Consider the following 57,171-nt stretch of genomic DNA (forward strand, 5'->3'; position numbering starts at 1 on the left):
GACGTCCTTGAAGTTGGCGTTGATGAAGCCGGTGTACACCGTGCCCGACTGGATGCCGATCGTCTTGCCCTTCAGCGCCTTGCGCATCGACTCGATGGCGGGCGCGTTGCTGCGCGAGTCGGCGTCGAGCTTCAGAGGCGTCGTGTTCGGGCCGCCCTTGGGCAGGATCTTCGGATCGGAGACGGCGAAGGTTGCCGGGGTGGCCGCATAGGGCTTCGAGAATGCAATGATTTTCTCGCGATCAGGCGTGATCGAGATCGCATCCATCAGGACATCGAACTTGCCCGCCTGCAGGCCCGGAATCATGCCGTCCCAGTCCTGGGCGACGAGCTTGCACTGGATTTGTGCACGCGCGCACAGGTTTTCGACGAGTTCGGGTTCGAAGCCGCCAAGCTTGCCGCCCGGCAAGGTCAGGTTCCAGGGCGCATAGCTGCCGTCGAGCGCGATCGTCACGCTCTTCCATTCCTTCGCGCCGGCACTGCCGCTTCCAAGCAGCGTGACGCCGAGTGCTGCGCCAATCAGCGCTTTTGCCAGCCGTGTGTACTTCGCCTGCATGACCATGCTCCTGTGTCGGTGGGTACCGTGGACCCGTGGGGACATTCATTCGTTCGTGCGACTTGCATAGACAAGAATGGAGAGAAAAGAATTTGAGCGCAAGAGAATTTCATAAATCCCGACTCATGGAAAACCCTGTGAATGGGCGTGGACTTTCGATGAATTCGCGCTTGTGGCAAGTCGAGTCGTCGTTGCGACATGGGCTGTTGCGGTCATTGGAATACCTCCTTAATTGTCTAGTCATGTCGAGGGCGCTGCGATCGTTCGATGGCCGTTGCGCGTCACTGCGATTCCATCCGGTTATCAAGATGAAAATTTGTGACTTCTTTCAAAAGTGAGACCTGCCCGGGAGTTCGGCGGCTGCATGGTGCACAACCCCGGCTACGACTTCAACGACCAGGTGCTGCCGCTCGGCGCGGCGTGCTGGGTGCGGCTCGCGCAGCGGTTTCTCGTCGCGTGACGAGGCGCAAGTCGTTAGTCGTTCGAATCATCGGCGTGGGCGGCCAGCAGGTCGGGCGTCAGGCCCAGCCGCTCGCGTAGATCGGCCCAGCCGCGCGGCGTGATCTGCACCGCGCGCGACGCACGCGTACGCCGCATCCAGCCGCGTTCGCACAGCAGCGTGAGAAAGGCCACGCCGAGCGGCCCGGCCAGATGATGCTGGCGCTCGGTCCAGTCGAGGCATTGGCGCGCAATGCCGTGACGCCCCGGCTTGAGCGCGGCGACGTCGAGCCCGAGTTCGCCGAACCATGTCTGCCCCGCGGGCGTCACCGCGAAGCGTTTGTCCGCTTGCGCCGTGATGAGCCCCGCATCGGTGAGGCGCTCTGTGATCGCCACGCCGACCTGGCCCGCGAGATGGTCGTAGCAGCAGCGCGCGAAACGCAGGTCCCGCGCCTCGCGACTAAGCGGCTTGCGGCGCACCGGCGCGCGCGCGCCGACCGCCGCGAGGTTTTCGAGCAAGGTGGCGACCTGGGCGTCCGCGAGCCGGTAGTAGCGGTGGCGGCCTTCCTTTTCCACGGCCAGCAGCCCGCCGTCGAGCAGTTTCGCCAGATGGCTGCTCGCCGTTTGCGCGGTCACGCCGGCCGCGTAAGCCAGTTCGCCGGCGGGCAGCGCGCGGCCATCGGCGAGCGCCATCAGCATCGCGGCGCGCGCGGGGTCGGCGATCAGGAAGGCCGTGGCCGACACCCTCGGGTGCGTGTTCGTGCCATTCATGCGTTTCTCCAAAGCATACGCATAGCGTAACGCGCGAGCAGGATCGCATGTTTCGATACGCATCGAAGCATCGCCACTGCCGCGCGTCCGATACTGGGCTCGTGACCGGCGCCCAACGCGCGCCGGCGTAGCGGGAGAGCCTATGCAAATGCAGGAGACGCACCGGACTCAAGAGACGTACAGCCGGGAACAGCAACGCCGGGTGCTCTGGGCCACGAGCATCAGTTATGTCGTGGTGATCCTCGACACCTCGATCGTCAATGTCGCGCTCGAGCGCATCGGTGCGAGCCTTGCGGGCGGCGTGGCCGGCCTGCAATGGGTCGTGAACGCCTATACGCTCGCGTTCGCGAGCCTGCTGCTTTCGGGCGGCACGCTCGGCGACCGGCTCGGCGCGCGCCAGGTCTACACGGCCGGGCTCGCGGTCTTCACGGCGGCTTCGGCGTGGTGCGGCGCCGCGCCGAGCCTCGCGCTGCTCACGCTCGGACGCGTGCTGCAGGGCATGGGGGCGGCACTGCTCGTGCCTGCATCGATGGCGCTCATCAACGGCGCATGCACCAACGCGCGCGAGCGTGCCGCCGCCTTCGGGGTGTGGGCCGGGCTGGGCGGCGTCGCGATGGCGGCGGGTCCGTTGCTGGGCGGCGTGCTGATCGGGTTCGTCGGCTGGCGCAGCATCTTTCTGCTCAACGTGCCGGTGTGCCTCGCGGGCATCGTCATGGCCGCGCGCGTGGCGCCGCAGCCGCGTCCGGGCGCGCCGCGCCGGCTCGATCTCGCGGGCCAGGCGGCGGCCATCGCGGCACTGGCGCTGCTCAATGCCGCCATCATCGAGGCGCCTGCGCACGGCTTGCGTGCCCCGGTCGTTGCGGGCGGTCTCGTGCTGGCGTGCGGAGCGGCGATCGCCTTCGTCGTGCTCGAAAAGCACCGCGCGCAGCCGATGCTGCCGCTCGGCTTCTTCCGCGAGAGCGTGTTCAGCGCGGCCGTGCTGCTCTCGATGATTTCGGCGTTCACGTTTTACGGTCTGCTATTCGGACTCAGTTTGTATCTCCAGCAGGAGCGCGGCTACGCGCCGTTGCGCGCGGGCCTCGCCTTCCTGCCGCTCACCGTGGTGGTGCCGCTCGGCAGTCTGCTGTCGCGGCGCGCCGTGGCGTGGCTCGGGCCGCGCGCGCTCGTCGCGCTCGCCTGCCTGCTCGCGGCGGCGGGCTATCTCGGCGCGGCGGCGTGCGGCACGACGGCGCGCTACGACTTGCTGGCCTTGCCGCTGCCGGCCATCGGTTTCGCCGCGAGCCTGATCACGCCCGCGGCCACGGCGGCGCTCATGGCGACGGTCGATCAGGGCCGCGCGGGCATCGCCGCTGGCGTACTCAACGCCGCCCGGCAGACCGGTGCGGCGCTCGGCGTGGCCGTGGCGGGCGCCATGATCGCGGGGCGCGCGTCGATCGGCGCGGGCATGCGCGTGAATCTGCTGATCGCCGCCGTGCTTTCGGCAGGCGCGGCGTGGGTGTGGTGGCGTGCGTGGTCGCACCAGGCGGCGCACGGCGCCCGGTCGCATGGCGCGAAGAAGGCGCGTGGCGGGTAGCCTTGCGCCTGACGCCTCACCCGCGCGCCCTGGATCATCCGCTGCGGATTCTGGGATAAAGTGCCGTTGCATGCATCGCGCATTCGCGCGGACCGTGCGCCATAGGAGGAGTTTGTCATGGCCGAATACGGGCAACATCCCTCATCCGTGCTGGCGCTCAAGAGCGTCCACGACTTCGACACGACGATCGCGCGCCTGAAGACCGCGCTGGCCAAGGCGGGTGCGGATATCTTCGCCGACGTCGACCAGCGCGAAGCCGCCGAGACCGCCGGGCTCAGCCTGCGCCGCACGCGCCTCATCCTGTTCGGCAATCCGAAGGCGGGTACGCCCGTCATGGCGGCCAACCCGCACGCGGCGGTGGAGTTGCCGCTGCGCATGGTGATCTGGGAAGACAACGAGGGGCACACGCGGCTCGACTATCGCGACGTCTCGCAGACGCTCGGCCCGCTCTACGGCATCGACGCCGAAGTGCTCGTGCCGCTGCAGCGCGTGGTGGGGCTGCTGCAGACCGCCGTGCAATAAGCGGCAAACGAACTGCGCGCCTCACGCCAGTCCCTTGGGCCGGCGCCTGCGCCCCCATCTTCGGCAGGCGCTTAAAAAATTGACAGCCGCGGCGCGCTTCGCTTAACGTAGGTGCCTTGCGACTTCGCCCGGCAAGCGGGCGAACGCGTAGCCCGCCGCTGCCTCGATCCGCCGATGACCTCCCGCGCAGAAGACCCCGACGATCCGCCACGCGATCGCGCCGGGGCGTCCGACTTGACTCCCGCTTCCCCACTCACGGCATCGCCTGCGGCTGCCGCCACGCAGCGACTCCCCCGAAACCCGCACGATGCCGATGTCGAGCAACACTGGCGGCGCAATCTCGCGGTCTGCGTGGTGGGCTCGTTCACGACGCTCGTCGCCATGACGCTGATGCTGCCGTTCCTGCCGCTCTACGTGGAGGAACTGGGCGTGCACGGCCACGCGTCGATCGTGCAGTGGTCGGGCATCGCGTACAGCGCGACGTTCTTCACGGCCGCGCTAGTCGCTCCCCTGTGGGGACGCCTCGGCGACCGCTACGGCCGCAAGCCCATGCTCGTGCGCGCGAGCCTCGGCATGGCGGTCACGATGTCGCTCATCGGCATGTCGCGCAATATCTGGCAGCTCGTGGCGCTGCGTTTGCTCGCGGGTTTCGCCGGCGGCTATTCGTCGGGTTCGACCATCCTCGTCGCCACGCAAACGCCGCGTCACCGTTCGGCGTGGGCGCTCGGCGTGCTGTCGTCGGGCGTCATGGCCGGCAATCTGATCGGGCCGCTCGTGGGCGGCACGCTGCCGCCGCTCATCGGCCTGCGCGCCACGTTCTGGGTGGCCGGCGCAACGATCTTCGCGGCCTTCATCGCGACCTGCGTGTTCGTGAAGGAAGCGCCGCGCCCCGCGCGCGTAGCGCATGCGGCGCAGAAGGGCGGCTGGTCGGCGCTGCCCGACAAGCGCCCGATCGTCGCCATGCTCGTGACCGGCATGCTGCTGATGCTCGCCAACATGTCGATCGAACCCATCATCACCGTGTATGTGGCGACGCTCGTGCACGACCCCGCGCGCGTGACGTTCGTCGCGGGCCTCGCGATGTCGGCGGCGGCGCTCGGCAGCATCGTCGCGGCTTCGCGACTCGGGCGCGTGGCGGACCGTGTGGGGCACGCGAAAGTGATCGTCGCGGCCTTGGCGGCCTCGGCATTGCTGCTCGTGCCGCAGGCGTTCGTCACGGCGGGCTGGCAACTCGTCGTGCTGCGCTTTCTCATGGGCGTGTCGCTCGCGGCGCTGCTGCCGTGCATCGCGACCGTCATTCGCCACAACGCGCCGGACCATGCCGCGGGCAGCGTGCTCGGCTATTCGGTGTCGGCGCAATTTGCGGGGCAGGTGCTCGGGCCGCTGATCGGCGGCTTCGTCGGCGGGCATCTGGGCATGCGCGCCGTGTTCCTCGGCACGAGCCTGCTGATGCTGGCGGGCGCGCTCTTTACGTGGCGCGCGGTGGGTTTCGCCCGGCGCGCGTAACGCGGCGGCGATGCCGCGCGCAGGCATTCGAAGTGTGAGAGGCGAGGGCGGCGGATCTTGCGCGCCGCCGCCTCGGGTTCATCGGCGCTCGTTCAGCGGGCGCGCTTCAGTGACCAAAAAACACGTCGCAGTCGGGACGCGGCCAGCACATCTTGCCCGTGCGATGGCCCGAGGCGCTATGCGTATCGGGCGTGCCGCCATACGACATGTCGGTGCTGGCCTGTGCCGAAGCATCGGCGTCGTCGGTCATCGTCTGATGCGCGCGTTCCTGCGAAACGGGTTCGTCCTTCGCGCGCGCCGTGCCGGGCGCAGCGGCCGCCACGGCCGCCACGCATGTGGCGATCAATGCCAGGCGTAATGTCATATCAACCTCCTTTCTCGAGTTCGTGAGTGCGCCTTCGCGGCAATGACGACGTCACTGCGGGATAACGGCGGAATGAATCCGCGGCGAAGGTGCGCGCGAGCGAGAGGCAAAGCCTGAAGCCGCACACTCATCTGGAAAGTCGGGATGCCTGCGCGCAGCGCACGGCTGCCGAACGTCTTAGCTCACTGCTCACGAAAGAAGCGCGCCCACGCATTCGGGGGCGGCACAGCGCGGCGCGGCGCAAGAAGAAGGGGCGCGCGGGCGCAGAGAACATCCGCACTGTGCTTTCAGTTATAGCTCGCGCCGCACGGAGTGCAATCGGCTCAATCCCGGCCCCGCGCGCGGAGCGAATCCAGGGCCGAATCCAGAACCCCGCACACACCGCCCCTCCGGCGATTCTTTCGGTTCTGAAAATAACTGAAAGTATTCGGAAATTAAACGGTCGCCGTGTAGTCATCTTGCGATGCTGTAATGCGCTCGCTCTGATGTGAGAGGCGCATTGGCGCCCGTTCGCAGGATGGATGGGCGCCGCCTGTACGGCGCGGCGCCAGGGCGCACTGATGCGCGCCGCGTCTGAGGGACTCTACGCTGGGCACGCAGTTGAACTCCGCGGCGTTCGGCCTTTCCTTTTCGTGGTATTTCGCAAAGCTAGATCGAATCATGTCCGAGCTTTCCACTTCGCCGACACCGTCTTCACCCAAACCGCGCAGCGCGGCGAGCCCCACGCGGGTCGTCCTGCGCGCCGCCGCTGCCGTGATCGCGGTCGGCGCACTGGGTTTCTGCGCCTACGCCGTGGCGTTTCCGGCCAACGTGCCCGATGCCGTGGGCGAGGTCGTCGAGAACCTGACGGGCGCGAATCCGCACCCGGTGGTGCTGCAGCGCCCGCCAGTCGCACCGCTTTCGGCGATGGCGCAGCTCGGCAAGCAGCTCTTTTTCGATCCGGCGCTCTCGGGCTCCGGTCAGCAGTCCTGTGCTTCGTGCCATAGCCCCGACCGTTCGTACGGTCCTCCCAATGGGCACGACGTGCAGATGGGCGGCCTCGCGATGAACCAGCAGGGTTATCGCCCGCCGCCTTCGCTCATGTATCTGTACCGCCAACCGAACTTCAGCATCGGTCCGGACCAGGGTGAAGCCGATGACGCGCCGACGGTCGTCCAGCAGGCCAGCGCCGCCGCCGACGTCGTGAAGTCGCAGAAGGTGGCGGGCGGCGCATCGACCTCCTTGGAGATGGTGCCGCAGGGCGGCCTGTTCTGGGACGGCCGCGCCGACACGCTGCAGCAGCAGGCGTATGGCCCGCTGCTCAATCCTGTGGAAATGGCGGACACGAGCATCGAACAGGTGGCGACGAAGCTCGAGAAGGCGCCGTACGCGAAGCACTTCACGGAACTGTTCGGCGACCGGATCTTCAGCGACCCGAAGCTGGCCGTGGCGGAGGCGATGTTCGCAATCTCGCGCTACCAGGTCGAAGATCAGTCGTTCCACCCGTATAACAGCAAATACGATCGCTGGCTCGAAGGCCACGCGCGCCTCTCGCAAGCGGAGCTGCGCGGCCTGCGTCTCTTCAACGACCCGAACAAGGCGAACTGCGCGGGCTGCCACCTCTCGAAGCCCGGCAAGGACGGCCTGCCGCCCATGTTCACGGACTACCAGTACGAGGCGCTGGGTGTGCCGCGCAACAACAAGCTCGCGCAGAACAAGGACCCGCACTTCTTCGATCTGGGCGTGTGCGGCCCGTTCCGCTCGGACTTCAAGGACCAGACGCAGTACTGCGGCATGTTCCTCACGCCGACACTTCGCAATTCGGCCACGCGCACGGTGTTTTTCCATAACGGCGCGTACCACAACCTCGACGACGTGATGGCGTTCTACAATGATCGCAATACGGACCCGGGCAAGTTCTATCCGCACGGCCCCGACGGCAAGATCGACAAGTACGACGATATTCCGCCGCAGTTCCGGAAGAACGTGGACGTGACCGATGCGCCGTTCGACCGCAAGTTCGGCGACAAGCCCGCGATGACGCCAGGCGACATTCAGGACATCATCGCGTTCCTCAAGACGCTCAACGACGATCCGGTGCCATCGAAGCAATGAGCGGGGCGGGGCAACCCGTCCTCGCAAACTAAAAGGGGCGTGTCCGGCATTTGCCAGGACACGCCCCTTTCTTTGTTGCGGATGCCGCACTAGCCCTTACTTGTCCCCATGGGCAAGATGAATCGTGACGATCACGGAGGCGTCGTCGAGCGCTTCCAGCGCATGCGTTTCGCCGCCGCCGAGCAGCAGCATGTCGCCGGCGTGCATGGTGCGCGGGTCGCCGTTCACGAAGAAGCGGATCACGCCTTCCACGCACTGCACCGTGATCTCGCCGGGCACGCTGTGCTCGGGCAGACGCTTGCCAGCGGGCAGCACGATGCGCATGACTTCGAGTTGCTGCGCGCGGATCAGGGTGGTCGACTTCGCATTCTTGAGCGCGCCGCCTAGCGGTCGCACGTCGAAGACCTCACCCGGCGCGGCATGGGGGATGGCCATGACAGCCTCTCAAACGAGCTTCGCGTTGAGCGTGATCTTCGCGTTGTTGGCGAAGAGCTTCGACACCGGGCAGTTCTCCTTGGCGCCCTTCGAAAGCTCGTCGAACTTCGCTTGATCGATGCCGGGAATCTTTGCCGTCATGTCGAGCTGGCAGCTCGTGATGGCGAAGCCTTCGCCCACCTTGTCGAGCGTAACGGTCGATTTCGTCTCGATGCTCTCGGCCGTGAAGCCCGCCTGGGTGAGAAAGAGCGAGAACGCCATGGTGAAGCAGCCCGCGTGCGCCGCGCCGATCAACTCCTCGGGGTTGGTGCCGGGACCGCCTTCGAAGCGCGAGGCGAAACCATAAGGCGCTTCCTTGAGCACGCCGGTTTGCGTCGAGATCGTGCCCTGTCCGTCCTTGATGCCGCCGTGCCATTTTGCCGATGCCGTCTTTTGCATGATGTCGCTCCGCGAGGTTGGGTGAAGGACGTGCAGGGCGCGCAATTTGCGTACCGCCGCAAGTCCTGCAGGGTTGGGTTCAGGGTTGCTTCGGCTGCCATTCGCCCGCGTACCACGCGGCGGCCGCGTCGATTTCCTCGGGCGTCATGTTGCGCGCGATGTTGCGCATCTGTTCGGAGATGTCGTTATGGCGCGTACCGTTCGCGAACGCGAGCAACTGCGCCTTCGTGTACGCGGCCGGGAGGCCGTCGAGCCACGGGCTGCCGATCTTGCTGTCCACGCCGCCATGGCAGGACGCGCATGCGGGAATATTGCGCAGTGGTGCGCCGTGCGCCACGATGGCGGGCGCGCCGCCATGCAGGTGTGCGATCGGCTGCAGCGAGGCGTAGTAGGCGGAGAGGTCGCGCATGTCCTGGTCGGACAGATCGCGCGCCATGGGCGACATCACCGCGTTCTGGCGGGCGCCCGTCTGGAAGTCGTGCAGCTCCTTGAAGACCACGATGGCGAACTGGCCCGCCAGATTCGGCGAATTGGCCATGCTGATGCCGCGCGGGCCATGGCACATCGTGCAGCGCAGGGCGAGCGTCGCGCCGCGGCCAACCGAGAGCGTCGTCGCGCCATCGAGCATGTGCGGCGTGAGTTCGACCTGGCTCAGCTGGTAGCCCGGCGGCACCGCCGATCCGACCGGGTGCCAGTCGCGCGGCACGCCGGCCGCGCTGCAGATCGCCGTCCAGATGCCCTGAAAATAGGGGTCGCTCTTGGCGGAAGGCAGCCAGATGAAGCCGATCAGCACGGAGACGACGAACAAGACGATCGCCGTGCCCACGCCCGCGCGAAACCACACATTGCGAAACGAGAACAGGCGTTCGTCGCTCATCGCTGTGCTCCAATCGGGATCGCGGGCACGGCCGATTCGGGCGTTGCCAGCAGTTGCGCGATCGGGTAGCCATAGTTGGTGATCGTGAGGGCGACCATCAGCACGACCCACAGCCCGAAGCTATTGAGCGCCACCGGCAGCGTGGCCGACTCGTGCACCGGCTTGCTGAAGCGATATTCCTCGGGCGCGGCGGCCTCGCTGCGATGCCCCTGCAGCAGCACGAGGAAGAACAGCACCGCCGAGGTCACGAGGATCAGGCCGCCAATGGCCGAGAGCACCACGAGCGCGCCCTGGCCCGCGAGCGCCGGGTCGCTGTAGTCGTAATAGGCCATGCGCCGCGGCATGCCCATGAGGCCGACCAGGTGCCACGGGAAGGTCGTCACGATCATGCCGATGAACCACAGCCACAGCTGCCAGCGCATGAGGCGCCAGTTGTTGAGCGCGCGGCCCGTGATCTGCGGCCACAGGTCGTAGGCGATGGCGAAATACATGATGACGATCGCGCCGCCATAGATCAGGTGAAAGTGGCCCGTGATCCACTGCGTGTTGTGTACGGGCTGGTCGAGCTGGTAGCTCATGTTGATGAGGCCGCCCGCGCCGCCAAACCCGAGCATGACGAACGAGAACGCCACGGCCAGCATTTGCGGGTTCTGCCACGGCAGCTTCGCGATCCAGCCGAACGGCCCCTTGCCGCCGCGCAGCCGCCCGGCGATTTCGACCGACGCGCAGATCGTGAACACGGTGAGAAGCGTGGGCACCGAGACGAGCGCCGTGAACACCGACTGCACGAACTTGAAGCCCGAGCCCACCTGCGGATCGGTGAACAGGTGGTGAATCCCGATCGGCATGGCCACCACGAGAAACAGGATGAACGAGATGCGCGCCATCACATCGCTGTAGAGCCGGCCGCCGATCGCGCGCGGGACGATCGTGTAGTAGGCGATATAGGCGGGCACGAGCCAGAAGTAGACGATGGCGTGCAGGGTCCAGGAGAAGAACACGCGCGCGAGGCCCGCGTCGATCGTATTGCGCCAGCCGAAGGCCACGGGCAGGATCTGGAACAGCACTTCGATGGCTGCGCCCACCGCGGTCCAGCCCCACAGATACGCGCCCGCTGTGGTCGCGAACATGGCGAGCGGCAGCGGTTTGCCGGGATTCTCGCGTTTCCATTTCGCGGTGTTGATGCCCATCAGCGCGACCCAGACCCACGAACCCACCACGACGAGCACGACGCCCAGGTAATAGAACACGTTGCCGATCATCGGCGGGTAGAACGTGTAGAGCACGGAGGCGAGGCCGAGCGCCACGGGCACCGAGGCCGTGACGGCGCCGAGCGCGAGCAGGATGAAGCCAAGCCAGGCCCACTTCACGCCCACGAGCGGGCGCTTGAGCGCCAGTTCGCTGACCGCGTAGCCGAAGCCCATCGCGATGAGCGTGGGAAACACGTAACCCATCACGGTGCCGTGCTCCGTTACCGAGCGGTAGTACAGCTCGGGGTCGTTGAGCCACGGATGCAGCGGGCTGCGCACGAACATCTGCCACGCGCCGAGCAGCAGCGCCACGCCGAAGACGATGAACGCGAGCCAGAAGTGGGCGAGTACGAGTCGCTTGTTATTTAACACAGCTGAGTCTCCGCGCGGAATTGCCTGCCTGATTCGCCATCTGCATGAAGGCATCGCGGTCGATGACCTTCACGTGGGCCCACATGCCCTGGTGGCCCGTGCCGCAGTATTCGTGGCACGGCATGAGGTGGTCAGAGGGTTTGTCGAAAGTCGTGCGGAACGTCGAGATGTAGCCCGGCTCGACCATCGAGTTCAGGTTGGTATCCGTGACGAGGAAGCCGTGCACGACATCGGCGCTCGTCGCGCGGAACGTAATGGGCGTGTTCGCCGGGACGAGAATGCACTGCGGCGTGAACGAATATTGCTGCGCGAGAATGCGCACCGTCACGGAGCCGTCGGTTTCCACGGCGCTGCCGAGGTTCGATTCGACGAATTCGCCGGACACGTGCAGCGTTTGCGGATTGACGAGCTCCACGCGCGAGGGCGGCATCATGGCCCAGTGCAGGCCCGTGAATACCACCATGGCCACGAGCAGGCAGACGAACGCCACCATGAGCGTCGCCCAGCGGCGCTCGACGCGCGCGGCGACTTCGGCACTGGCATGGTTATCGAGCGGATTCGACATGAGGCCGGCCTTTTCTTGTCTGTCTGATCTATTGGATGACGCCGCGCGGCAGGAACACGACGAAGTAAAAGATGAACCAGAGCGCGGCGACGATCGCCGTGGCGATGCCCGCTACCGCGAGCGCGCCGCCCGGGCCGCTGGCTACGATCTCGTCGACCTGTTCGTGTTGCGGGCGCTCGCCCGGTTGTTCGGGTACGGGAGTTTCGATCATCGCAGCCTCAGAAAAGCGGCGCGGAACGCAGCGCGTTCACTTCGTGTTCGGAAACCGGCGTGCCGTGATTGCCCCACGCCGTGCGGATATAGGTGACCACGGCCGCCACTTCTTCATCGGAGAGCGACTGCGCGAACGGCGGCATGCCGTAGGGCATCGGGTTCTTGCGCGTGCCCGGCGCGTAGCCGCCGTTGAGCACCATGCGGATGGGGTTCACGGCCGAGTTCATCTGGATCGACTGGTTGTCGGCGAGCGGCGGGAAATGCGGCGGCTTGCCCTGGCCTTCGGTGGCGTGGCAGACCGCGCACTGCGACTCGTAGATCTTCCTGCCGAGCGGCACGAGGCGCTGGGCTTCCTCCGTCACGAACGTGCTCTTGGGCGACTTGTCGACTTCGTTGTTGCGGCCCGGCAACGACTTCAAATACACGGCCACGGCGCGCACGTCGTCTTCGGTGAGGTACTGGAAGCTGTCGTAGACCACTTCGGCCATCGGGCCGTACACGGCGCCGCGCTTCGACACGCCCGCGTGCAGCAGATCGACGATGTCCTCGATGCTCCAGTCGCCAAGCCCCGCCTCCTTGTTCGAGGTGAGCGAAGGCGCGTACCAGTTCTGCACCGGAATCAGACCGCCCTCGAATGCCTTCGAGGGCGAGTTGCCGCCCAGCGCGTTGATGGCCGTATGGCACATCGTGCAGTGGCCGAGACCTTCCACGAGATAGGCGCCGCGATTCCATTCGGCAGACTGGGTCGGGTCGGGCTTGAACTCGCCCTGGCGGAAGAACAGCGTGCGCCAGCCGAGCAGCAGCGCGCGCTTGTTATACGGGAAGCGCAGGTCGTGCGGGCGGTTTTCCTTGTGCACGGGCTGCGTGGAAAGCAGGTACGCGAATATCGCGTCCGAGTCCGCGCGCGTGACCTTGGTGTACGACGCGAACGGCATGGCCGGATAGAGCAGCGTGCCGTCGCGCGACTTGCCCTCGTGCAGCATGCGGTAGAACTCGTCGGCGGTCCACGAGCCGATGCCGAAGGTCTTGTCCGACGAGATGTTCGGCGTGTAGAGCGTGCCGAACGGCGTTTCCATCGGGCGCCCGCCGCCGAACATCTGCTCGGAAGGCACCGTGTGGCACGCAATGCAGTCGCCGGCGCGCGCGAGGTATTCGCCGCGCGCGATCAGTTCGGCGTTGCTCGGGACCGGCTTCGCGTTGGCCGTCGCTGCCGCTGCGGCGGCTCTCGCCGCGTCCGCTGCGTTCGCGCTGGGCGCGGCCGTTTGCGCGAGCGCGACCGCGGCGCCCATGCAGAGCGTGGCGGCCGCGAGCGAGAGGCGCGTCGCGAGTGGCCTGGGCGATGACGGGAGAAGGGATCGAAGTCTGCGCACGTCGAGGCCCCGGCTAGTTATGGACGCTACCGCACGCGAGCGGCAGCGGCGAGGCCGCCGCCGGCGTCGTATCGGCGGGCGCGGGTTGCGACGAGAGCCAGGCCGCGATCGCGGTGATGTCGCGGTCGGCGAGACGGGTGGCGATGTCGTGCATGCAGTCGGGCGCGGCAGCCCGGCGCGTACCGTAGCGGAACGCGCCGAGCTGCGCGCTGATGTAGTTCGCATGCAGGCCCACGAGGCCCGGAATGGCCGGCTGCATGCCAGTGAGCGAGGCGCCGTGGCAGCCTGCGCAGGCGGGCACATTGCGCTTGCTGTCGCCGTTCATGACGAGCGTTTTACCGAGGGCGAGCGTGGCCGCGTCGACCGTGGGTTTGGCGGGCGGCGGATAGGGCGGGTGCTGCTGCGAGAAGAATTCCGCGATCTGCTTGAGGTAGGCGTCGGGCAGATATGCCAGCAGATAGTTCATGGGCGGGTAGCTGCGGCCGCCGTCGCGGAAGGCGACGAGCTGGTTGAACAGATACCCCGCTGGCTTGCCCGCGAGACGCGGGAAGTAGTCGTTGTCGGTGCCTTCGCCGTGTGCGCCGTGACAGGCCGCGCAACCCATCACGCGGGCTTGCATCGTGTCAGGCGCGGGCTCGGCGGGCGGCGCCGCGAGGAGCGGCGCCCACGGCAGCGCGAGCGCAAGGATGATCAGGACGATGCGGGTTCTCAATGATTCCCTCGTTGCGGATGGTAACGACACAAACGCGTTGCGATTCGATATCAGTTGAGGCGTCGTCCGTGGGGGATTTTCATTGTGCAAGACGGCCGGGCGCGCACCTTTTCGAGGAGATTATCGGAGAACGCCGACTTGTGCAGCCAGGATGTGCAAATAAATCTGCCGGATTATTGCATCGGCATATGTTTGCTAACACAACGACAGGCGCGTCTTGCTACAGATTATCGTGGCGCGAATTGCATCGGAATGCGAAATAAAATGAGGATCGTTTGAGGAGCGATCTCGTGTGGTCTTCGGGCCTGCGCGGGTGGAGTCCATTGTGTGGTCGTAGGATGTCCTCAGTCGCATATATGCGCGCTTTTCCAGCGGTTGTCCGACAACGTATAATGGAATGACATGACTGACGCACGCATATCGAGCCAAGGAGATCCACATGGCGGAGTCGCTTGCCACGCCCATCGCCGCGCGTAGCCGCAATCTCGCCGAGCAGGTCGTCGACTTCATCAGCGAGCAGATCGCCACGCGCGCACTCAAGCCCGGCGACAAATTGCCCACCGAAAGCAACCTCATGACGCAACTGGGCGTGAGCCGCACGGTGGTGCGCGAGGCGATCTCGCGTCTGCAGGCCATGTCGGTGATCGAAACGCGTCACGGCATTGGCAGCTTCGTGCTGGAGCCGCGCCGCGAGCCGCTCGATCTCGACGTCGTCCCGGCCAGCACGCTGGACGACGTGCTTTCCGTGCTCGAACTGCGCATCAGTCTCGAAACGGAGGCCGCGGGCCTTGCCGCCCAGCGTGCGAGCGAGCGCGACCTGGCCGGCATGCGCGGCGCGCTCGACACGCTCGACGTCGTCATCCGCACGGGCGGCGACAGCTCGGGCGCCGACCTCGAATTCCACATCTCGGTGGCGCGCGCGACGGGCAACCGCTATTTCGTCGACATCCTCACGCAGATGGGCGCGGCGTTGATCCCGCGCCGTCGCGTCGATTCGGCCGGCATCGCGCATCGCGATCCGCAGGCTTACGCCGAGCTGGTGAACCGCGAGCACGAGAGCATTTTCGACGCCATCGCCCGTCACGATCCCGAAGGCGCACGCGCGGCCATGCGCATGCATCTGTCGAGCAGCCGCGAGCGGCTGCGCCGCGCGGCGGCGGAGTCGGGTGAAAAGGCATAGCGCGAGCGTGCATGGAAAAGCAGCGGCCGTTGGCCGCTGTTTTCATTGGCGATGGGCGTAGGTGATACCGAGCTAAGTCAGCCTCGCACCATCTCGCCATTCTTGCGCCGCCAGAGGTCGAGCGGATTGGCGTCCATCAGCGCCTGCGGCAGCAACTCGGCCGGGAAGTCCTGATAGCACACGGGCCGCAGGAAACGCTCCATCGCGCTCGTGCCCACCGAGGTCGCGCGGCTGTCGGACGTGGCCGGGAACGGGCCGCCGTGCACCATCGCATGCGTGACTTCCACGCCGGTCGGGAAGCCGTTCACGAGCAGTCGGCCGGCCTTGCGTTCGAGGATCGGCACGAGACGCATCGCGGCGGGCACGTCGGTGCGGTCCATCTGGATCGTCGCGGTGAGCTGGCCCGCGAAGTGTTCGGCCACGGCGAGCAGTTCGGCTTCGTCCTTGCAGCGCACGAGCGTCGAGGCCGGCCCGAACACTTCGTCTTCGAGGGCGGGTTGCGCAAGGAAGGTTTGCGCGTCGGTCACGAAGAGGGCGGCGAACGCCTGGTTCGGGCCGCTCGCGCTCTGGCCTTGCGCGAGGGCGCTCACGCCCTGGGTTTCGGCGAGGCGCCGCGCGCCTTCTTCATACGCCGCATGGATGCCCGCCGTGAGCATGGTCTGCGCGGGCTTGATGCCCAGCGCCTGCGCGGCGGCCTGCGCGAACTGGTCGAGCGCCGGTCCCTCGATGCCGATCGCCAGGCCCGGATTCGTGCAGAACTGACCCGCGCCGAGCACGAGCGAATCGACGAAGCCCTGCGCGATGGCCGCGCCGCGCGCCGCGAGTGCCTCGGGCAGAAGGAACACGGGATTGATGCTGCTCATTTCCGCGTAGACGGGAATCGGCTCGGGCCGGTTCGCGGCGATGCGCATGAGCGCCGTGCCGCCCGCGCGCGAGCCGGTGAAGCCAACGGCCTTGATGGCCGGATGCGCGACGAGCGCCTCGCCCACGGTGCGCCCCGCGCCGACGATGAGTGAGAACACACCCTCGGGCAGCCCCATCTCCTGGACGGCCTGCTGGATCACGCGGCCCACCATCTCTGAAGTGCCGAGGTGCGCGCCGTGCGCCTTGACGATGACCGGGCAGCCCGCCGCCAGCGCCGCGGCCGTGTCGCCGCCCGCCACCGAGAACGCGAGCGGGAAGTTGCTCGCGCCGAACACGGCGACCGGGCCGAGCGCGATCTTCTGCAGACGCAGGTCGGCGCGCGGCAGCGGCTTGCGCTCGGGCAGGGCGGCGTCGAGCGTGGGCGTGAGCCATAGGCCCTGGCGCACTTCCTGGGCGAACAGCTTGAGTTGGCCGACGGTGCGGCCGCGCTCGCCTTCGAGGCGCGCCTTGGGCAGGCCGGTTTCCGCGTGGGCGCGTTCGGTGAGCGCGTCGCCGAGCGCGGCGATGCCGTCGGCGATACGTTCGAGGAACGCCGCGCGCACGGCGAGGGGCAGCGTGCGGTACGCGTCGAACGCCTCTGCGGCGAGCTGGCAGGCGGCGTCGACGTCGGCGGCCGTGCCGCTGCCGAAGGCCGGCGCGGGGATCGCTTCGCCCGTGGCGGGATTGAAAGCCGCGAGCGGCTTTTCCGAGCCGCGCACGGCGCGGCCTCCAATGAGCATGTCGCCAGTGATTTGCATGATGTCTCCGAGTCTCGTTGCAGTGAGTTAAGTCATCGTACAACTATCATACGCCAGATCGTCGCCGCCGCACACCGAGGCGGGCGCCTTTGGCAATCGGGCGGCGCTACAGGCGCGCAACTTCAAGCTTTGTCGGTTATGATTCCCGTTCCATGGCAGGGTAAACACGGCATTGGCTCCGTCGGCGACCAAGCCTAGAATGTCGTCAGACAACGTACCACAAAGCATTCAAACCGCGATCCAATCCGCGCGCCGCCCGCGCCAAGGAGACAACCCCGATGTCCGCCCCCGCCAACCGTTATGAGGACCTGCTGGAGTCAGCCAGCGCCAAGGTCCTGAGGCACGTGCTCCCGCTCTTCCTCATCATGTTCATCGCGAACTATATCGACCGTGTGAACGTCGGTTTCGCCGGCGCGCACATGAAAGCCGATATCGGTCTTTCGGCGGCGGCGTATGGGTTCGGCGCGGGGCTATTCTTCGTGGGCTACGCGATCTTCGAGGTGCCGTCCAACATCCTCATGCAAAAGTATGGCGCACGCGCATGGCTTACGCGCATCATGGGTACGTGGGGCGTCGTGGCCGCCGCCATGGCGTTCGTGCACAACGACACCTCGTTCTACGTGCTGCGCTTTCTGCTGGGCGTTGCCGAAGCGGGTTTCTTTCCCGGCGTGATCTATTACTTTGCGCAGTGGCTGCCGCAGAAAGAACGCGGCAAGGCGGCGGCCGTGTTTCTCGCGGGGTCGGCGTTCGCCTCGGTGCTCTCGGGTCCGATCACGGGCGCGTTGCTGTCGGTGCGCGGCCTCGGTCTCGCGGGCTGGCAGTGGATGTTCCTGATCGAAGGCGGCTTTTCCATCGTGCTGTGCGGCGTGAGCTGGGTGTTCCTGAAGTCGCGCATTCGCGATGCCCACTGGCTCACGAACGACGAACAGGGCGCGCTCGAAACGTACATGGTTCGCGAGCAGGCCGAGCGCGAAGCCGCCACGGGCGCGCACGTGCCGGTCCTGCGTCTCCTGAAGGACCCGCAGATCGTGCTGTTCTGCCTCCTCTACTTCGCGATCCAGCTCACGATCTACGCGGCCACGTTCTGGCTGCCCACGATCATCCGCAAGATGGGTGATCTCAGCGATTTCCAGGTAGGTCTCTACAACGCCATTCCGTGGATGATCGCCATCGTCGCGATGTACTGCTTCGCACTGCTCTCGGCCAGGTACCGCTTTCAGCAGGCGTGGCTCGCCGTCGCACTGGTGATCGCGGCCTGCGGCCTGTTCGCTTCGACCTCGTCGGACCCGGTGTTCTCGTTCGTGGCGATCTGCTTTTCGGCCATCGGCTTCAAGGCGGCTTCGTCGCTGTTCTGGCCGATGCCGCAAGGCTATCTCGACACCCGCGTGGCCGCCGGCGTGATCGCGCTCATCAATTCGCTCGGCAACCTGGGCGGGTTCTTCGCGCCGGCCACCTTCGGCTATCTTCAACAGCATACGGGCTCGATTACGGGCGGCCTCTACGGCCTCGGCGTGACCTCGCTGATTGCGGCCGCCGCCGCGTTCCTCGCCCGCAACAAGCCGTCGCGCCGCGCCTTTGCCGACGATTCGGTTCGCAGCGGCGCGCACTGAGCCCGCGCGCACTCCTCAATCGAGAAGGAAACCCACACCATGAACCAGCCGAACCCCGAACGCTTCTTCGTCTACGTCGCGAATTCGAAAGACGGCGACATTGGCGTGTTTCATCTCGATGCGCGCAATGGCGCGCTCGCGCCGCAAGCCCGCGTTGCCGCGCAGGACAACGTGATGCCGATGGCGCTCTCGCCCGATCGCCGCCGCCTTTACGCGGCCACGCGCGGCGCGGACAAGCGCATCAACGACTACGCCATCGACGCGCAAAACGGCAGTCTCGCGCCGCGCGTGCAGACGCCGATCGAATCGAGCCTCGCGTATCTGTGTGCCGAGCCGCAGGGGCGTTTCCTGCTGGGCGCTTCGTACGGCGAGCATCGCGTGAGCCTGTATGGCGCGAACGAGCTCGAGAGCGGCAATGGCGCACCGCTGCAGGTGATCGACGATATCGAGCACGCGCACGCCGTGATCGTTTCCGCCGACGGGCGCTTCGCCTATGCGTCGTCGCTCGGCAGCGACCGCGTGTTTGCTTTCGCGCTGGAAGACGCGGGGCGCCTCGTCGAAATCGGTGCAGTCGATCTCGGTACGGGCTTCGGTCCGCGGCATCTGCGCTTTTCGCCCAACGGCGACGTGCTGTACGTGCTGAGCGAATTCCGCGCGACGGTGGCGGCTTTCGCGCGCGACGCCGCCACGGGCAAGCTCGCGGCGCTGCACGTTTCGCCGCGCGCGCCGGTGCTCGCGCATCTGAAGGACGGCTTTGCGCGCCCGAGCCCCACGGACCCCGTGCAGCCCGACCCCGCCGTGCTCGCGAAGCTCGTCTGGGCCGCCGACATCCACGTCTCGCCCGATGGGCGCTTCGTCTACGTGTCCGAGCGCACGACGAGCCAGATTCTCGCGCTGCGCGTGGCTCAAGACGGCGCGCTCGAATACGTCGGCGCGACCGCAACGGAATCACAGCCGCGCGGTTTTCGCATCGACCCGACGGGCCGGTTTCTCGTGGCGTGCGGAGAAAAATCGCAACACGTGTCGGTCTACGCGATCGATGCGGCGAGCGGCGCGCTCACAGCCGTCTGGCGCGGCGAGGGCGGCAACGGCGCGAACTGGGTGGAGATCGTCGCCGCCCACGCTTGACCGCTTCAATCCAGGGTTTCGATTGTCAGGGCGCAGCGCGCCGCACTTTTACAGGTAATCCGTTCATGTCTACACAAACCGTTCAACCGAACGCCACGCCCGTTGTGACTGAGTTGCGCGTCGTGCCCGTGGCGGGCCGCGACAGCATGCTCCTGAACCTCTCCGGCGCGCACGGTCCGTTCTTCACGCGCAACGTCGTGCTGCTGCGCGACAGCGCGGGCAACACCGGCATCGGCGAAGTGCCGGGCGGCGAGGCGATTCGCAAGACGCTCGAAGACGCGCGCGCGTTCGTGGTCGGCCAGTCCATCGGCAATATGCAGTCGGTGCTCAACACCGTGCGCAAGCAGTTCGCCGATCGCGACTCGGGCGGCCGCGGCCTGCAGACCTTCGACCTGCGCACCACGATTCACGCGGTCACGGCGCTCGAAGCCGCGCTGCTCGACCTGCTCGGCCAGCATCTGAACGTGCCCGTTGCCGCGCTGCTTGGCGAGGGGCAGCAGCGCAGCGAAGTGGAAATGCTCGGCTACCTGTTCTTCATTGGCGATCGCAACAAGACCGATCTGGCCTACGCGAGCGGCGCCGATGGCCGCGACGACTGGGAGCGCCTGCGCACCGAAGAGGCGATGACGCCGGATGCCGTCGTGCGCCTGGCCGAAGCCGCGCAAGCGCGCTACGGCTTCAACGACTTCAAGCTCAAGGGCGGCGTGCTGGCGGGCGACGCGGAAATGGAAGCGGTCACGGCGCTGGCCGAGCGCTTTCCCGAAGCGCGCGTGACGCTCGACCCGAACGGCGCGTGGTCGCTCGCAGAAGCCATCCGCCTGTGCCGCGACAAGCACGACGTGCTCGCCTACGCGGAAGACCCGTGCGGCGCGGAGGGCGGCTACTCGGGCCGCGAAGTGATGGCGGAATTCCGCCGCGCCACCGGCCTGCCCACGGCCACCAACATGATCGCGACCGACTGGCGTCAGATGGGCCACGCTATCCAGCTGCAATCGGTGGATATCCCGCTCGCCGACCCGCACTTCTGGACCATGCAGGGCTCCGTGCGCGTAGCGCAGATGTGCAACGACTGGGGCCTCACGTGGGGCTCGCACTCGAACAACCACTTCGACATTTCGCTCGCGATGTTCACGCATGCAGCCGCCGCGGCGCCCGGCAAGATCTCGGCGATCGACACGCACTGGATCTGGCAGGACGGCCAGCGCCTCACGCGCGAGCCGCTGCAGATCGTGGGCGGCAAGGTGCAGGTGCCGCAAAAGCCCGGCCTTGGCATCGAGATCGACATGGACGAGCTGGAAAAGGCCCACGCGCTCTACCAGGAGCACGGCCTCGGCGCGCGCGACGACGCGATCGCCATGCAATACCTCATTCCCAACTGGAAGTTCGACAACAAGCGTCCGTGCCTCGTGCGCTGAACGCCGTCTTCGACTGAACACCTTTACTGACTTCGCAACAGGATCAAGACCATGACCACGCCGCAAGAACTCAAGCAAATCGTCTCCGAAGGCCTGCTTTCGTTCCCCGTGACCGACTTCGACGCGCAGGGCAACTTCCGCGCGAGCACCTACGCCGAGCGCCTCGAATGGCTGGCCCCGTACGGCGCGAGCGCGCTGTTCGCAGCGGGCGGCACGGGCGAATTCTTCTCGCTCACGAAGAGCGAATACTCGCAGGTCATCAAGACGGCCACCGAAACCTGCAAGGGCAAGGTGCCGATTCTCGCGGGCGCGGGCGGCGCCACGCGCGTGGCCATCGAATACGCGCAGGAAGCCGAGCGCAACGGCGCGCAGGGCATTCTGCTGATGCCGCACTACCTCACGGAAGCGTCGCAGGAAGGCATTGCCGCGCACGTGGAGCAGGTCTGCAAGGCCGTGCCGAAGATGGGCGTGATCGTCTACAACCGCGCCAATTCGAAGCTCAACGCCGACATGCTCGAGCAGCTCGCCGACCGCTGCGAGAACCTCATCGGCTTCAAGGACGGCGTGGGCGAGATCGAGGCGATGGTGACGATCCGCCGCCGTCTGGGCGACCGCTTCTCCTACCTGGGCGGCCTGCCCACGGCCGAAGTCTACGCGGCGGCGTACAAGGCGCTGGGCGTGCCCGTGTATTCGTCGGCGGTGTTCAACTTCATTCCGAAGACGGCCATGCAGTTCTACCGCGCGATTGCCGCCGACGATCACGCGACGGTGGGCAAGCTCATCGACGAATTCTTCCTGCCGTACCTCGCCATTCGCAATCGCCGCGCGGGCTACGCGGTGAGCATCGTGAAGGCGGGCGCGAAGCTCGTGGGCCGCGATGCGGGCCCGGTGCGCGCGCCGCTCACCGATCTCACGCAAGAGGAAGTGGCGCAGCTCGACGTGCTGATCAAGAAGCTCGGCGCGCAGTAACGCGTTTGGTGTTCACGCCATGCTCGCGCCAGCCGGCGCGCGGCATGGCTGCTTGCGACAGGGGCCTTGCTGCCCTGTTTGCTCGTTGAGGGCGTGGCGCCGGTCAGGCGTTGTCGCCGAACAGGTCCAGATTGGCGCGCTCGCGCTTTTTGCCTTCGGTGCCTTCGGCCTTGCGCGTGCGGCGCGCGGTCTTTTCGCGGCGCGGCTTGCCGAACACCTCGTCGGGCGTGAAGCCGAATTCGGCGATTGCCTCGCGCACATTGGCCAGCGCCTCGTGCGCCGCTTCGGCGCGCGCGGCTTCGATGCGCTCGTCGAGTTCGCGCTTCTGGGCGAGCAATTCGAGGTAGGTAGCCATCGATGATTCTTGTCGAGTGAAAACGAGCCGCTGATTTTACGCGTTGTGCGGGCTTCGCGTGGGCTTTACACCGCAATTTCCGGCATCAAAGATACTCGGCGAGCAGCGCCACCACGACGCCCGACAGCCCCATCAGCAACGCCGCGAGCCACAGCGACCCGCGCGCTGGCGCGCGCACCGAGGCGGGCAGGCGCTTTTTCCCGCTCACCATCGGGCCGACCAGATTGTGGCCTTTCACGAGGGCATAGACGGCAATCGCGCACACGTGCAGCACGACCGCGGCCGCGAGCAGGTCCCAGCCCCACGCGTGCAGGCCGGCTATCGCATTGGCGATTTTCGCGGGCACGATTTCGCTGAGCGGGCCTTCGTCGGCGATGTCGTTGTTGTCGTAGAGACCGGTGAGCGTTTCGACCAGCAGCAGCGCGAGCAGCAGCAGAACCATCCAGCCGCCGGCCGCGTTGTGACCGACCTGGACGTCGGGCTCGCGCCGCAACAGATGGCGCAGATTCTCGATCGCCTTGCGCGGCGAGGCGACGAAGCGCGAGAAGCGCGCGGTCTCGCTGCCGAAGCAGCCCCACAGGATGCGAAACAGCACGAGCGCGAGCAGCGTCTCGCCGAGGCGCACGTGCATCTGCATCCAGTTCATGCGCTGCGTGATGTAAGCGGCCGCCACGAGCACTACGGTCAGCCAGTGGAAGAGGCGCGTGGGCAGGTCCCAAACGGGCACGCGGCGCTCGGGCCGCTCAGGGTGCTCGGGACGGTGGCGGGTTACGGAGGTCGTGGAGTTCATGATTCGAGGCGAGCGGCCGGGCGTGGCGCTCGAGGCCATCATAGGCCAGGAACGCGCGCGCCATGTACGGCGCAATATACGCACCTGCGATCCCTCAGCGCCTACGTGGCGTCGTGCGGCGACTTCGGCGATACTTGCCGCTCGCCTTACATCTCTTGCAATTTGATTCCGCAGATGGAAAAGAACCGACTCGAAGCCTTCAGCGATGGCGTGCTTGCCATCATCATCACGATCATGGTGCTGGAACTCAAGGTGCCGCATGGCAATGATCTCGCTGCGCTCGCGCCGCTGTGGCCGGTTTATCTGAGCTACGTGTTGAGCTTCATCTACGTGGGGATCTACTGGAACAACCATCACCACATGCTGCAGGTGGCGCGCCGCGTGAACGGCTCGGTGCTCTGGGCCAACCTGCATCTGCTGTTCTGGCTTTCGCTGCTGCCGTTCACCACGGGCTGGATGGGCGAGAACGAGTTCGGGCGCTGGCCGACCGCGCTCTACGGCGTCAACCTGCTGCTCTGCGCGCTGGCTTACGTCGTGCTGCAATTCACGCTGGTGCGCTACCACGGCATGCAGAGCCCGCTTGCCGTTGCGCTGGGCAATGACGTGAAGGGCAAGATTTCGCCGGTGCTGTATCTGGCGGGGTTTGCGCTCGCGGCGTTCGACTATCCGCGCATTGGCGCGATCTTCTACTTCATCGTGGCGCTGCTCTGGCTCGTGCCCGACCGGCGTATGGAACGGCTCGCCCTCGCTGCCGGCGAAAAGAAGGAAGAGTAAACAGCAGTGGGGCCGGCGCGCGTGCGGCCGGCCCCTTCGCACATCACATCGTCATCAGCCTGCCAGGTGCTTGCGCTTGGCGAGTTCCTGAGCCTTGGCGTAGTCGGCCTGGATCACAGGCAGACCTTCCGTGGCAGCCTTCTTCAGGCCCGCGTCGCGGCCCGAGGCGATCTCCGCCTGGAATGTCGAGAGCGTCTTCTGCTGGCCGGCCAGCGCGACCTGCTCGATATACGTCTTGTCGAAGTCCGCGCCGCGCAGGTTATTGATGCTGCCGATCACGGCCGCATCCGGGTCGTTGCGCGGCACGTCCACGCCGCGCGGGCTCGCCGCGCGCATCGAGTCGGACAGCTTCGTATAGTCGGCCACCAGTTTTTCCGCGAAAGCCTTCACTTCGCGATCGGTCGAGCGCGAATCGGCAATGCGTGCGGCATCGCGCTGCGTGGCGACGGTTTGCGTGCCGTCCGCGATGAAGGCTTTGTCGGCTTCGTGCAGCTTGCCGGGTGCGGCCGAAGTCGAGGCAGAAGCCGCGGTGGGCGCGGGGGTCTGCGCATGGGCGCTCAGCGTCACGGCGCAAAGGCTGGCGGCCGAAGCCGCGATGAGCGAGGCAAGCGAGAGGCGAGTCATGTGAACTCCTTTCTGCGTAGTTGGTATCGATTGCCGCGCAGGGCTGTGTCATGCGGCTTTTCGTGCGGCTCTGCGCGGGACCGTTGTGGCGAGGCGCCTTGCTGCTCAACGGTCTGGGGAATTCTATGAAGTCGTTCGCCGTTCAGGTGAAACGATTGCTTCGCTTGTGTAACGGTTGGTAAGAGAGCATGCGACAGAGATAACGATCCGCGTATTCACATCGACGTCATGCGTTTATGCCAATACGGCGTTTTCCATTCGCGCCAACCGGCGCACAATGTCCCTCGCGCGCAAAAAAACGTAGGCCAACGAGGAGGAGACAGGATGGACGACGAGCTGGTTGCAACCGCATCCACCACACAATCGACTGCCGCAGCCACCACCGCCGCGAATTTTCGCTGGCGCGTGCTGATCTGGCTGCTGTTCGGCGGCATCATCAACTACCTCGATCGTGCGAATCTCGCGATCGCCGCGCCCGGCATGATCCACGACCTGGGCCTCACGCGCACGCAAATCGGTCTGCTGGGCACAGTGTTCGCGTGGACCTACGCCGTGATGCAGTTGCCGGCGGGCTGGATCATCGACCGCTTCGGTGCGAAGCGTGCCTATGCAGTGGGCATGATCTGGTGGAGCGTGGCGACGTGGCTCACCGGCGTCGTTGGGTCGATCTCGGGCCTCATCGTCATGCGCGTGCTGCTCGCCGTGGGCGAGGCGCCGTGCTGGCCGACCTCCGCCAAGATCACGGCCGCGTGGTTTCCCGCCAAGGAGCGCGGCTTCGCCACCGGCATCTGGGATTCGTCGTCGAAGTGGGGCCCCGCGCTCGCGCCCGCCGTGCTGGTAGCGTTGATGATCGCCTTCGGATGGCGCTCGCTCTTTCACGTGACGGGCGCCATCGGCATCGTCTTCGCCGTGCTGTTCCTGTTTCTCTATCGCAACCCCGCGCAAAGCAAGCGGCTCACGAGAGAGGAATTCGCCTATATCGAAGCGGGCGGCGGCGGCCACGAGCGCTCGCTCACCACGGCGCCCATTCGCTGGCGCGCGCTGTTCGCCTCGCGCAGCGTGTGGGGCATGATCTTCGGCTACTTCTGCGCGATCTGGCTGTGGAATATCTTCCTCGTGTTCCTGCCGCTCTATCTGCTCGATCGCTTTCATATTTCGTTCGCACAACTGGGTATCTACGCGAGCATTCCGTGGTTCGGCGGCGCGGCGGGCGAGATCGTCGCGGGCTGGGTCGCGAAGAAACTCGTGGATCGCCGCATAGCTTCGCCCATGGTCGCCAAGCGCATGCTGATCGTGGTGGGTGCAATCGGTGCGGGCGTGTGCGCGGCGGCGCTGCCATTGGCGAGCACGATAGGCGCGAGCGTCGCGCTGATGACGTTGGGGCTGGCGTTCATCGCCGCCACCATTGGCAACGCGTGGGCGCTCGCGGCCGACATCGCCCCGTCGTCGATGGTCGCTTCCGTGAGTTCGATCCAGAATTTCGGCGGCTATTTCGGCGGGGCGTTCTCGCCGGTCGTGGCGGGCTTTATCGTCGACCGCACCGGATCGTATTCGCTGGCGTTCATCATGGGCGGCGCCATTGCGGGCTGCGCGGCGCTGTTCTACTGGTTCATGGCGCGCAGCACGGTGGGCCAGCCGGCGGACGCGGCTTGAGGAGACGAACATGAACGCCTGCGAACGCTTTCCCTGGCGCGCGCATCGAGCCGAATCCCCGCCATGGCTCGGGGCGCTTCAGCGCCTTATTGCACCTGGCTGCGCAGCGCCTTGGCGGCAGCGACCATGTTGGTCAGCGCCGGAAGGACCTCGGCCCACTGTCGTGTCTTCAGACCGCAGTCCGGGTTGACCCACAGGCGTTCTGCCGGAATGCGCCCGGCGGCCTTCTGCATCAATTGCACGATGTGCGCTTCGGTCGGGATGTTCGGCGAGTGAATGTCGTACACGCCCGGCCCGATTTCGTTCGGATACCTGAAGTCATCGAACGCGTCGAGCAGCTCCATGTCCGAGCGCGAGGTCTCGATCGTGATGACGTCCGCGTCCATATCGGCGATCGATGCAATGATGTCGTTGAACTCCGAATAGCACATGTGCGTGTGGATCTGCGTTTCGTCTTCCACGCCGTTCGCCGTGATGCGGAACGATTCCACGGCCCAGCGCAGATACTCGCCCCACTGCGCGCGGCGTAGCGGCAGACCTTCGCGCAGCGCGGCCTCGTCGATCTGGATCACGCCCACGCCGGCCTTCTCCAGGTCGAGCACTTCTTCGCGAATGGCGAGCGCGAGCTGGTAGCACGAGACCGAACGCGGCTGGTCGTCACGCACGAAGGACCAGTTGAGTATCGTCACCGGGCCCGTGAGCATGCCCTTCATGGGCTTGTTCGTGAGCGACTGCGCGTAGGTGATCCACTCCACCGTCATCGCCTTCGGGCGGCTGATGTCGCCGAACAGAACAGGCGGCTTCACGCAGCGCGAGCCGTACGACTGCACCCAGCCGAACTGGCTGAACGCGTAGCCGTCGAGCTGCTCGCCGAAATATTCGACCATGTCGTTGCGCTCGGCTTCGCCGTGCACGAGCACATCGAGACCCAGTTGCTCCTGCTCTCGCACGCTGCGCTCGATTTCGGCGCGCATGGCGGCCTGGTAGCCCGCGTCGTCGAGCGCGCCGCTCTTGAACTGGCTGCGCGCCTGGCGGATTTCCGCCGTTTGCGGGAACGAGCCGATCGTGGTGGTCGGGAAGGCGGGCAGCTTCAGGCGTGCGGCCTGCTTCGCGGCGCGCTCGGCATAGGCGTGCTGACGATTGCCGAGCTGCGCATCGATGCGGGCGATCGCAGCCTTCACGGCGGGGTTGTTCACGCGCGGCGACTCGCGGCGTGCCTGAACGGCGGCGGCGTTTGCCGCGAGTTCGGCTGCGACCTTGCTGCGGCCGGCATTCAGCGCCGTGGCGAGCACCTTCACTTCGTCGAGCTTTTGCAGCGCAAACGCGAGCCACGAACGGATTTCGATGTCGAGCTTCTCTTCGCTTGCGAGGTCCACCGGCACGTGCAGCAGCGAGCACGACGGCGCGATCCAGAGGCGCTCGCCCAGTTGCTTCGCGAGCGGCTCGAGCCATTCGAGCGTGGCGTTCAGATCCGTCTTCCAGATGTTGCGTCCGTTGATCGCGCCCACCGAGAGCACGCTCTGGGCAGGCAGCTTTTGCGCGGCCAGCGCGACTTCTTCGCGGGCGTTGATCGCGTCGATATGCAGACCGTCGACGGGCAGCGAGCACGCGAGGTCGAGATTGTCCTGCAGCTGGCCGAAGTAGGTGGCCAGCAGCAGCTTGACGCTACGCAGCTCGAAGCCTTCATACGCCGTCGCAAACGCGGCGCGCCAGGCCGGATCGAGTTCGGTCACGAGAATCGGCTCGTCGATCTGCACCCATTCGACGTCCATCACGCGGAAGTAGTCGAGCAGTGCGCGATAGACGGGCATGATGCGCGGCAGCAGCGCCAGCTTGTCCGAGTCGTCCTTGGCCTTGCCGAGCCACAGGTACGTGAGCGGCCCGATGATCACGGGCTTGGCCTTCACGCCCAGTTCGCGGGCTTCGCGCAGTTGCTCCGAAAGACGCGAGGTGTCGAGGTTGAACCGCGTATCGGCCGTGAATTCGGGGACGATGTAGTGATAGTTCGTGTCGAACCACTTCGTCATTTCGCCGGCCGCGACGCCGCCGCAGCACGCGGCATGGTCCTCGCCGCCCGCCGCCGAGCGGCCACGCGCCACGCGGAAGTAGTTGTCGAGCTTGTCGCCGTGGAAGCCCTGCACGCGCTCGGGCAGGTTGCCGAGCGTGAAGCTCATGTCGAGCACCTGGTCGTAGAACGCGAAGTCACCGGCCGGCACGAAGTCTAGACCCTTCTGGTTTTCCCAGTGGCGCTTGCGCAGTTGCGCGCCGAGCGCCTTCAGTTCGTCGCGCGAGGATTCGCCTTTCCAGTAGCGTTCCAGACCGGATTTGAGTTCGCGTTTCGCGCCGATGCGCGGAAAGCCGAGATTGTGCGTGGTGACCATGTGCGGTGCCGTCCGAAATGAAAGTGCTGAAAACGATCCAGAGTGGCAGCGATGATAGACGTATCCGATGATGAAGAAAAATGGCATTATTTCATCCATCCATTAGTTTTTTTCATCTGGTCGCCTGATGCTCGAACGCGTTCACCTTGTCATCGTCCGCGAAGTCGCCCGCCAGGGCTCACTGACCGCAGCGGCGGAATCGCTTTTCCTCACGCAGTCGGCGCTGAGCCATACGGTCAAGAAGATCGAGCAGCAACTCGGCACGCAAATCTGGGACCGCGAGGGGCGCAGCCTGCGGCCGACGCAGGCCGGGCAATATCTGCTCTCGCTAGCCGAGCGGCTTCTGCCCCAGTTCGAACTCGCGGAAGAGCGCATGAAGCAGTACGCCGCGGGCGAGCGGGGCACGTTGCGTATCGGCATGGAATGCGCCCCGTGCTATCAGTGGCTGCTCAAGGTGGTCTCGCCGTATCTGGCGCGCTGGCCCGACGTCGACGTGGACGTGAAGCAGCGTTTTCAGTTTGGCGGCATCGGTGCGTTGATCGGCTACGACATCGACGTGCTGGTCACGCCCGATCCGCTCAACCGGCCCGGACTGCGTTTCGATCCGGTGTTCGACTACGAGCAGGTGCTGGTGGTCGCGGAAGACCATCGGCTCGCGAACGTGCGCTACGTGAAGCCCGAGCAACTCGTCGACGAAACGCTCATCACGTACCCCGTGGATACCGACCGGCTCGATATCTACAACCAGTTTTTGCGGCCCGCGAACATCACGCCACGCCGTCACAAGACGATCGAAACGACCGACATCATGCTGCAGATGGTCGCGAGCCATCGCGGCGTGGCCGCGTTGCCGCGCTGGCTCGCGGAGGAATACGCAGACCGTATGCCGCTCGCGATCGTGAAGCTCGGCAAGCAGGGCATCGCGAAGCAGATCTTTCTCGGCACGCGCGAAGGCGACGCCGTGGTCGACTACCTGAAATCGTTCGTCGAATTCGCACGCGACCCGGTCTGGCAACAGCCCCGTGTGCGAGGCTGATGGTCACGTTTTGAAATTGAAAGGAACGTTGTACAAGTTCGTATATTGATCGTTCAATTAACTTAAAGTCGCTGTTCATCGGTACTCGCTGGAATCGCTTGTCGCTTCTGCGCAATTGCTCGTCGCAATTGCTACGTTAGTCGGCTTTTTGCCGGACAACCATGTGTCATGAGCCTTCATGACCCTGCGACGCAGTTCGATTCCTGAGGAGATGACGATGTACCGATTCCCCCTGCTTAAGACAGGCGCGCTCGCGTGCGCCGCCATTCTCTGCACCAGCGCCTACGCGGCAGATCCGACCGCGTGCAAGGACGTTCGCTTTGCAGACGTGGGCTGGACCGATATCGCGGCGACCACGGGCGTGGCGTCGACGATCCTCGGCGCGCTCGGCTATGCGCCGACCAAGACGATCGCCTCGGTGCCGATCACGTTCGCAGGGCTCAAGAGCAAGCAGATCGACGTGTTCCTCGGCTACTGGTCGCCGACCATGGACCCGATCATCGAGCCCTTCACGAAGTCGGGTTCGATCAAGGTGCTCTCGACGCCCAATCTCACGGGCGCGAAATACACGCTTGCCGTGCCCGACTACGTCTACCAGGGCGGCCTCAAATCGTTTCAGGACATCGCGAAGTACGCGGACAAACTGCAAGGACGCATCTACGGCATCGAACCCGGCAACGACGGCAACGCACTGATCCAGAAGATGATCGGCGCGAACCAGTACGGACTCGGCAAATTCAAGCTCGTCGAATCGAGCGAGGCGGGGATGCTCGTGCAGGTGAACCGCGCCGTGCGCGAGAAGCAATGGATCGTGTTCCTCGGCTGGGAGCCGCATCCCATGAACGTGCAGATGAAGATCGACTATCTCTCGGGCGGCGACGCGGTGTTCGGACCTGACTACGGCGCGGCGCGCGTGCTGACCGCGGAACCGCCCGACTATGCCGCGCGCTGCCCGAACGTGGCGAAGCTCGTCTCCAACCTGCAGTTCACGACTGCCATCGAGAACCATTTGATGGTGCCGATCGCCAACAAGGAGGACCCCAACAAGGCCGCCGCCGACTGGCTGCGCAGCAATCCGCAGGTGCTCGACAACTGGCTCGCCGGCGTGACCACGCTCGACGGCAAGCCGGGCCTGCCTGCCGTGCGCGCCTCGCTGGGCGTGCACTGACGTGCCGTTGTCCGCGGCGAGAGCCGCGGACAACCCTGCGGTACATCCCTATTTGCGCGGCAATTTTGGTTGATTAGCGTTCAAAAGAGGAGGAGGCAGATGGAGCAAGCAGGAATCGGTACGCATGGCGCAGAGGAGAGCGCCGCACGAGGCGGTCATGGCCATGCGCTGCAGCGCGGCCTCACATGGAAAGATGCGTTCTGGGTGACGAGCGGCGTGCCCGCGGGCGTGCTGTTCACGATTGGCGGCGTTTGCGCGACCATCGGCCAGCCGGCCTGGGCCATCTGGATCGCATCGATCACGATGGGCCTCGTGCAAAGCGCCACTTACGCCGAGATTTCAGGGCTTTTTCCGCACAAGTCGGGCGGTGCTTCGGTGTACGGAGCAATTGGCTGGGTCCGCTACAGCAAGATGATCGCGCCGGTTTCCGTGTGGTGCAACTGGCTCGCGTGGTCGCCCATGCTGGCGCTGGGCTGCGGACTTGCCGCCAACTACGCGCTCGCCACGCTGTTCGCGCCCGAAGCGGCCATCCTGCAGTGGCACTGGACGATCGCCAACCTGGACTTCATCAAGCCGGGTCTCACGCTTCGCATCAACGCGACGTTCCTGATCGCCGCGGCGTTCCTGCTCATCACGTTCCGGCTTCAGCACAGCGGCGCTTCGAAGGCGGCGAAAACGCAGAAGATTCTCGGCATCGCATCGCTCACGCCGCTTTTGATCGTCGGGCTCGTGCCCTTCGTCACGGGCGATGTTCCCGCCAAGCATCTGTTTCCGCTGCTGCCGCTCGGCCACGACGCGCACGGCAATCTCACCGCGGCGGTGTTCGGCACGTGGAACGGGCAGGGCGTGGTCATGGCGCTGGGCGCGATGTTCATGGCGGGATGGGCATCGTACGGCTTCGAAACGGCGGTGTGCTACACGCGCGAGTTTCGCGACCCGCGGCGCGATACGGCGCGGGCGATCTTCTGGTCGGGCGCGCTTTGCCTCGTGGTGATGACGCTCGTTCCGCTCGCGTTTCAGGGCTCGCTGGGTACGGCGATGATGCTCGATCCGCGCATCGGCGACGGCACCGGTGTGGGCACCGCGATGGCCGCGATGGTGGGCGGCGGCGCCTGGGTGGGCAACGCCGTGGTGGTGATGCTGATGCTTTCCATCTTGCTGATCGTGATGACGTCGATGATGGGTTCGTCGCGCACGCTCTATCAGGCTTCGGTGGACGGCTGGCTGCCGCGCTACCTCTCGCGCGTGAACGAGCACGGCGCGCCGACGGCGGCGATGTGGACCGATCTCGGTTTCAATCTCATCCTGCTCGCGATGTCGGACTATATGACGGTGCTGTCGATCTCGAACGTCTGCTACATGCTGTTCGTGTTCCTGAACCTTCAGTCCGGCTGGATTCATCGCATGGACCGTAGCGCCTGGGCGCGGCCGTTTCGTTGCCCGACGTGGCTGCTCGCGCTCGGTGCGCTGTGCGGCTATGCGAATCTCGTGTTCGTGGGCGCGGGCGCCAATCTGCAAGGCGAGGGGACGCTGCGCGATGGCCTCATTGCCATGCTGCTGATCGTGCCGGTGTTTGCTTTCCGGCATTACTGGCAAGATCGCGGGCGGTTTCCGGCGGGGAGTGCGCTCGATATGGAAGTGAGCGTGCCGGTGCGCAGCCGGTGGTTGAGTCTTGCGCCTTATGGCGCGCTCGTTGCAGCGGCGCTGACGATTGCCGTTTCGCATTGGCTGGCCGCGTCGGTCTGAGTTGACTTCAGTGTTGGCGGCATCGTGCGGGCGGGGTGCTCGCGTGGTGCCGCGTTTTTTTTGGCTCTTCCTGTTGCTGTGCCTTTTACAGAACTGATCGCGCGTTGAATGTTCGATGAACCCGAAAAAAACCAGAGTCGCTGCGCAACTCCTTGCGCGCCGACTCTGGCCCATTAGCGTTGCTTAAAGCGTCACGCTATGTGCGCGTACTTTCTCCCTGCGCGACGCGCCATCCGCCGCGGAAAAATCCGGTCCGCGTGCCGGCGTCCCATTCGCCACAAAATACGGCGCATGCGAACGCGCAAGCGCTTCGCGCCCGCGGATGCGATCCGCGATCTTCTCCGCGATCATGATGGTCGGCGCATTGAGGTTGCCGGTGGTGATGCGCGGCATGATCGACGCGTCCACGACACGCAGGCCGTCGAGTCCATGCACACGGCCTTCGCCGTCCACCACCGCCATGTCGTCGTAGCCCATCGCGCACGAACACGACGGGTGATACGCGGTTTCCGCGCGGTCGCGCACGAAAGCATCGATCTCGGCGTCGGTCTTGAGCGCCGCGCCGGGGTTCAACTCGCGTCCGCGAAACCGGTCGAGCGCGGGCTGCGCAATGATTTCGCGCGTGATGCGAATTGCGTCGCGGAACTCGCGCCAGTCGAGCGCTTCGGCCATGTAGTTGAAGAGGATCGACGGATACTGGCGCGGATCGCGCGAGCGCAGCTTCACGCGCCCGCGGCTCGGCGAGCGCATCGAGCCCACGTGCGCCTGGAAGCCGTGCATCTTGATCGCATTGCTGCCGTTGTAGTTGATCGCGACGGGCAGGAAGTGATACTGAAGGTTCGGCCACGGATCGTCGTCGCGCGTGCGAATGAAGCCACCCGCCTCGAAATGATTGCTCGCGCCAATGCCGGTGCCGCGCAGCATCCATTCAAGGCCAATCGCCGGTTGATTGCGCATGAGGAGCGCAGGGTAGAGCGAGACGGGCTCCCTGCACTCGTACTGCATGTACATTTCCAGGTGGTCCTGAAGATTCTGCCCGACGCCCGGCAGATCGAGCACAATGGGAATGTCGAGTTCCCGCAGCCATGCACCGGGACCGACGCCCGAGCGCTGCAGGATCTGCGGCGAGGCGATCGCACCCGCACACAGCAGCACTTCGCGGCGCGCGTAGCGGGTCACACGCGCGGGCCCGTCGAGAAAGACGACGCCACATGCCCGCTTGCCGCTGAACAGAATGCGGTCCGTCACCGCGTGCGTGACGATGTCGATGTTGGGCCGATGCTTTGCCTGATCCAGATAGCCGCGCGCGGTGCTCGCGCGCCGGCCTTTTGCGGTCACGGTGCGGTCCATCGGCCCGAAGCCTTCCTGGCGGTAGCCGTTGAGGTCGTCGGTGCGCGCATAGCCCGCCTGCACGCCCGCCTCGATCATCGCCTCGAAGAGCGGGTTCACGCCCGGCTTGCTCGTCGTCACGTGCACGGGACCTTCGCCGCCGTGATAGTCGTTCGCGCCGACGTCGCGCGTTTCGGCCTTGCGGAAATAGGGCAGGCAGTCCAGATAGCTCCAGTTCTCGAGCCCTTTGCGCTCGGCCCAGCCGTCGTAGTCGAGCGCATTGCCGCGGATATAGCACATGCCGTTGATGAGCGACGACCCGCCCAGCCCCTTGCCGCGTCCGCATTCCATGCGCCGGTTGTTCATGTGCGGCTCGGGATCGGTTTCGTAAGCCCAGTTGTAGCGGCGGCCTTGCAACGGGTAGGCGAGCGCCGCGGGCATCTGCGTGCGGAAATCGAAGCGGTAGTCGGGGCCGCCCGCTTCGAGCAGCAGCACCGTCGCGTCGCGGTCCTCGGTGAGGCGCGCGGCAAGGACGTTGCCCGCCGATCCCGCGCCGATGATGATGTAGTCGTACTCTTGCGCTGCCATGCAGAGCTCCCTCAGAAAACGGGCTGATACGGTCCCAGTTCCACCTGGACGGATTTGATGCGCGTGTAGTGCTCGAGCGTGGTGATGCCGTTTTCGCGGCCCACGCCCGACTGCTTGTAGCCGCCCACGGGCATTTCGGCGGGCGACTCGCCCCAGGTATTGATCCAGCAGATGCCGGCTTCGAGCCGATGAATCACGCGGTGCGCCCGAGAGAGGCTTTCGGTCACGACACCGGCGGCCAGGCCGTAAAGCGATTCGTTGGCACGTGCGATCACTTCGACTTCGTTGGCGAAGGCAAGAATGCTCATCACCGGCCCGAAGATTTCCTCCTGCACGATGCGCATGTCGTCGCGGCAACCGGAGAACACGGTGGGCTGCACGTACTGGCCGCGCGCGAAGTCGCCCTGCGTGAGGCGCGCGCCGCCCGCGAGCAGCCGCGCGCCTTCGCGCTTGCCGCTCTCGATATAGCCGAGCACCTTGTCGAGCTGCGCGGCGCTGGCGAGCGGCCCGAAGTTGGTGGCGGGATCGGCGGGGTTGCCCACGCGGATGCGCTTCACGCGCTCGAGCACGAGAGCCTCGAACGCGGCAATGACCGATTGATGGACGAACACGCGCGTGGCGTTGGTGCATACCTGGCCCGCGCTGAAGAAGTTGGCGGTCACGGCGATATCGGCGGCACGCTCGAGGTCGGCGTCTTCGAAGACGATGAGCGGCGACTTGCCGCCCAGTTCCATCGTGACTTCCTTGAGCGTGGAGCCGCCCGCGGCCGCCATGACCTTCTTGCCCGTTTCGACGCCGCCCGTAAACGAAATCTTCTCGATGCCGGGATGCACGCTCAGCATGGCGCCCACACGGCCGTCGCCGTGGACCACGTTGAACACGCCGGGCGGCACGCCCGCCTCGATATAGATCTCGGCGAGCTTCGAGGCCGAAAGCGGCGTGATCTCGCTCGGCTTGAAGATCATCGCGTTGCCGGCGGCGAGCGCGGGCGCCGATTTCCAGCAGGCGATCTGCAACGGATAGTTCCAGGCGCCGATGCCCGCCGTGACCCCCAGCGGCTCGCGCCTCGTGTAGACGAACGCGCTTTCGCGCAGCGGAATCTGCTGGCCTTCGAGCGCGGGCGCGAGGCCCGCGTAGTACTCGATCACGTCGGCACCGGTGACGATGTCCACGCTGCGCGTTTCGGCGATCGGCTTGCCCGTGTCGCTGGTTTCGAGCGCCGCGAGTTCGTCGTTGCGCTCACGCAGCAAGTCGACCGCGCGCCGCATCACGCGCGAGCGCTGCATGGCCGTCATGGCGGCCCAGACGCGTTGGCCGTTACGGGCCGACTGCACGGCGCGGTCGATATCGGCGGCGCTCGCGTGCTGGACCGTGGCGAGCCTGGCGCAGGTGGCGGGATCGTAGGTGTCGAACGTTTCGCCGCTGGTGGCGTCGGTATAGGTGCCGTCGATGAAGAGGCGTTGCAGGGGAAAGAGGGACATCGATTGGCTCCGGGCCGGGTTATCTGGTCGACTTGCCTGAGCGCGGCTTGGCGCGCGCTTCGAGCAGCAGGTCGATGTAGTCGTTGGCCACGCGCAGCGCGGCCTTCGTGTCGAACGGTTCGCCCGTGAGCGCGCCGCGCAGCCAGAGGCCGTCGATCAACGCAGCGAGTCCGCTTGCGGCGCGCCGGGCCGTAGCGGCCGGCAACACCTTCTCGAACTCCACGCAGAGGTTCGAATGCAGCCGCCGCGTGTTGACGCGCTGCAGACGGCGCAGTGCGGGCTGATGCATGCTCTCGGCCCAGAACGCGAGCCACGTCTTCATGACGGGTGCGTTCACCTGCGAGACGTCGAAATTGGCCGCGACGATGGCGCGCAAGCGCGCACGCGGCTCGTCTTTCGCGGCGAGCCGACGCCGCACCGTGGCCTCCCAGAGGTCATGCAGCACGTGGCGCATGGTGGCTTCGAGCAGGCCGTCCTTGCCGCCGAAATAGTGACTGACGATGCCAGTCGAAATCTTCGCGTGTTGCGCGACGGTGGCGAGCGTGGTGCCGGAGAGACCCGACTGGTCGATCGATTGCAAGGTGGCGTCGATGAGTTGCGCGCGGCGCACGTCGCGCATTCCGATCTTGGGCATGGTGATTCCGGGCGATTCGGGGAGGTTTCCACTCTAGGTATTTTTTATTGAATGTTCAATCAATAAAAACGTAGAAATGGCGGGATCGGCGGATTTTACAAAGTCCGCGTCGGATTACCGATGATCGCGTCGCCGGAACCCCTCGCGAGGCCCGCCAGATAACGGATTGCGCCTGTTTTACAGGGGTTTTTATGCCGCTCGCGTGTCGCGTTAGCGCCAGCGCGTGTCGTGTCTGCGCAAGTCGGGCGAGATTTGGACTTGTACGTTTTGATCCACCGCGCAAGGCGCCATGCGTTGCCGGCGCGGCCCGACAACCTGTATCGCCAGACCAGAGAGACCCGACACCATGAGAAAACTGAATGCGGTGGCACTGAGCGGCATCGCGGTGGCATTGAGCGCCGTCTCGACAGAAAGCCATGCCCAAAGCAGCGTCACCCTGTACGGGATCATCGACGCGGGCGTGACCTACGTGAGCAATGCGGGCGGCTCGCATCAAGTGAAATTCGACGATGGCATTGCGCAGGCGAACCGCTGGGGTCTCAAGGGCACCGAGGATCTCGGCGGCGGGTTGAAGGCCGTGTTCCAGCTGGAGAGCGGCTTTCACCTCGGCAACGGACAGATCGCCAACGGCGGCTCGCTTTTCGGTCGCCTCGCTTATGTCGGACTCCAGAACGATTGGGGCACGCTCACGTTCGGCAATCAGGCCGATATGACGCAGGAGTTCGTCTACCTCTACAACGTCACGGCATGGGCGAGCGGCTACGCAATCAACCAGGGCGACTTCGACCGCATGAACGGCGACCATCTGCCGAACGCCGTGAAGTTCATGTCGAACACGTTCGGCGGATTCCAGTTCGGCGGCATGTACTCGTTCAGTAACACGCCAGGCGACTTTCACACCGGCAGCGCATGGAGCGTGGGCGCGCAGTACCAGAACGGCCCGTTCGCGATGGGCACCGCGTACACACAGTTGAACAATCCATCGGGCATCTACGCGTTCGACCCGTACAACATGATTGGCGTGCGCACGTTCTTTGGCAGGCCGACTGTGAACGTCGATCCCGCCACCGGCGCGGTTAGCTCGCTCTACTCGGAGACGCCGTTCCCCGTGGACAAGCAGGCCACCTTCGGCGCGGGCGCGAGCTACGCCATCGGCGACGTCACGCTCATGGGCGCTTTCACGTACACGCAGATCAAGGCGTTCGGCGAGAGCGAACACATGCAGGTGGGCGAGGGCGGTGCGAACTGGCAGGTGACGCCCGCGTTGAGCGTGGCGGGCGGCTACCAGTACACCCACTTCGACGGCCACCACTGGAACCAGCTTTCGGCGGGGATGCATTACCTGCTTTCGAAGCGCACGGACGTGTACATCTCAGGCGACTGGCTCAAGGCCTCGCAGGGTGTGGACGCGGTGATCGGCTATAGCTTCACGCCGTCTTCCACCACCACCCAGGCCGATGTGCGCGTTGGCTTGCGTCATCAGTTCTGAGCGGACATGCGGGTGCTTTTCCACCGCAAAACATCGGGAAAACCCGCGGTAAAACCCTCGCGAATCGTCCGCCGGAGTCGCCCGCAGCCCCGGCTGGCGAGGCCGTCCAACGGCGATGGCGTTTTTGTTCTATCGGCTGCCACGGCCTCTTTGGTCTACTTGCACTCAAGCTCATCCATGCGCTCAGCGCGAAGGGAAGTCAGATGAACGTCAGCGTTTTCGACCTGTTCAAGATCGGGATCGGTCCGTCCAGCTCGCATACGGTCGGCCCGATGGTTGCCGCGTGCCGCTTCGCGTCCCACATCGAGGACGCCAATCTGCTCGCCTTTGTGTGTCGCGTCAAGGTCGAGCTGTACGGCTCGCTCGGCGCGACGGGCAAGGGCCACGGCACTGACAAGGCGGTGCTGCTCGGCCTCGAAGGCAACTTGCCCGACTCGATCGACCCTGACCAGATCGAGCCGCGCCTCGCTGCCATGCGCCGCGAGAAGACGCTCGTGCTGCTCGGCAAGCAGACCATCCGCTTCGACGAAAAGGAGTGCGTTGGCTTCTTTCGCAAGACGATGGGCGGCGCGAACACACTGCATCCGAACGGCATGCGTTTTCAGGCCTTCGACGAAAACGGGCAGCTGCTCGTCGAAAAGGAGTACTACTCGGTGGGCGGCGGCTTTGTCGTGAACCGCGACGGCGACCGCGTGAACGGCGTGCGCAGCGGACGCGAGGTGCCGTATCCGTTCCGCACCGGCGACGACCTGCTGCGCGTGTGCAACGAGAGCGGTCGGTCGATCGCCGACGTCACCTTTGCGAACGAATGCGCGGCACGTTCGCCGGAGGACGTGCGCGAAGGGCTGCTCGTGATCTGGCGCGCGATGGCCGCCTGCGTGGAGCGCGGCTGCAAGATGCATGGCGAGCTGCCCGGCCCGATGCAGGTGAAGCGCCGCGCCGCCGATCTCTCGGTGCATCTGCGTTCGCGCTCCGAGGAGTCGCTGCGCGATCCGCTGTCGATGCTCGACTGGGTCAATCTCTACGCCATGGCCGTGAACGAAGAGAACGCGGCGGGCGGCCGCGTCGTCACGGCGCCCACCAACGGTGCGGCGGGGGTGATTCCCGCGGTGCTGCACTACTACGTGAAGTTCGTGGCGGGCGCAAACGAAGACGGCATCGCCAACTTCCTGCTCACGGCCGCGGCCATCGGCATCATCTACAAGGAAACGGCGTCGATCTCGGGCGCCGAAGTGGGCTGCCAGGGCGAAGTGGGCGTGGCGTGCTCGATGGCCGCCGCGGCGCTCGCTGCCGTCATGGGCGGCACGCCGCGCCAGGTGGAGAACGCCGCCGAAATCGGCATGGAGCACAACCTCGGCATGACCTGCGACCCCGTGGGCGGCCTCGTGCAGATTCCCTGCATCGAGCGCAACGCCATGGGCGCGATCAAGGCGATCAATGCCGCGCGCATGGCGCTCAAGGGCAACGGCGAGCATTACGTCACGCTCGACAACGTCATCAAGACGATGCGCGAAACGGGTGCCGACATGAAGACGAAATACAAGGAGACGTCGCGCGGTGGTCTCGCCGTGAACGTCATCGAGTGCTAACTGAAGCTAATGGTAACGCGCAACAAGGGGTCTGCGAGATGAGCCGCTATTCGATATTCAGTCTGTTCCGCAACGGGTTGTCGTATCACGAGAACTGGGAGCGGCAGTGGAGAAGCCCGGAGCCGAAGAAGGAGTACGACGTGGTGATCGTCGGCGGCGGCGGGCATGGTCTCGCAACGGCCTATTACCTCGCGAAAGAGCACGGCGTGAAGAACGTCGCGATTCTGGAGAAGGGCTGGATCGGCGGCGGCAACACGGCGCGCAACACGACCATTGTGCGCTCGAACTATCTGTGGGACGAGTCGGCGGCGCTCTATGAGAAAGCGATGAAGCTCTGGGAAGGGCTCTCGCAGGACCTCAACTACAACGTGATGTTCAGCCAGCGCGGCGTGATGAATCTCGCGCATACGCTGCAGGACGTGCGCGATACCGAGCGCCGCGTGAATGCGAACCGCCTGAACGGCGTGGACGCGGAATTCCTCACGCCGGAGCAGATCAAGGAAATCGAGCCGACCATCAACCTGAACACCCGCTACCCCGTGCTGGGCGCCTCGATCCAGCGCCGCGCGGGCGTGGCGCGCCACGACGCCGTGGCGTGGGGCTTCGCGCGCGGCGCTGACCAGCACGGCGTGGACATCATCCAGAACTGCCAGGTGACGGGCATTCGCCGCGACGGCGCGCGCGTGACCGGCGTGGATACGTCAAAGGGCTTCATCAAGGCGAAGAAGGTCGCCGTGGTGGCGGCGGGCAACACCACGACGCTCGCGGACATGGCCGGCGTGCGCCTGCCGCTGGAAAGCCACCCGCTGCAGGCGCTGGTGTCGGAGCCGATCAAGCCGGTCGTGAACACCGTGATCATGTCGAACGCGGTGCACGCCTATATCAGCCAGTCCGACAAGGGCGATCTCGTGATCGGCGCGGGCGTGGACCAGTACACCGGTTTCGGCCAGCGCGGCAGCTTCCACATCATCGAAGGCACGCTGCAGGCCATCGTCGAAATGTTCCCGGTGTTCTCGCGCGTGCGCATGAACCGGCAGTGGGGCGGCATTGTCGACGTTTCGCCGGACGCCTGCCCGATCATCAGCAAGACCGACGTGAAGGGTCTCTATTTCAACTGCGGCTGGGGCACCGGCGGCTTCAAGGCGACGCCGGGCTCGGGCTGGGTGTTCGCGCACACCATTGCGAAGGACGAGCCGCATCCGCTCAACGCGCCGTTCTCGCTGGACCGTTTCTCTACCGGCCATCTGATCGACGAACACGGCGCAGCCGCCGTCGCGCACTAAAGGAGCCCACAATATGTTGCTGATCGAATGCCCGTGGTGCGGTCCCCGCGCCGAAGTCGAGTTCACCTGCGGCGGCGAAGCCGACATCGCGCGTCCGCTCGACACCGACAAGCTCACCGACAAGGAGTGGGGCGACTACCTCTTCATGCGTCACAACCCACGCGGCGTGCATAAAGAGCAGTGGCTGCACGCGCAGGGCTGCCGCCGCTGGTTCATGGCGACGCGCGACACCGTCACCTACGAGATTCAGTCTTACGAAACCTTCGGCGCAGCAAATGGGGCGCAAGGCGACAAGCAAGGGAGCACGCAGCGATGAGCCAGAAGAACCGCCTCGGCGCCGGTGGGCGCGTGAACCGCGCAATTCCGCTGAACTTCACGTTCAATGGCCGCACGTATCAGGGCTTTCAGGGCGACACGCTGGCCTCGGCGCTGCTCGCCAACGACGTGCATTTCGTCGCGCGCAGCTTCAAGTACCATCGCCCGCGCGGCATCATGACGGCGGACGTGGCCGAGCCGAACGCTATCGTGCAGCTCGAGCGCGGCGCGTATACGGTGCCCAATGCGCGCGCGACCGAAGTCGAGTTGTACCAGGGGCTCGTCGCGACGAGCGTGAACGCCGAGCCCAGCCTCGAAAACGATCGCATGGCGATCAACCAGAAGTTCTCGCGCTTTCTGCCGGCGGGCTTTTACTACAAGACCTTCATGTGGCCGCGCAAATGGTGGCCGAAATACGAGGAAAAGATTCGCGACGCCGCGGGTCTCGGCAAAGCGCCCGAAGTGCGCGACGCCGACCGCTACGACAAATGCTTCGCGCATTGCGATGTCCTCGTGGTGGGCGGCGGCCCCGCCGGCCTCGCGGCCGCGCATACGGCGGGCGCAACCGGCGCACGCGTGATTCTGGTGGACGACCAGCGCGAACTGGGCGGCAGCCTGCTGTCGTGCAAGGCCGATATCGACGGCCGTCCTGCGCTCAATTGGGTCGAGAAGATCGAAGCCGAACTCAAGCAGATGCCCGACGTGAAGATCCTGTCGCGCAGCACGGCGTTCGGCTATCAGGATCACAATCTCGTGACCGTGACGCAGCGTTTGACGGAGCATCTGCCGGTTTCCACGCGCCAGGGCACGCGCGAGCTGTTGTGGAAAATCCGCGCCAGGCGCGTGATTCTCGCCACCGGTGCGCACGAGCGTCCCATCGTGTTCGGCAACAACGATCTGCCGGGCATCATGCTGGCCTCGGCGGTCTCGACGTATATCCATCGCTACGGCGTGTTGCCGGGCCGCAATGCGGTCGTCTTCACGAACAACGACGCGGGCTACCGTTGTGCGCTCGATCTGAAGGCATGCGGCGCGACCGTCACGGTCGTCGATGGGCGCGCCCAGGGCAACGGCGCATTGCAGGCCACCGCGCGCCGCCAGGGCGTGAAGGTGATGTACAACGCGGCCATCAACTGTGCGCATGGCAAGCAGCGCGTGAGCTCAGTCGACGTGGTGGGCTACACGAACGGGCAGGCCGGCGCGCAGCAGGCCACGCTTGCATGCGATCTCGTTGCGGTGTCGGGCGGCTTCAGCCCGGTGCTGCACCTCTTCGCGCAGTCGGGCGGCAAGGCGCACTGGAGCGACGCGAAGGCGTGCTTCCTGCCCGGCAAGCGCGTGCAGGAGGAAGTGAGCGTTGGGGCGGCAGTGGGCGAATTCGGGCTTGGCCGCGCGCTCACGCAGGGCGTGGACGGCGGCATCGACGCGGCGAAGTCGCTCGGCTTCCCGCTCAAGCGGCCCGCTGTGCCCAGGGCAGCCGAGGTCGAAGAGACGCCGCTGCAGGCGCTGTGGCTCGTGGGCAGTCGCAAGGATGCGGCGCGCGGGCCGAAGCAATTCGTCGACTTCCAGAACGACGTCTCGGCAGCGGACATTCTGCTCGCCGCGCGCGAAGGCTTCGAGTCGGTCGAGCACGTGAAGCGTTACACGGCCATGGGCTTCGGCACCGACCAGGGCAAGCTCGGCAATATCAACGGCATGGCGATTCTCGCCAGCGCGCTCGGCAAGACGATTCCCGAGACGGGCACGACGACGTTCCGCCCGAACTACACGCCTGTCACGTTCGGCACGTTCGCAGGGCGCGAACTCGGCGACATGCTCGACCCGATCCGCAAGACCTGCATTCACGAGTGGCACGTGCAGCATGGCGCGGAATTCGAGGACGTGGGCAACTGGAAGCGCCCGTGGTACTACCCGAAAAGCGGGGAGAATCTGCACGCGGCCGTGAAGCGCGAGTGTCTTGCGGTGCGCAACAGCGTCGGTATTCTCGATGCTTCCACGCTGGGCAAGATCGACATTCAAGGCCCCGACGCCGCGAAGCTGCTCAACTGGGTCTATACGAACCCGTGGCTCAAGCTCGAAGTGGGCAAGTGCCGTTACGGCCTGATGCTCGACGAAAACGGCATGGTGTTCGACGACGGCGTGACGGTGCGCCTCGGCGAGCAGCACTACATGATGACGACCACCACGGGCGGCGCGGCGCGTGTGCTCACGTGGCTCGAACGCTGGCTGCAGACCGAGTGGCCCGACATGAAGGTGCGTCTCGCTTCCGTCACCGACCACTGGGCGACGTTCGCCGTGGTCGGCCCGAAGAGCCGCAAGGTGCTGCAGAAGGTATGCAAGGACATCGACTTCGACAACGCCGCGTTCCCGTTCATGTCGTATCGCAACGGCACGGTCGCGGGCGTGAAGTCGCGCGTCATGCGTATCAGCTTCTCGGGCGAGCTGGCCTATGAAGTGAACGTGCCCGCGAATGCAGGCCGCGCCGTATGGGAAGCGTTGATGGAAGCCGGCGCCGAGTTCGACATCACGCCGTACGGTACGGAAACGATGCACGTGCTGCGTGCCGAGAAGGGCTACATCATCGTGGGTCAGGACACGGACGGCTCGGTCACGCCTTTCGATCTCGGCATGGGCGGTCTCGTCTCGCAGACGAAGGACTTCCTCGGCCGCCGCTCGCTCAAGCGCTCGGATACGGCGAAGGAAAACCGCAAGCAGTTCGTCGGACTGCTGACCGACGATGCGCAATATGTGCTGCCCGAAGGCGGCCAGATCATCGCACCGGATGCGCAAGCGCGCGCCGACGGCACGACGTCGATGATCGGTCACGTGACGTCGAGCTACTACAGCCCGATCCTGCAGCGTTCCATCGCGCTGGCGGTCGTGAAGGGCGGCTTGAACAAGATGGGCGAGCGCGTGGTGATTCCCATGGCCGATGGCCGGCGCGTGAGCGCGCAGATCGCGAGCCCGATTTTCTACGACACGGAAGGAGTGCGTCAGCATGTTGAATGAAACGAAAGACCCCCTGCCGGTCGCGGAGCGCGTCGTCGGTGTGCGCCTTGAGTCGCCGCTCGTAGGTGCCGCGGATCTGGTCAAGGCGCAGGAGGGACGTGCCTCGAAAGCGTTCGCCATGCGTGAGCTGCCGTTTCGTGACCTCGTGAACGTGCGCGGCGAATTGAGCGACCCGGCGTTCGTCGCGGCGTTCGCCGGCGTGGTTGGCTGCGAGCCGCCGGCCGCGCCGAACACCGTCGCGCGCAGCCAGCACTATGACGTGCTCTGGCTCGGACCCGACGAATGGCTCGTACGCTCGCTCGCGCCTGTGCAAACGGGCATGCTCGAAGCGAAGCTGACCCCCGTGCTCGGCGATGCCTATGCGGCGGCCGTGGACGTCGGCAGCGGCAACACGGTGATCGAGATCGAAGGCACGCGGGCGCGCGACGTGCTCTCGCGCGGCTGCCCGCTCGACCTGCATCCGCGGCTCTTCAAGCCGGGTCAATGCGCGCAGAGCGTGTATTTCAAGGCTTCGATCGTGCTGATTCCCACGGGCGACGACCGCTTCGAAATCGTCGTGCGCCGCAGCTTCGCCGATTATTTCTGCCGCATCATGGTCGACGCCGCGGCGTCGGTCGCGCCATGAAGATCGTCGATGCAGCGTTCGAGCCGGCGCTTGGCGCGCTGGGCGCAATCGGTGCGCTCGGCGCACACGACGCGCCGCTCGGGCGCGGCTGGAGCGTATTCGTCGAAGCGTTGAGCGTGCCGGCGCGCATCGGTATCTATCCGCACGAGCACGGTTCCCCGCAGCCGCTCGTGATCGACGCGCAGCTCGGCTATCGCTGCATGCCGCACGAAAAGAACGCGACGGGTGAAGCGGGCGACTGGATCGACTACGACGGCTATTGCACGCGCCTTGCCGACTTTCTCGGGCGCAAGCCGCATACGCGGCTGCTCGAAACGCTGGTGGCGGACATGGCGGCGTTTTCGTTTCGCGAATGGCCCGCGCTGGAAACGCTCAGGCTCGCGGTGCACAAGCCGAAGATCCGGCCGGGTACGCGTCGCGTGGGCGTGGGGCTCGACTGGACGCGCGCCGACTATCGGCAATGGATACGGGCCGACGGGGGCGGGCAGTAGCAGGCAAGACGCGTAGCCCGATGTCGGCGCAAAGCAAGGGCGCGTCGCTTCTTGCACATCGTCGTCTGCGGCGCTCAGGCTACGCTCGAAGCACCGTTGTCTTGCGTGCAGTTTGCGCGAGGCAACGCCATCTAGTGAGCAGCGTTGCGAGCTGCATCGAACAGGAGACAGCGAGATGAGCGGTAATCGAGGCGTCGTGTATCAAGGGCCGGGCAAGGTCGAGGTGCAGAACATCGCGTATCCGAAGATGGTCGATCCGAGCGGGCGCTCGATCGGCCATGGCGTCATTCTGAAGGTAGTCAGCACGAATATCTGCGGCTCGGACCAGCATATGGTGCGCGGGCGCACGACGGCGCCCGTCGGCCTCGTGCTGGGTCATGAGATTACCGGCGAAGTGGTGGAGGTGGGCAACGACGTCGAAACGCTGAAGATCGGCGACCTCGTTTCCGTGCCGTTCAACGTGGCGTGCGGGCGCTGTGCGATGTGCCGCGAGCAGCACACCGGTGTTTGCCTGAACGTGAATCCGTCGCGCGCGGGCGGTGCTTACGGCTATGTCGACATGGGCGGCTGGATTGGCGGCCAGGCCGAATACGTGCTCGTGCCGTATGCCGATTTCAACCTGCTGAAGTTTCCGGACCGCGATCAGGCGATGTCGAAGATTCGCGATCTCACCTGCCTATCAGACATTCTGCCCACGGGCTATCACGGCGCGGTCACGGCGGGCGTGAAGCCGGGCTCGACCGTTTATATCGCGGGCGCGGGTCCGGTGGGGATGGCGGCTGCGGCGTCGGCGCGTTTGCTTGGCGCGGCCTGCACGATCGTCGGCGACATCAATGCGGAGCGGCTCGCGCATGCGAAGGCGATGGGCTTCGAAGTGGTCGATCTTTCGAAAGACGCGACGCTCGGCGAGCAGATCGAACAGATTCTGGGCAAGCCGGAAATCGATTGCGCGGTGGATTGCGTGGGCTTCGAAGCGCACGGGCATGGCGCTTCCGGTCACTCGGAAGAGGCGCCGGCTACGGTGCTTAATTCGCTGATGGAAATCACGCGGCCGGCAGGCATGATCGGTATTCCTGGGTTGTATGTGACGGACGATCCGGGTGCACGCGATGTGGCCGCGCAGCATGGCAGCCTGAGCATCCGCTTCGGGCTTGGTTGGGCCAAGTCGCATACTTTCCATACAGGGCAAACGCCTGTGCTCAAGTACAACCGGAATCTCATGCAAGCGATTTTGTTTGATCGGTTGCCGATCGCCAAGATCGTTAATGTTTCGGTTATTTCGCTTGATGAGGCGCCTGAGGGGTATAAAAAGTTTGATGGCGGTGCGCCGCGGAAGTTTGTGATTGATCCGCATGGGTTGTTGGCCGCTTAATTTTTAGTTTTGGCTTTTGGCCTTTTTTGTGGTTTTCCTGTTTTCGCGTCGGTATGCATGCGTTGCCCCTGTGCGGGGCGGCACCTACTTTCTTTGCGGCGGCAAAGAAAGTAGGCAAAGAAAGCCGCTCAAACCGCCAGTGCCTGCCACGGTTCACATCTCGCCATGAATGGTGAATGGCTCCGGAGCGTCTGTCGCCTCGCACCACCAAAGTGAGTGACAAGGCAGTCATTCATCCCGCTGCTCGCTACGCGCGCTGCGGTGGGGTCTACATGGGAAACCGAATGGTACGAACAAGCATTCGCGAAAATGCACGCGCACCAATGGTTTTAGTTTATGCCCTTCGGCGCGCGTAGCGCCGCCGGAAGGATGAGCGCCTTGTCACTACCTCTGAAGGTGCGAGGTGACAGACGCTCCGGAGCCATTCACCATGTACGTCGAGATGTGAACTGTGGCAGGCGCTGGCGGTTTGAGCGGCTTTCTTTGCCTACTTTCTTTGCCGCCGCAAAGAAAGTAGGTGCCGCCCCGCACAGGGGCAACGCATGCAGACCAGCGCGAAAACAAGTTTCAAATATGAACAACAGGCGAAGGCCCAACAACAGCCGCCGCCACAGGCGAATCAGCACCAGAAAGCGGTGCAATCCGCTTCCTCCGCTCCCCAGTAGGCGCACTCCCAAAAGCATCCCGATAGCTCTTGCTAAAGTGACAAGCCGACTGAAACCCGCAGGCCATCGTAATCTGCATGATCGACATATCGGTCTGCAGCAGCAGCTCACGCGCGCGCCGCAAGCGCAGCGTTAAATAGTAATGCGTAGGCGTCATGCCAAGATGCTCGTGAAAGAGCCGCTGCAACTGCCGCTGTGACATATTCGCAAGCCGCGCCAGCTCTTCACGTGAAAGCGGCTCTTCGATATTGTTCTCCATAAGAGAGATGACCTCGAAGAGCGACTTGTTCGCGGACCCGAGCCGCGCGACGAGCGGCATGCGCTGCTGGGCAGACGTATCGCGCACATGCTCGACAACGAACTGCTCGGCGATCTGCGTCACGCGCGCAGTGCCCACACGTGCCGTGATGAGATGCAGCATCATGTCGAGCGGCGCGACGCCGCCGGTGCAAGTCACCCGGTCGCGGTCGATGACGAAGAGCTCCTTGAGAAAACGCGTCGAAGGAAACTCCTCCTTCAGCGCCGACATGTTCTCCCAATGGATCGCGCAAGCATACCCAGCCAGCAACCCAGACTTCGCCAGCGCATAGGTACCCGTGCAAAGGCTGCCCAGCGCAACACCCATGCGCGCAAAGCGGCGCAGCGCAGCGAGATGGCCGGGCGTGGTGGCCCGCTGCACGTCGATGCCGCCGCAGACGAACACGATATCGGGTTGCCCCACGCATTCTGCCGGGCCGGTGTCGATGGAAAGCCCGTTGCTCGACGCGACCGGGCCGCCCTCCGGGCTGATGATCGACCACCTGTAAAGCGGCTGTCCGCTCAGGTAGTTAGCCATACGAAGAACTTCGATGGCGTTCGTGAACGCGATCATCGTGAAGTCGGGCAGCGGCATGAACGCGAAGTGCGCTAACGACGCTGTGCGATCCGGCAGCATGGGGGACGATTCCTTGTGATCGGTAGCCTGATGCCCAATGGAGGCCCGGTGAGGCCCGGGGGGCCGGCTACGCTACCGCAATTTTCGAATTTGGCGGGTCCAGTGTGCCATGCGGCAAAACCCTGAGTCATCTGGTCAATAAAGCCGGACGCGGGAAATAGGACGAGAGTGCGGGATTGGTGCACTGCGATGCACGATAAATAATCTGGATTGGGAAACATGGGGCACGGCGCACCGTTAGCGGGCGCTCTAACGTAGCCACTTGTGAAAAATGGACGCGAATGGCGGAAAAGGAAAAGAACGCGTCTGAATTTCGACGTTGAGCGCCAATTCGAACGACAAGAATAGAACCGTCGGTCCCCAGCCGGTCAAGCGGGTTCAAAGCCGCTCTCAAGCCAGTCGCGACGGGGCCTCCAGCCTTGCAGGAAGTCCTTCATTCATCGTCACGGAAGCCCTATGTCGAATACTCAACCTTTCTTCTCGCAAACGCTGGCGCAGCGCGATTCGGCAATCCGCAGCAGCATCCTGAAAGAACTCGAGCGGCAGCAGTCGCAGGTCGAAATGATCGCGTCGGAAAACATCGTGTCGCGCGCCGTGCTCGAGGCCCAAGGCTCGGTGCTGACCAACAAGTACGCGGAAGGTTATCCGGGCAAGCGTTATTACGGCGGCTGCGAATTCGCCGACGAGGTGGAAGCGCTTGCCATCAGCCGCATCAAGCAACTGTTCAACGCCGGCTTCGCCAACGTGCAGCCGCATTCGGGCGCGCAGGCCAACGGCTCAGTCATGCTCGCGCTCGCCAAGCCGGGCGATACGGTGCTCGGCATGTCGCTCGACGCGGGCGGCCACCTGACGCACGGCGCCAGGCCGGCGCTTTCCGGCAAGTGGTTCAACGCCGTGCAGTACGGCGTGAACCGCGAAACCATGCTGATTGACTACGGCCAGGTCGAAGAACTCGCGCAGCAGCACAAACCCAGCCTCATCATCGCGGGCTTCTCCGCATACCCGCGCGCACTCGACTTCGCGCGCTTTCGCGCCATTGCCGATTCGGTCGGCGCGAAGCTGATGGTGGATATGGCGCATATCGCGGGCATCATCGCGGCAGGACGCCATCAGAACCCCGTCGAGCACGCGCACGTCGTCACCTCCACCACGCACAAGACACTGCGCGGCCCGCGTGGCGGCTTCGTGCTGACCAACGACGAGGAGATCGCGAAGAAGATCAACTCGGCCGTGTTTCCCGGCCTGCAGGGCGGCCCGCTCATGCACGTGATCGCGGGCAAGGCGGTGGCGTTCGGCGAAGCGCTAGAAGCCAGCTTCAAGACCTATATCGACAGCGTGCTCGCCAATGCGAAGGCGCTGGGCGAGGTGCTGAAGGCTGGCGGTGTCGACCTCGTCACGGGCGGCACCGACAACCATCTGCTGCTAGTCGATCTGCGGCCCAAGGGCCTCAAGGGCAATCAGGTCGAGCAGGCGCTGGAGCGCGCCGGCATCACCTGCAACAAGAACGGCATTCCGTTCGACGCCGAAAAGCCCACGGTGACTTCGGGCATTCGCCTCGGTGCGCCCGCGGGTACGACGCGCGGTTTCGGCGTGGACGAATTCCGCGAGATCGGGCGACTGATTCTCGAAGTGTTCGACGCACTGCGCACGCATCCCGAAGGCGACGCCGCCACGGAGCAGCGCGTGCGCCGCGAGATCTTCGCGCTGTGCGAACGCTTCCCGATCTATACGCAAGCCTGATTCTTCACACCACCGCCTTTCAATTCCATTCGCGAGTTTCGGAGCGGCTAATGAGCACTCTGCACGACAACAGCATCATCATCGACGGCCTGAACATTTCGAAGTTCGAACGCTCGGTGTTCGAAGACATGCGCAAGGGCGGCGTCACCGCCGTCAACTGCACGGTTTCCGTCTGGGAGGACTTCCAGAAGACCGTGGACAACATTGCGCAGATGAAGCAGCAGATTCGCGAGTACAGCGAGATCCTCACGCTCGTGCGCACGACCGACGACATTCTGCGCGCGAAGAAAGAGAACAAGACCGGCATCATCTTCGGCTTCCAGAACTCGTATGCGTTCGAGGACAACCTCGGCTATATCGAGGTGTTCAAGGAACTCGGCGTGAACGTCGTGCAACTTTGCTACAACACGCAGAACCTGGTCGGCACCGGCTGCTATGAGCCGGACGGCGGCCTCTCCGGCTACGGGCGCGAAGTGATCCAGGAAATGAACCGCGTGGGGATTCTCGTCGATCTTTCGCACGTGGGCGGCAAGACGTCGTCGGATGCGATCGCGTGCTCGAAGAAGCCGGTGACGTATTCCCACTGCTGTCCGTCGGGTCTCAAGGAGCACCCGCGCAACAAGACCGACGAGCAGTTGAAGGAGATTGCCGACGCGAACGGCTTCGTGGGCGTGACGATGTTCGCACCGTTCCTCAAGAAAGGCCCGGATTCGACCGTCGAGGATTATCTGGAGGCGATCGAATACGTGGTCGATCTGATCGGCGAGGACCGCGTGGGCATCGGCACGGATTTCACGCAAGGCTACAGCACCGAATTCTTCGACTGGATCACGCACGACAAGGGCCGTTATCGCTGCCTCACGAACTTCGGCAAGGTCGTGAACCCGGAAGGCATCCGCACGATCGGCGAATTTCCGAATCTCACGGCGGCCATGCAAAAAGCCGGCTGGAGCGAGACGCGCATCAAGAAGGTCATGGGCGAGAACTGGATGCGCGTGTTCGGCGAAGTCTGGGGCGGTTGATCCCCGGGCCTGACCGTGCAGCATGGAAAGGCCATCATTACCAATAAGAAACCCTAACTAAAAAACGCTCGTTGAGTCATTGGAGCCCCACGAAATGCAACCGCAACTGCCGATCGATGTCGATCCTGCCACCGGTATCTGGACCACGGACGCGCTGCCGATGCTGTACGTGCCGCGTCACTTCTTCACCAACAATCACACCGCCGTGGAAGAGGCGCTGGGCCGCGATGCGTACGCCGAGATTCTCTACAAAGCCGGCTACAAGTCCGCGTACCACTGGTGCGCGAAGGAAGCCGAGAAGCACGGCATTGCCGGCATGGCCGTGTTCGAACATTACCTGAAGCGTCTTTCGCAGCGCGGCTGGGGCCTCTTCACGATACGCGAAGCCGACCCGGCCACCGCGCGCGCGAAGATCGAATTGCGTCATTCGTCGTTCGTGCTGGCGCAACCGGGCAAGGAAGGCAAGCTTTGCTACATGTTCGCGGGCTGGTTCGCGGGCGCGATGGACTGGGTGAACGACACCACGGAAGGCGGAGAAAACACGCCGCGTTCGCAATCGAAAGAAGTGCAATGCGCCGCCGAAGGCCACGCGCACTGCGTATTCGAAGTCTCGCCGATCGCCGCCTGAACGGCCGCGCACCCCCCGCAATACAGGTCACACCGAAAGACACGAACGCCAGAGGTCGTCTGCGATGCGCTACCCGAATCTGTTCAAACCCTTGACGCTCAATCAGCTCACGCTGCGCAACCGCATCGTCAGCACGGCCCACGCCGAGGTCTATGCGGAGCCGGGCGGCCTGCCGGGCGACCGCTATATCCGCTATTACGAAGAAAAAGCCAAGGGGGGCGTGGGCATGGCCGTATGCGGCGGGTCGAGCCCGGTGTCGATCGACAGCCCGCAGGGCTGGTGGAAGTCGGTGAATCTCGCCACCGACAAGATCATCGATCCGCTCGCGCGTCTGGCCGAGGCCATGCACCGCCATGGCGCGAAGATCATGATCCAGGCCACCCACATGGGCCGCCGCTCCGCCTTTCACGGCGAGCATTGGCCGCATTTGATGTCGCCTTCGGGTGTACGCGAGCCCGTGCACCGCGGCAACGCGAAGATCATCGAGGTGGAGGAGATCCGCCGCATCATCGGCGACTTCTCGGCGGCTGCAAAGCGCGTGAAGGACGCCGGCATGGACGGCATCGAAATCTCCGCCGCGCACCAGCATCTGATCGACCAGTTCTGGAGCCCCCGCACGAACTTCCGCACCGACGAATGGGGCGGCTCGCTCGAAAACCGTCTGCGTTTCGGCGTGGAAGTACTCAAGGCCGTGCGTGAAGCGGTGGGCAAGGACTTTTGCGTCGGCCTGCGCATGTGCGGCGACGAATTCCACGAAGACGGCCTCGATCACGAGCAGCTCAAGGAAATCGCACAGGCGATGTCGGAAACGGGTCTCATCGATTATCTCGGCGTGATCGGCTCAGGCGCGGATACGCACAACACGCTCGCGAACTGCATGCCGCCCATGGCGCTGCCGCCGGAGCCGTTCGTGCATCTCGCGGCGGGCATCAAGTCGGTGGTCAAGCTGCCGGTCATGCATGCGCAGAGCATTCGCGACGCGGGCCAGGCCGAGCGTCTGCTCGCGAGCGGCATGGTCGATCTCGTGGGCATGACGCGCGCGCAGATCGCCGACCCGCACATGGTCATCAAGATTCGCGACGGCCGCGAGGACGAGATCAAGCAGTGCGTGGGCGCGAACTATTGCATCGACCGCCAGTACAACGGGCTCGACGTGCTGTGCGTGCAGAACGCGGCAACGTCGCGCGAAGCGACCATGCCGCACGTGATCGAAAAATCGCGTGGCCCGAAGCGCAAGGTCGTGGTGGTCGGCGCGGGCCCGGCGGGCCTCGAGGCCGCACGCGTGGCGCGGCTGCGCGGCCATGATGTCGTGCTGTTCGAGAAGAACGACGCCGTGGGCGGCCAGATTCTGCTCGCTGCGAAAGCGCCGCAGCGCGAGCAGATGGCGGGCATCGTGCGCTGGTTCGACATGGAGACGAAGCGACTTGGAGTGGATCGTCGCCTTGGCGTGACGGCCGACGAGAAAACCATTCTCGCGGAAAAGCCCGACATCATCGTGCTCGCCACGGGCGGGTCGAGCTTCACGCAGCAGGTTCCGGCCTGGGGCGTGGAAGAGGGGCTCGCCGTGAGCGCATGGGACATCCTCAGCGGCAAGGTCGAGCCGAAGCAGAACGTGCTCGTCTACGACGGCGTGAGCACGCATGCGGGCGCAGGCGTCGCCGATTTCATTTCGAGCCGCGGCTCGAAGGTCGAGATCGTGACGCCGGACGTGAAGGTCGCCGACGACGTGGGCGGCACCACGTTCCCGATCTTCTATCGCCGCCTCTATGCGCAAGGCGTGATTCACACGCCGAATTACTGGCTCGACCGTGTGTACGAAGAAGACGGCAAGAAGATCGCCGTGCTGCGCAACGAGTACACGGAGGAACAGGAAGAGCGCGCCGTCGATCAGGTGGTGATCGAAAACGGCAGCACGCCCAACGACGCCCTGTACTGGAAGCTCAAACCTGAGTCAGTCAATCGCGGGCAGGTGGACGTGCACAAGCTCTTCGCGGCCGAGGCGCAGCCTTGCCTTTCCGAAGAACTCGGCAATGGCCGCTTCCTGCTCTTCCGCGTGGGCGACTGCATCTCCCTGCACAACATTCACGGCGCGATCTACGACGCGCTGCGGCTCGCCAAGGACTTCTGAACCATGAATCCGACCTGGCTCATTACCGCGCTGCTGTGGGTGTCGATGGCGGGGCTCGCATTCGCGGTCGCGAAGCGGGCCGCTTTCTGGCGGATGGGGCGTGCCGCCGCGCCTGGCTCCGTCGGCGTCGGCAAGCTGTTCAGTATCCCGAAACGTTATTTCGTCGATCTGCACCACGTGGTGGCGCGCGACCCGTACATCGCCAGGACGCACGTCGCCACCGCGGGCGGCGCCATCGCGGCGCTCGCGCTCGTGTTCGTCAACTACGGATTCGCGATCTATTCGCCATGGCTCGACAAACTGGTTTTTCTCGCGGCCCTCGCCATGCTGATCGGCGTGGTGTTCGTGTGGCGCCGCCGTCACGCGAAGGCGGTGCCGGCACGCCTCTCGCGCGGGCCCTGGAATACGCTGCCGTGGCTGCTCGGTTCGTTCGCGCTGGGCGTGGCGCTCTTCACGGTCGTACCGGCGGGCGCCATGTCGGGCGGCTTCGCGGTGCTCTGCGCGGTGCTGATCGCCGTGGGCGCGTTCGCGATGACGTTCGGCGCGGCGCGCGGCGGCCCGATGAAGCATGCCGTGGCGGGGCTGTTGCACCTCGCGTTCCATCCACGCCAGGAGCGTTTTTCGGCCACGCGCGAGGGCTGGACCGGCAACGGCACGGCCACGCCGCCCACGGCGCTGAAGCTCCCCGACATCGAAGAGAAGCAGGAATACGGCGTGACGAAACCCGTCGAGTTTCGCTGGAACCAGTTGCTGAGCTTCGACGCCTGCGTGCAGTGCGGCAAATGCGAGGCCGCGTGCCCCGCGTTCGCCTCGGGCCAGCCGCTCAACCCCAAGAAGCTGATTCAGGATCTCGTGGTGGGCATGGCGGGCGGCACCGATGCGGCCTATGCAGGCAGCCCCACGCCCGGCATCAAGGTCGGCCAGCATGCCGGCGCGCCGAATGCCCCGATCGTTTCAGGCCTGATCGAAGCGCAAACGCTGTGGTCCTGCACGACCTGCCGCGCCTGCGTACAGGAGTGCCCGATGCTGATCGAGCACGTGGACGCCATCGTCGATATGCGCCGCAACCAGACGCTGGTGCACGGCGAGGTACCGGGCAAAGGACCTGAGGTGCTTGCCAATCTGCGCGAAACGGGCACGGCAGGCGGCTACGACAAGGCCGCGCGCTACGACTGGTCGGTCGATCTCAACGCGCCCGTGGCGCAACCGGGCAAGCGCGTGGACGTCCTCGTGGTGGCGGGCGAGGGTGCATTCGACATGCGCTATCAGCGCACGCTGCGCGCACTAGTGAAGGTCCTCAACAAGGCGGGCGTGAACTACGCGGTGCTGGGCGCGCGGGAAACCGACACAGGCGACGTGGCACGTCGCCTCGGCGACGAAGCCACATTCCAGCAGATGGCGAAGCAAATGATGACGACGCTCGCGTCGCTCAACTTCGCGCGCATCGTCACGGCTGACCCGCACGTCATGCATAGCCTGCGCAACGAGTATCGCGCGCTTGGCGGGCGTTACGAGGTGCTGCATCACACGACCTACCTCGCGGAACTCGCCGCTACTGGGCGCATCGCGCCCAAGGCCGTGCAGGCGCTCGCGGAAAAGCGCACGACGTACCACGATCCCTGCTATCTGGGCCGCTACAACGGCGAGACCGAAGCACCGCGCAAGCTGCTCAGGACCATCGGCATCAAGATCGTGGAAATGGAGCGCCACGGCATGCGTGCACGCTGCTGCGGCGGTGGCGGCGGCGCACCGCTCACCGATATCCCAGGCAAGCAGCGCATTCCCGATATCCGCATCGCCGACGCGCGCGCCGTCAACGCCGAAGTCGTCGCCGTGGGCTGCCCGCAGTGCACGGCGATGCTCGAAGGCGTCGTGGGTCCGCGCCCCGACGTGCTCGACGTGGCCGAACTCGTCGCCGCCTCGCTGGAGTGAATCGATGAATACCCTCAAACGAATCGATCCGCGCCGCCCCTTCGTCATTACGGCTGCGGGCCTCAAGCGCATCACGCTGGGCGAAGCCGGCAGCGCCGACACGAGCGATGCGCAGTGGCTCGCGCAGCACGCGCACGCAAGCGCAGCGAAGCCACGCCGCGTGGTGAGTCATCCCGATCATGTTCTGCTCGTCGTTGCGCACGCCGAACGCGGCGCGCTCGACGATCACGCGTGCCAGGCCATTGCCGCCGCCGCGCTGCTGGCCGATGCGCATACCGAAGTCGCGCTGCTCGTGTTCGGCGAGCTGAAGGACGATGCCGGGGCGCTCGGCGTGGACAAGCTGATCGAACTGCCTGGCTTCGAGCGCCGCACCTTCGCGCCGGAGAGTGCGTTGCGTGCGCTGCAGGCCTGCGCGGCGGCGCTCGCGCCGGAGCACGTGTTCCTGCCGGACAACGCCAGCGGCGACGGCGACCTCGGCCGCCGCTATGCGGCCGCCGCGGGTGCGAGCGTGGCAACTCACGTGGTCGAGATCGATGCGAAGCATGTGGGCGTGTATGAGCAGGCGAAGCGCGCGTGGGCCGCACGCTCGCTGCCGGAAGTGATCCTGCTCGCGCCGAACGCCGTCGAGGCGAAACTGCCTTTCGTCGGCGCCGGCGAACGCCTCGCGGGCGATTTCATCCGGCCGGCTACCGACCTCGCGTCGCCATACAAGGACCTCGGGCTCGAATCCATCGACGCCGCCCAGGTCGCACTCGAAGAAGCCGATTTCATCGTCTCGGCGGGCAACGGCGTGACCGACATTGCGGCGTTCGGGCGGCTCGCGGGCGCATTCGGCGCGGCGATCGGCGCGAGCCGCGTGGCGGTGGACAACGGTCACTTCACGCGCGACAAACAGGTCGGCGCAACGGGCAAGACGGTCGAGGCGAGCGTGTATATCGCGTTCGGCATTTCGGGCGCCGTGCAGCACTTGCAGGGCATCAAGGACTGCCGCCATGTGATTGCCGTGAATCTCGACGGCAGCGCGCCGATTGCGAAGCGTGCCAATTTGACCGTGGTCGGCGACGCGCAGGGCACGATCGCCGCGCTGATCGAGCAGGTGCAAGCCGCACGCGCGAAGCGCGGCGAGATGAGCGCCAACCGTGACGAAACGCATTCTGCAGGAGTCGCCGCATGAACGCACGCCATGATCCTCAAGGTGGAATCGAGCGCATTGCGGTACTCGTTTCGGTGGGACGCCACCCCGTGAGCGGGGCGCCGCGATACAGCCGCAACGACGCGCTCGCGCTCGACCTCGCGCGCACGCTGGCCGAGCGGCATCGCGCGCGTCTCGACGTGCTGCACGCAGGCGACGCCGCCGATCCCGCGCTCGCCGAAT

General features: G+C 65.2%; 48 protein-coding genes and 1 pseudogene (2 of these 49 running past the window's edge). 29 read left to right on the forward strand and 20 right to left on the reverse strand.

From position 1 onward, the window contains the following. Both AB3X99_RS30880 and AB3X99_RS30885 read right to left on the reverse strand, forming a co-directional pair. Positions 1-555, reverse strand: partial view of a transporter substrate-binding domain-containing protein gene (locus AB3X99_RS30880; RefSeq protein ID WP_342946248.1) — the 5' portion only. Its footprint begins 297 nt before the window's first position; only the first 555 of its 852 coding nucleotides appear in the window; the start codon lies at positions 553-555; the stop codon falls past the left edge of the window. Positions 556-1,029: 474 nt separating this feature from the next. Then, positions 1,030-1,764: an ArsR/SmtB family transcription factor gene (locus AB3X99_RS30885; RefSeq protein ID WP_368619062.1), complete on the reverse strand. Its 735-nt coding sequence runs from the start codon at positions 1,762-1,764 to the stop codon at positions 1,030-1,032. A gap of 142 nt (positions 1,765-1,906) precedes the next feature. On the opposite strand from AB3X99_RS30885, the gene AB3X99_RS30890 reads away from it, so the two are divergent. The 3 genes from AB3X99_RS30890 to AB3X99_RS30900 all read left to right on the forward strand — a co-directional run bounded on the left by AB3X99_RS30890 (position 1,907) and on the right by AB3X99_RS30900 (position 5,365). Beyond that, entirely contained in the window at positions 1,907-3,337 is a 1,431-nt protein-coding gene (locus AB3X99_RS30890) for an MFS transporter (RefSeq protein WP_368619063.1), read from the forward strand. Between the two features lie 117 nt (positions 3,338-3,454). Then, positions 3,455-3,859 (forward strand): DUF302 domain-containing protein, encoded by a 405-nt coding sequence (locus AB3X99_RS30895; protein ID WP_069267088.1) that lies wholly within the window; start codon positions 3,455-3,457, stop codon positions 3,857-3,859. Between the two features lie 174 nt (positions 3,860-4,033). Then, positions 4,034-5,365: a multidrug efflux MFS transporter gene (locus AB3X99_RS30900; protein WP_368619064.1), complete on the forward strand. Its 1,332-nt coding sequence runs from the start codon at positions 4,034-4,036 to the stop codon at positions 5,363-5,365. 106 nt (positions 5,366-5,471) lie between these two features. On the opposite strand, the gene AB3X99_RS30905 is transcribed toward AB3X99_RS30900, so the two are convergent. Further along, positions 5,472-5,729: a hypothetical protein gene (locus AB3X99_RS30905; RefSeq protein WP_368603546.1), complete on the reverse strand. Its 258-nt coding sequence runs from the start codon at positions 5,727-5,729 to the stop codon at positions 5,472-5,474. Positions 5,730-6,389: 660 nt separating this feature from the next. Between AB3X99_RS30905 and AB3X99_RS30910 the strand changes: the two genes are divergently transcribed. Next, positions 6,390-7,823 (forward strand): cytochrome-c peroxidase, encoded by a 1,434-nt coding sequence (locus AB3X99_RS30910; protein ID WP_368619065.1) that lies wholly within the window; start codon positions 6,390-6,392, stop codon positions 7,821-7,823. Between the two features lie 96 nt (positions 7,824-7,919). Here AB3X99_RS30910 and AB3X99_RS30915 read toward each other — a convergent pair whose 3' ends face one another. The 8 genes from AB3X99_RS30915 to AB3X99_RS30950 all read right to left on the reverse strand — a co-directional run bounded on the left by AB3X99_RS30915 (position 7,920) and on the right by AB3X99_RS30950 (position 13,962). After that, entirely contained in the window at positions 7,920-8,258 is a 339-nt protein-coding gene (locus tag AB3X99_RS30915) for a cupin domain-containing protein (RefSeq protein WP_069267084.1), read from the reverse strand. A 9-nt stretch (positions 8,259-8,267) separates the two neighbouring features. Then, complete coding sequence (locus AB3X99_RS30920) at positions 8,268-8,696, reverse strand: OsmC family protein (RefSeq protein ID WP_042260258.1); 429 nt, start codon at positions 8,694-8,696, stop codon at positions 8,268-8,270. Between the two features lie 79 nt (positions 8,697-8,775). Continuing rightward, positions 8,776-9,573 (reverse strand): cytochrome c, encoded by a 798-nt coding sequence (locus AB3X99_RS30925; protein WP_368619066.1) that lies wholly within the window; start codon positions 9,571-9,573, stop codon positions 8,776-8,778. Then, on the reverse strand, positions 9,570-11,195 hold the full coding sequence (locus tag AB3X99_RS30930; protein ID WP_342946242.1) for a b(o/a)3-type cytochrome-c oxidase subunit 1: 1,626 nt from the start codon (positions 11,193-11,195) through the stop codon (positions 9,570-9,572). Before AB3X99_RS30930 ends, AB3X99_RS30925 begins: the two co-directional genes overlap by 4 nt. After that, entirely contained in the window at positions 11,185-11,760 is a 576-nt protein-coding gene (locus AB3X99_RS30935; RefSeq protein WP_342946241.1) for a cytochrome C oxidase subunit II, read from the reverse strand. Before AB3X99_RS30935 ends, AB3X99_RS30930 begins: the two co-directional genes overlap by 11 nt. 28 nt (positions 11,761-11,788) lie before the next feature. After that, positions 11,789-11,971 carry a hypothetical protein gene (locus AB3X99_RS30940; RefSeq protein WP_028206326.1) on the reverse strand — a complete coding sequence of 61 codons (183 nt, stop codon included), beginning with the start codon at positions 11,969-11,971 and terminating at the stop codon, positions 11,789-11,791. A gap of 7 nt (positions 11,972-11,978) precedes the next feature. Next, the gene (locus AB3X99_RS30945) at positions 11,979-13,262 is read right to left on the reverse strand and encodes a cytochrome c (protein WP_342946634.1); all 1,284 of its coding nucleotides are present in this window, start codon (positions 13,260-13,262) and stop codon (positions 11,979-11,981) included. A 94-nt stretch (positions 13,263-13,356) separates the two neighbouring features. After that, on the reverse strand, positions 13,357-13,962 hold the full coding sequence (locus AB3X99_RS30950; RefSeq protein WP_133184702.1) for a c-type cytochrome: 606 nt from the start codon (positions 13,960-13,962) through the stop codon (positions 13,357-13,359). A 532-nt stretch (positions 13,963-14,494) separates the two neighbouring features. On the opposite strand from AB3X99_RS30950, the gene AB3X99_RS30955 reads away from it, so the two are divergent. Continuing rightward, positions 14,495-15,235: a FadR/GntR family transcriptional regulator gene (locus tag AB3X99_RS30955; protein ID WP_368619067.1), complete on the forward strand. Its 741-nt coding sequence runs from the start codon at positions 14,495-14,497 to the stop codon at positions 15,233-15,235. Between the two features lie 77 nt (positions 15,236-15,312). On the opposite strand, the gene AB3X99_RS30960 is transcribed toward AB3X99_RS30955, so the two are convergent. Further along, positions 15,313-16,896: an aldehyde dehydrogenase (NADP(+)) gene (locus AB3X99_RS30960; protein WP_342946239.1), complete on the reverse strand. Its 1,584-nt coding sequence runs from the start codon at positions 16,894-16,896 to the stop codon at positions 15,313-15,315. A gap of 278 nt (positions 16,897-17,174) precedes the next feature. Between AB3X99_RS30960 and AB3X99_RS30965 the strand changes: the two genes are divergently transcribed. The 4 genes from AB3X99_RS30965 (at position 17,175) to kdgD (ending at position 22,018) form a co-directional block, all read left to right on the forward strand. Continuing rightward, positions 17,175-18,506, forward strand: a complete 1,332-nt coding sequence (locus tag AB3X99_RS30965; RefSeq protein ID WP_368603541.1) for an MFS transporter — start codon at positions 17,175-17,177, stop codon at positions 18,504-18,506. A 39-nt stretch (positions 18,507-18,545) separates the two neighbouring features. Continuing rightward, positions 18,546-19,634, forward strand: coding sequence for a lactonase family protein (locus AB3X99_RS30970; RefSeq protein ID WP_368619068.1), 1,089 nt, complete (start codon positions 18,546-18,548; stop codon positions 19,632-19,634). Between the two features lie 65 nt (positions 19,635-19,699). Next, the gene (gudD, locus tag AB3X99_RS30975) at positions 19,700-21,049 is read left to right on the forward strand and encodes a glucarate dehydratase (protein ID WP_368619069.1); all 1,350 of its coding nucleotides are present in this window, start codon (positions 19,700-19,702) and stop codon (positions 21,047-21,049) included. Between the two features lie 51 nt (positions 21,050-21,100). Next, positions 21,101-22,018 (forward strand): 5-dehydro-4-deoxyglucarate dehydratase, encoded by a 918-nt coding sequence (gene kdgD / locus AB3X99_RS30980; RefSeq protein ID WP_028206318.1) that lies wholly within the window; start codon positions 21,101-21,103, stop codon positions 22,016-22,018. Positions 22,019-22,121: 103 nt separating this feature from the next. Here kdgD and AB3X99_RS30985 read toward each other — a convergent pair whose 3' ends face one another. Together AB3X99_RS30985 and AB3X99_RS30990 are read right to left on the reverse strand one after the other, a co-directional pair. Further along, positions 22,122-22,373 (reverse strand): H-NS family nucleoid-associated regulatory protein, encoded by a 252-nt coding sequence (locus AB3X99_RS30985; RefSeq protein ID WP_069267075.1) that lies wholly within the window; start codon positions 22,371-22,373, stop codon positions 22,122-22,124. A gap of 85 nt (positions 22,374-22,458) precedes the next feature. Further along, a complete protein-coding gene (locus AB3X99_RS30990) occupies positions 22,459-23,163 on the reverse strand; it encodes a cytochrome b/b6 domain-containing protein (RefSeq protein WP_368619070.1) in 705 nt (234 codons plus the stop codon). Between the two features lie 174 nt (positions 23,164-23,337). Here AB3X99_RS30990 and AB3X99_RS30995 point away from each other — a divergent pair, with 174 nt between their 5' ends. Further along, positions 23,338-23,937: a TMEM175 family protein gene (locus AB3X99_RS30995; protein ID WP_368603537.1), complete on the forward strand. Its 600-nt coding sequence runs from the start codon at positions 23,338-23,340 to the stop codon at positions 23,935-23,937. A gap of 54 nt (positions 23,938-23,991) precedes the next feature. On the opposite strand, the gene AB3X99_RS31000 is transcribed toward AB3X99_RS30995, so the two are convergent. Then, a complete protein-coding gene (locus AB3X99_RS31000; RefSeq protein WP_368619071.1) occupies positions 23,992-24,561 on the reverse strand; it encodes a DUF4142 domain-containing protein in 570 nt (189 codons plus the stop codon). Between the two features lie 324 nt (positions 24,562-24,885). On the opposite strand from AB3X99_RS31000, the gene AB3X99_RS31005 reads away from it, so the two are divergent. Then, positions 24,886-26,214, forward strand: a complete 1,329-nt coding sequence (locus tag AB3X99_RS31005; RefSeq protein WP_368619072.1) for an MFS transporter — start codon at positions 24,886-24,888, stop codon at positions 26,212-26,214. A gap of 86 nt (positions 26,215-26,300) precedes the next feature. Here the strand turns inward: AB3X99_RS31005 and metE are convergent, their stop codons facing one another. After that, entirely contained in the window at positions 26,301-28,595 is a 2,295-nt protein-coding gene (gene metE / locus AB3X99_RS31010) for a 5-methyltetrahydropteroyltriglutamate--homocysteine S-methyltransferase (protein ID WP_368619073.1), read from the reverse strand. Between the two features lie 127 nt (positions 28,596-28,722). Between metE and AB3X99_RS31015 the strand changes: the two genes are divergently transcribed. The 3 genes and pseudogenes from AB3X99_RS31015 to AB3X99_RS31025 all read left to right on the forward strand — a co-directional run. Next, positions 28,723-29,631, forward strand: a complete 909-nt coding sequence (locus tag AB3X99_RS31015) for a LysR family transcriptional regulator (protein WP_368619074.1) — start codon at positions 28,723-28,725, stop codon at positions 29,629-29,631. Positions 29,632-29,848: 217 nt separating this feature from the next. After that, a complete protein-coding gene (locus tag AB3X99_RS31020) occupies positions 29,849-30,799 on the forward strand; it encodes a choline ABC transporter substrate-binding protein (protein WP_368619075.1) in 951 nt (316 codons plus the stop codon). A gap of 174 nt (positions 30,800-30,973) precedes the next feature. Beyond that, a pseudogene (locus AB3X99_RS31025) lies at positions 30,974-32,545 on the forward strand (APC family permease); the annotation flags it as partial. A 183-nt stretch (positions 32,546-32,728) separates the two neighbouring features. On the opposite strand, the gene betA reads toward AB3X99_RS31025, so the two are convergent. From betA to betI, 3 genes are read right to left on the reverse strand one after another with little or no spacing between them, the layout of a single operon-like run. Continuing rightward, the gene (gene betA, locus AB3X99_RS31030; RefSeq protein WP_368619076.1) at positions 32,729-34,462 is read right to left on the reverse strand and encodes a choline dehydrogenase; all 1,734 of its coding nucleotides are present in this window, start codon (positions 34,460-34,462) and stop codon (positions 32,729-32,731) included. Positions 34,463-34,473: 11 nt separating this feature from the next. Then, a complete protein-coding gene (gene betB / locus AB3X99_RS31035) occupies positions 34,474-35,943 on the reverse strand; it encodes a betaine-aldehyde dehydrogenase (protein WP_368619077.1) in 1,470 nt (489 codons plus the stop codon). 19 nt (positions 35,944-35,962) lie between these two features. Continuing rightward, complete coding sequence (gene betI, locus AB3X99_RS31040) at positions 35,963-36,577, reverse strand: transcriptional regulator BetI (protein WP_368619078.1); 615 nt, start codon at positions 36,575-36,577, stop codon at positions 35,963-35,965. A 346-nt stretch (positions 36,578-36,923) separates the two neighbouring features. On the opposite strand from betI, the gene AB3X99_RS31045 reads away from it, so the two are divergent. The 8 genes from AB3X99_RS31045 to fdhA all read left to right on the forward strand — a co-directional run bounded on the left by AB3X99_RS31045 (position 36,924) and on the right by fdhA (position 46,747). Beyond that, positions 36,924-38,066, forward strand: coding sequence for a porin (locus AB3X99_RS31045; RefSeq protein ID WP_368619079.1), 1,143 nt, complete (start codon positions 36,924-36,926; stop codon positions 38,064-38,066). 203 nt (positions 38,067-38,269) lie between these two features. Further along, entirely contained in the window at positions 38,270-39,655 is a 1,386-nt protein-coding gene (locus AB3X99_RS31050; protein WP_069267063.1) for an L-serine ammonia-lyase, read from the forward strand. A gap of 38 nt (positions 39,656-39,693) precedes the next feature. Then, positions 39,694-40,938 (forward strand): sarcosine oxidase subunit beta family protein, encoded by a 1,245-nt coding sequence (locus AB3X99_RS31055; protein ID WP_368619080.1) that lies wholly within the window; start codon positions 39,694-39,696, stop codon positions 40,936-40,938. 13 nt (positions 40,939-40,951) lie between these two features. Next, positions 40,952-41,254: a sarcosine oxidase subunit delta gene (locus AB3X99_RS31060; protein ID WP_368619081.1), complete on the forward strand. Its 303-nt coding sequence runs from the start codon at positions 40,952-40,954 to the stop codon at positions 41,252-41,254. Next, on the forward strand, positions 41,251-44,259 hold the full coding sequence (locus AB3X99_RS31065) for a sarcosine oxidase subunit alpha family protein (RefSeq protein WP_368619082.1): 3,009 nt from the start codon (positions 41,251-41,253) through the stop codon (positions 44,257-44,259). Before AB3X99_RS31060 ends, AB3X99_RS31065 begins: the two co-directional genes overlap by 4 nt. Continuing rightward, on the forward strand, positions 44,249-44,884 hold the full coding sequence (locus AB3X99_RS31070; protein ID WP_368619083.1) for a sarcosine oxidase subunit gamma: 636 nt from the start codon (positions 44,249-44,251) through the stop codon (positions 44,882-44,884). Before AB3X99_RS31065 ends, AB3X99_RS31070 begins: the two co-directional genes overlap by 11 nt. After that, the gene (locus tag AB3X99_RS31075; protein ID WP_342946220.1) at positions 44,881-45,375 is read left to right on the forward strand and encodes a dihydroneopterin aldolase; all 495 of its coding nucleotides are present in this window, start codon (positions 44,881-44,883) and stop codon (positions 45,373-45,375) included. The genes AB3X99_RS31070 and AB3X99_RS31075 overlap by 4 nt, the downstream gene beginning before the upstream one ends. A gap of 175 nt (positions 45,376-45,550) precedes the next feature. After that, on the forward strand, positions 45,551-46,747 hold the full coding sequence (gene fdhA / locus AB3X99_RS31080; RefSeq protein WP_069267059.1) for a formaldehyde dehydrogenase, glutathione-independent: 1,197 nt from the start codon (positions 45,551-45,553) through the stop codon (positions 46,745-46,747). Between the two features lie 567 nt (positions 46,748-47,314). Here fdhA and AB3X99_RS31085 read toward each other — a convergent pair. Further along, positions 47,315-48,385: a GlxA family transcriptional regulator gene (locus AB3X99_RS31085; protein WP_368603690.1), complete on the reverse strand. Its 1,071-nt coding sequence runs from the start codon at positions 48,383-48,385 to the stop codon at positions 47,315-47,317. 417 nt (positions 48,386-48,802) lie between these two features. On the opposite strand from AB3X99_RS31085, the gene AB3X99_RS31090 reads away from it, so the two are divergent. The 7 genes from AB3X99_RS31090 to AB3X99_RS31120 all read left to right on the forward strand — a co-directional run. Further along, positions 48,803-50,086, forward strand: a complete 1,284-nt coding sequence (locus tag AB3X99_RS31090) for a serine hydroxymethyltransferase (RefSeq protein ID WP_368619084.1) — start codon at positions 48,803-48,805, stop codon at positions 50,084-50,086. A 50-nt stretch (positions 50,087-50,136) separates the two neighbouring features. Beyond that, on the forward strand, positions 50,137-51,108 hold the full coding sequence (locus tag AB3X99_RS31095) for a dipeptidase (RefSeq protein WP_368619085.1): 972 nt from the start codon (positions 50,137-50,139) through the stop codon (positions 51,106-51,108). 94 nt (positions 51,109-51,202) lie between these two features. After that, complete coding sequence (locus AB3X99_RS31100) at positions 51,203-51,736, forward strand: DUF5943 domain-containing protein (RefSeq protein WP_368619086.1); 534 nt, start codon at positions 51,203-51,205, stop codon at positions 51,734-51,736. A 64-nt stretch (positions 51,737-51,800) separates the two neighbouring features. Continuing rightward, positions 51,801-53,864: an FAD-dependent oxidoreductase gene (locus AB3X99_RS31105; RefSeq protein ID WP_368619087.1), complete on the forward strand. Its 2,064-nt coding sequence runs from the start codon at positions 51,801-51,803 to the stop codon at positions 53,862-53,864. Positions 53,865-53,867: 3 nt separating this feature from the next. After that, complete coding sequence (locus AB3X99_RS31110) at positions 53,868-55,796, forward strand: (Fe-S)-binding protein (RefSeq protein ID WP_368619088.1); 1,929 nt, start codon at positions 53,868-53,870, stop codon at positions 55,794-55,796. 4 nt (positions 55,797-55,800) lie between these two features. Further along, positions 55,801-56,970 (forward strand): FAD-binding protein, encoded by a 1,170-nt coding sequence (locus AB3X99_RS31115; protein WP_368619089.1) that lies wholly within the window; start codon positions 55,801-55,803, stop codon positions 56,968-56,970. Next, positions 56,967-57,171 carry the start of an electron transfer flavoprotein subunit beta/FixA family protein gene (locus tag AB3X99_RS31120; protein WP_368619090.1) on the forward strand. The gene runs 608 nt beyond the window's last position, so 205 of the gene's 813 nt are visible here — the first part of the coding sequence; the start codon lies at positions 56,967-56,969; its stop codon lies off the right edge, out of view. Before AB3X99_RS31115 ends, AB3X99_RS31120 begins: the two co-directional genes overlap by 4 nt.

It is taken from the genome of Paraburkholderia sp. BR10882 (genome assembly GCF_040948855.1).
Classification (GTDB): Bacteria; Pseudomonadota; Gammaproteobacteria; order Burkholderiales; family Burkholderiaceae; genus Paraburkholderia; species Paraburkholderia nodosa_A.

Excerpts from the sequence above, each read along its gene's own strand:
- AB3X99_RS30950 (WP_133184702.1), bottom strand. The coding sequence starts at position 13,962 with ATGCAAGCCCGCGTGATGGGTTGCGCGGCCTGTCACGGCGCACACGGC.
- AB3X99_RS30965 (WP_368603541.1), top strand. The coding sequence starts at position 17,175 with ATGTCCGCCCCCGCCAACCGTTATGAGGACCTGCTGGAGTCAGCCAGC.
- AB3X99_RS31050 (WP_069267063.1), top strand. The coding sequence starts at position 38,270 with ATGAACGTCAGCGTTTTCGACCTGTTCAAGATCGGGATCGGTCCGTCC.
- AB3X99_RS30910 (WP_368619065.1), top strand. The coding sequence starts at position 6,390 with ATGTCCGAGCTTTCCACTTCGCCGACACCGTCTTCACCCAAACCGCGC.
- AB3X99_RS30925 (WP_368619066.1), bottom strand. The coding sequence starts at position 9,573 with ATGAGCGACGAACGCCTGTTCTCGTTTCGCAATGTGTGGTTTCGCGCG.
- AB3X99_RS30920 (WP_042260258.1), bottom strand. The coding sequence starts at position 8,696 with ATGCAAAAGACGGCATCGGCAAAATGGCACGGCGGCATCAAGGACGGA.
- AB3X99_RS31100 (WP_368619086.1), top strand. The coding sequence starts at position 51,203 with ATGCAACCGCAACTGCCGATCGATGTCGATCCTGCCACCGGTATCTGG.
- AB3X99_RS31065 (WP_368619082.1), top strand. The coding sequence starts at position 41,251 with ATGAGCCAGAAGAACCGCCTCGGCGCCGGTGGGCGCGTGAACCGCGCA.
- AB3X99_RS31045 (WP_368619079.1), top strand. The coding sequence starts at position 36,924 with ATGAGAAAACTGAATGCGGTGGCACTGAGCGGCATCGCGGTGGCATTG.
- AB3X99_RS31070 (WP_368619083.1), top strand. The coding sequence starts at position 44,249 with ATGTTGAATGAAACGAAAGACCCCCTGCCGGTCGCGGAGCGCGTCGTC.
- AB3X99_RS30990 (WP_368619070.1), bottom strand. The coding sequence starts at position 23,163 with ATGAACTCCACGACCTCCGTAACCCGCCACCGTCCCGAGCACCCTGAG.
- AB3X99_RS31115 (WP_368619089.1), top strand. The coding sequence starts at position 55,801 with ATGAATACCCTCAAACGAATCGATCCGCGCCGCCCCTTCGTCATTACG.
- AB3X99_RS31015 (WP_368619074.1), top strand. The coding sequence starts at position 28,723 with ATGCTCGAACGCGTTCACCTTGTCATCGTCCGCGAAGTCGCCCGCCAG.
- AB3X99_RS30935 (WP_342946241.1), bottom strand. The coding sequence starts at position 11,760 with ATGTCGAATCCGCTCGATAACCATGCCAGTGCCGAAGTCGCCGCGCGC.
- AB3X99_RS31110 (WP_368619088.1), top strand. The coding sequence starts at position 53,868 with ATGAATCCGACCTGGCTCATTACCGCGCTGCTGTGGGTGTCGATGGCG.
- AB3X99_RS30945 (WP_342946634.1), bottom strand. The coding sequence starts at position 13,262 with ATGGGCGCCGCGGTCGCGCTCGCGCAAACGGCCGCGCCCAGCGCGAAC.
- AB3X99_RS30985 (WP_069267075.1), bottom strand. The coding sequence starts at position 22,373 with ATGGCTACCTACCTCGAATTGCTCGCCCAGAAGCGCGAACTCGACGAG.
- AB3X99_RS30885 (WP_368619062.1), bottom strand. The coding sequence starts at position 1,764 with ATGAATGGCACGAACACGCACCCGAGGGTGTCGGCCACGGCCTTCCTG.
- betB (WP_368619077.1), bottom strand. The coding sequence starts at position 35,943 with ATGTCCCTCTTTCCCCTGCAACGCCTCTTCATCGACGGCACCTATACC.
- AB3X99_RS30915 (WP_069267084.1), bottom strand. The coding sequence starts at position 8,258 with ATGGCCATCCCCCATGCCGCGCCGGGTGAGGTCTTCGACGTGCGACCG.
- AB3X99_RS30900 (WP_368619064.1), top strand. The coding sequence starts at position 4,034 with ATGACCTCCCGCGCAGAAGACCCCGACGATCCGCCACGCGATCGCGCC.
- AB3X99_RS31075 (WP_342946220.1), top strand. The coding sequence starts at position 44,881 with ATGAAGATCGTCGATGCAGCGTTCGAGCCGGCGCTTGGCGCGCTGGGC.
- AB3X99_RS31060 (WP_368619081.1), top strand. The coding sequence starts at position 40,952 with ATGTTGCTGATCGAATGCCCGTGGTGCGGTCCCCGCGCCGAAGTCGAG.
- AB3X99_RS31090 (WP_368619084.1), top strand. The coding sequence starts at position 48,803 with ATGTCGAATACTCAACCTTTCTTCTCGCAAACGCTGGCGCAGCGCGAT.
- gudD (WP_368619069.1), top strand. The coding sequence starts at position 19,700 with ATGTCTACACAAACCGTTCAACCGAACGCCACGCCCGTTGTGACTGAG.
- AB3X99_RS31000 (WP_368619071.1), bottom strand. The coding sequence starts at position 24,561 with ATGACTCGCCTCTCGCTTGCCTCGCTCATCGCGGCTTCGGCCGCCAGC.
- metE (WP_368619073.1), bottom strand. The coding sequence starts at position 28,595 with ATGGTCACCACGCACAATCTCGGCTTTCCGCGCATCGGCGCGAAACGC.
- kdgD (WP_028206318.1), top strand. The coding sequence starts at position 21,101 with ATGACCACGCCGCAAGAACTCAAGCAAATCGTCTCCGAAGGCCTGCTT.
- AB3X99_RS30895 (WP_069267088.1), top strand. The coding sequence starts at position 3,455 with ATGGCCGAATACGGGCAACATCCCTCATCCGTGCTGGCGCTCAAGAGC.
- AB3X99_RS30960 (WP_342946239.1), bottom strand. The coding sequence starts at position 16,896 with ATGCAAATCACTGGCGACATGCTCATTGGAGGCCGCGCCGTGCGCGGC.
- AB3X99_RS30940 (WP_028206326.1), bottom strand. The coding sequence starts at position 11,971 with ATGATCGAAACTCCCGTACCCGAACAACCGGGCGAGCGCCCGCAACAC.
- AB3X99_RS30955 (WP_368619067.1), top strand. The coding sequence starts at position 14,495 with ATGGCGGAGTCGCTTGCCACGCCCATCGCCGCGCGTAGCCGCAATCTC.
- betA (WP_368619076.1), bottom strand. The coding sequence starts at position 34,462 with ATGGCAGCGCAAGAGTACGACTACATCATCATCGGCGCGGGATCGGCG.
- AB3X99_RS31005 (WP_368619072.1), top strand. The coding sequence starts at position 24,886 with ATGGACGACGAGCTGGTTGCAACCGCATCCACCACACAATCGACTGCC.
- AB3X99_RS30970 (WP_368619068.1), top strand. The coding sequence starts at position 18,546 with ATGAACCAGCCGAACCCCGAACGCTTCTTCGTCTACGTCGCGAATTCG.
- AB3X99_RS31105 (WP_368619087.1), top strand. The coding sequence starts at position 51,801 with ATGCGCTACCCGAATCTGTTCAAACCCTTGACGCTCAATCAGCTCACG.
- AB3X99_RS30890 (WP_368619063.1), top strand. The coding sequence starts at position 1,907 with ATGCAAATGCAGGAGACGCACCGGACTCAAGAGACGTACAGCCGGGAA.
- AB3X99_RS31095 (WP_368619085.1), top strand. The coding sequence starts at position 50,137 with ATGAGCACTCTGCACGACAACAGCATCATCATCGACGGCCTGAACATT.
- fdhA (WP_069267059.1), top strand. The coding sequence starts at position 45,551 with ATGAGCGGTAATCGAGGCGTCGTGTATCAAGGGCCGGGCAAGGTCGAG.
- AB3X99_RS31055 (WP_368619080.1), top strand. The coding sequence starts at position 39,694 with ATGAGCCGCTATTCGATATTCAGTCTGTTCCGCAACGGGTTGTCGTAT.
- AB3X99_RS30905 (WP_368603546.1), bottom strand. The coding sequence starts at position 5,729 with ATGACATTACGCCTGGCATTGATCGCCACATGCGTGGCGGCCGTGGCG.
- AB3X99_RS30995 (WP_368603537.1), top strand. The coding sequence starts at position 23,338 with ATGGAAAAGAACCGACTCGAAGCCTTCAGCGATGGCGTGCTTGCCATC.
- AB3X99_RS31020 (WP_368619075.1), top strand. The coding sequence starts at position 29,849 with ATGTACCGATTCCCCCTGCTTAAGACAGGCGCGCTCGCGTGCGCCGCC.
- betI (WP_368619078.1), bottom strand. The coding sequence starts at position 36,577 with ATGCCCAAGATCGGAATGCGCGACGTGCGCCGCGCGCAACTCATCGAC.